The sequence below is a fragment of the Clostridioides sp. ES-S-0048-02 genome, assembly GCF_020658495.1.
In the GTDB taxonomy this organism is placed as follows: Bacteria; Bacillota; Clostridia; order Peptostreptococcales; family Peptostreptococcaceae; genus Clostridioides.
This window is the reverse complement of sequence record NZ_JACVWH010000003.1, coordinates 57,672-115,342: the sequence shown is the minus strand read 5'-3', so window position 1 is coordinate 115,342 and position 57,671 is coordinate 57,672. Positions and strand designations below refer to the sequence as shown.

Genomic DNA, 57,671 nt, shown 5'->3' with positions numbered 1-57,671 from the left:
AGGAGCCTCTGATAGTCCAAAGAAATTTGCTTTACTTCCTGTTGCTGCAAGAAGCAAGTACATAAACACATTTCCTACTAATGTACTTCCTTTAAGTTTTGATATCTTAGTCATACCTAACAATATTGATACTGTAGAGGCAACAAGCACTACCCACATAGTCTCATTAAGTATGCCTGAAGTTGGAAGTATCTTAGATACAATCTGTGCAAATGCTGCAACTCCAAATCCAACAGATAATAAAGTCATAAGTTCCACAAACGTAGGTGCTGTATTATCTTTATTTTCTTTCTCAAGCTTTTCTGTAACCTCATCTATAAAACTTGTATCACATTTTGTCCATTTGTTAAATTTAGGTCCAAATTTTACAGACATTAGACAAACAGACATCCATACTGTATATCCTATAGAACCCATAAGTATTGCATAACTAAGCCCTTCTTCTGCAACACCTAGAGCATTAGCTGCTGCAATCATATTTGATGAACCACCTATCCATGACCCAGATGCTGCACCAAGAACTTTCCATGAATCTGCACCCATTGAACCTTTAAAAATTATAAAGGCTATAACAAATCCAAGCATAAATGTCAATGTAGCACAGAAAAATGATAATAACATTTTAGGGCCCATTTTTAATATTTTTCTTAAATCACATTGAATTAATAAGAATACTAACATTAATGGTAGAAAATTTACGGTTATTATATTCTGATAGATACCAACTTCTTCATTTTGTGCAAATAAACCAAATGATGCAAGTATAGCAGCTCCTAAATAGATTAAAAGCATTGGATTAATAACATCGAATATCTTCCATTTTAGTTTATCAACCATGTAAAAAATGCCACCTACAAATACAACTAAAAAACTACAAAATACGAATCCGTTTTCAATCACATTATACACACCCTCTCTTTTTCTAAGTAATCCAGATTTTTTATAATTCCTAATAAATTTTTTCCCAATAATGAAAATAATTAAAATAAACTTTTTTATTTATATTTAGCTAATTAAATACATATATAACCAACTATTTACACATATTAATAAAGGTTTACAGATTAATTACTTTAAAAACGAATAGTCTGAATTTAAAATCTTTTTCAAAAATTATTTTATTACTAAAATCTTTATTTGTAAAGAGAATTAAACTAAATATTTTATTTATTTGTTTTTATTTGTTTATTTGTTTTTTATTTATTTTTATTATTTATACAATAAAACTATTTTCAACTTAAACCCATATAATATAAATTAATTTTACCTTATATATTATTTTTTTTAATAGATTTAGAAATTTTTCTTTCAAATACAGTTTTCAGAACATTCGTATTTATGTTATAATTTGTATGAATATACATTTTTTAGGAGGAAATAATATGAATTTAAATTTAACTAATACTATAAATTTGATGAAGAAGTATCTTGATATACCAAGTCCAGCTGGATATACTGAAAATGCAGTTTTAGAAAGCAAAAAGGATTTTGAAACTTTAGGTCTTAATACTACTCTTACAAAAAAAGGTGCTCTTATAGCTACTCTTCCTGGTGAAGATGATTCAAATCAAATAACAATATCTGCACACATGGATACACTTGGTGCTATGGTAAAAGAAATATCACCAGATGGTACTCTTAAATACCATAAAGTCGGTGGTGGTTGTTGGGCCGCTATAGAAGGTGAAAATTGCACTGTTATAACTAGAAAAGGTAAAAAAGTTAGAGGAAGTGTTGTGTTTAAATACGCTTCTACTCATATATATGGACAGACAAAAGCTGCATCTGAAAGAAATGAAGAAACAATGATTATTAGACTTGATGAAAAAGTATTTAATAAACAGGATGTTTTGGATTTGGGAATAAATGTTGGAGATTTTGTATGTCTAGACCATCGTTTTGAAACTACAGAATCTGGTTTTATAAAATCTAGATATATAGATAACAAAGCAGCTGTAGCAATGGTTCTTGAAATAGCTAGATACTTTAAGGAAAACAACTTAATACCTAAGCATACTACTAACTTTTATATAAGTAATTATGAGGAAATTGGACATGGTGTCTCTAAAGCTTTACCTGAAAAAACTAGAGAATTTATAGCAATAGATATAGCACCTACTGGACCAAGTCAAACATCTAGTGAACATGGTGTAACTATAGTTGCAAAAGATAACTTATCTCTATATGATTTTAGTTTAAGAAATAAACTTGTAGATGTTGCAGAAGATAATAATTTAGATTATGCTGTCGATGTATTTACTTTTTATGGTTCAGATGCTTCAGAGGCTATTCGTTGGGGAGAAGATGTTCAAATAGCTTGTGTTGGCCCTGGAACAAATAATAGCCACCACTACGAAAGAACTCATATAGAAGCAATTGAAAATACTCTAAAACTTCTTATAAACTACATGCTAAAAAAATAATTAACTATATATTTTATTAAAGTCATTTCTTTGTAAATAACCAATTTTTATTTTTATTTTTATACAAAAATTGGTTTTTCTATAGACTTAATCTCGATTTACTACTATTATATAAGTAACTTCAATTTTCTTTAGTTAATTTTTATATGATTCACACAAATTGTATAAAAATTTTCTTTAGCTAATTGTTGTTAAAATAAATTTTACAAGCTAACCCTACCAGAAAAGAGTTATCTAATCTGTAAGGAAATAGTTTAATATAGCACATTATAATTGTGTAATTAATAACTTTTCTTTTGTAGAAACTTTTCTTTAAAAAGAAAAGTTTTTTGATTTTGGATTTGTTTAAGAACATATTTTCTGAGTTAGGAGGATATTTATGAAAAAGGTTGCGGTTATAAGTGCTATTTTGGAAGAACCAAAAGAATGTCAGCTTAAATTTAATGAAGTTGTATCAACTTTTAAAGGTATTATTAAAGGTAGAATGGGAATTCCTTGTGAAGAAGAAGGTGTCTCAATTGTATGTATAGCAGTTGTTGGCGAAATGGATATTATCAATAGTTTGACTGGTAAATTGGGAAATATACCTCATGTATCTGTAAAAACTAGTATATCAAAAAAAGAAATTTAAGGTGGTGAGTACAAATGAGTCTAAATTCTACTCCACAATCAATAAGAGTACATATAGGTCTCTTTGGTAAAAGAAATGCAGGTAAATCTAGCGTAATAAACGCTATAACAAATCAAAGTGCTGCAATAGTATCAGATATTGCTGGAACTACTACAGACCCAGTATTTAGACCAATGGAAATCCTTCCTATAGGACCTTGTGTTCTTATAGATACTGCTGGTCTTGACGATGTTGGTGAACTTGGTGAGCTTAGAATAAGCAAATCATTAGATATTTTAGAAAAGACAGACATAGCTTTACTAGTAGTGGATTGCCAAATTGGTGTGTCAAAAGAAGATTTATCACTAATTGAAAAGTTTAATGATAAAAATATACCTCATATTTTAGTACTTAACAAGATTGATACAATTAAAAATCAATCTGAAATTTTAAACTTAACTAAAAATAAAGTTAAATGTCCAGTTGTTTCTGTCTCATCAACAGATAAAATTGGAATTGAAGATTTAAAAAATGAAATAATAAAGGTTTTGCCTAAAGACAGTAATGAGTTTAAATTGGTATCAGATTTAATCGAGCCAAATGATTTAGTTGTCTTAGTTGTTCCAATAGATAAGGCAGCTCCAAAAGGTAGGCTTATACTTCCTCAACAGCAAGTTATAAGAGATATTTTGGATATTGGAGCAATTTCTATAGTTACAAAAGAAGATAGCTTAAAAGAAACTCTATCTAATTTAGGTAAAAAACCTAAGCTTGTTATTACTGACTCTCAAGTATTTCCACAAGTGGATAAAGATACTCCAAAAGATATTCCTCTTACATCTTTTTCTATATTGTTCGCTAGACAAAAAGGAGACCTTAAAGAATTAATTGATGGTGCCTATGCTTTAGAAAATTTAAAAGATGGTGACAAGGTCTTGATGGCTGAAGGTTGCACTCATCACAGACAAACTGATGATATTGGAACAGTTAAAATCCCTAATATGATTAGAAAGAAAACTGGTAAAAATATTACTTTTGAATTTAGTTCTGGAGTATCTTTCACTGAAGATATAACTAAATATGCACTTGTAGTTCACTGTGGAGCTTGTATGATGAATAGAGCTGGAATGTTATCTAGAATAGAAAAGGCAAAATCTTTCAATGTACCTATCGTAAACTATGGTATTTTAATAGCATATACAAAAGGTATTTTGGAAAGATCCCTTGAACTTTTCAATTACTAAAAATTTAAATATATTTAATAAATACATACTAAGATATGACTAAAAATAAGATTAAATACTTTATAGATAAACTTTACAGCATTAATTCACTAAGCTTTGATGAACTACTATACTTAATAGAGAATATCGACAATGAAGAATATAACTTTGAACAAAATTTGAGAAACTATCTTTACAAGCAAGCTAGCGATATGAGAAATAAACACTATGGAAATAGAGTCTACTTAAGAGGGCTTATAGAACTTACAAACTACTGCAAAAACAATTGTTACTACTGTGGTATACAATCTTCTAACAAAAATATTACAAGATATCGACTTTCAACGGATGAAATACTTGAATGTTGTGATATAGGTTATAAGATAGGATACAGAACTTTTGTTTTACAAGGTGGTGAAGACACATATTTTACTGATGATAAGATATGTGAGATTGTTTCAAGTATCAAAAATAAATATGAGGATTGTGCTATAACATTATCATTAGGAGAAAAAAGCTATGACTCCTATAAAAAATACTTTTTAAGTGGTGCAGATAGATATCTTTTAAGACATGAAACTGCTACAGACAGCCATTACAAAAAATTACATCCGCCAAACATTGAACTTAGAACTAGAAAAGAATGCCTTAAAAACCTCAAGGAAATTGGTTATCAAGTAGGTGCTGGATTTATGGTTGAGTCACCATTCCAAAGCAATGAGGACCTTGTTCGTGACTTATTATACCTAAAAGAGTTAAATCCTCATATGGTTGGTATAGGACCTTTTATCCCACATCATGATACAATCTTTAAAGATTATAAACATGGTGATTTAGAAAAAACACTACTTATGCTTTCAATTACAAGACTTCTACTTCCAAAAGTCTTATTACCTGCTACAACAGCTCTTGCATCTATAAACCCTAGTGGTAGAAATGCAGGTCTTTTAGCTGGTTGTAATGTAATTATGCCAAACCTTTCTCCTCAAGAATTTAGAAAACAATATTCTCTTTATGATAACAAAGCCTTTACTGGTCAAGAAGCTTGTGAATATCACCAGAGTTTAGAGGAAAATATCAAGTCACTAGGACTTAAAGTTGACTACTCTCGTGGTGATAATATTGAATGGAGGCGTTTGTAAATGTTCATAAAACATGAACTTATTAATTCTTTGTTAGAGGATGCAAAAAATTCAACTTCGGATGATATTGAGAAAGTACTTGATAAGGCTGATAGAAGAGAAAAACTTAGTTATAAAGATATAGCTACACTTCTTGAAGTAGAAGATAAAAAACAACTTGATAGATTATTTAGTATAGCTGGGCAAATAAAAAATGAAATATATGGTAATAGAGTGGTTTTATTTGCCCCTCTTTATGTATCAAACTACTGTGTAAATGAATGTGTTTACTGTGGTTTCAATACATGTAATAAATTTAAAAGAAAAAAACTTACTATGGACGAAATAAGAGAAGAAGTTAAAATACTTGAAAAAATGGGTCATAAAAGACTTGCTTTAGAAGCTGGTGAAGACCCTAAAAATTGTGATATAAATTATATATTAGACTGCTTAGATGCAATTTATTCAACATATAATGAAAATGGAAACATAAGAAGGGTAAACGTTAACATAGCAGCTACTAGTGTAGAAGAATATAAACTACTAAAAGAAAAAGGAATAGGAACTTATATACTATTTCAAGAAACTTACCATAAGCCAACATTTATAAAGATGCATGGTCAGTCTATAAAAAATGATTACTACTACCATTTAACAGCTTTTGATAGAGCCATGGAAGCTGGAGTTGATGATGTTGGTGCAGGAGTTTTATTTGGTCTAGCTGACCCTAAATTTGAAGTTTTAGGACTTATGATGCATAATGAACACCTAGAAGAAAAATTTGGTGTAGGATTCCATACTATATCTTTCCCTAGATTAAAAAAGGCTGAGGGTATGAGTTTAGAAAATTTCCCTCATTTAGTTTCTGATGATATGTTCAAAAAAATTGTAGCTATAACTAGATTGGCAGTTCCTTTTACTGGAATTATAATGTCTACTAGGGAAACTGCTGAAATGAGAAATGAATTACTAAAATATGGTGTATCACAAGTTAGTGCAGGTTCTCTAACAGGTGTTGGTGGATATAAAGCATATGAAGATGGTGACAATACAGAACAATTTGAGGTTGGAGACCACAGAAGCCCTGTAGAAGTCCTTAAGGAATTAATCACTGATGGATATATCCCTAGTTACTGTACAGCCTGTTATCGAAAAGGTAGAACTGGAGATAGATTTATGAGTTTGGCTAAGAGTCATCAAATTCACAATGTCTGCACACCAAATGCACTTACTACATTGAATGAATTTTTAATTGATTATGGTGACGAAGAACTTAAAACTATGGGTAAAAAACTTATTACTGAAGAAATATCTAAGATAGAAAGAGAAGACATAAGAAACATCGTATCTAACAATATGACTGCCTTAGAACGTGGGGAAAGAGATTTATACTTATAAAATTTTATTCGTTGTATATTATTATTGTATATTCTATAGGTTAGTAGTAATATTATCTAAAGGGAAAGTTTAAGGGAGGGAGATTAACATTGAAAGATAACAACAATACCAATAAAACTATTCAATTTGGAGAAAAAAAAGCTAGCCTAGAAAACAATATTCAAAAAAATAAAAATGTCAAACTTGATGATACACACAAAGTCATTCCTTACCCTAAAAATAGAAAAAAGGATGATAAAAAGAAGAATAACAAAAAAAAGAATACAAATATAAATAAACATAAGGTCAATAAAGATAATTATGGACATTCTTTTTTTAATAACAAATACAAATATAAAAGAAAACCATATGTTATTGCTTTATACACAGTAATTTTTATTCTTTTAGCAATTTTGATTATAACAAAACTGACAGATAGTTCGAGTAAGAGTAACTACTCTCGCAATACTGTTTCTAATACTCACAAAAGTAATACCCAAAACATAATCTTTAATGAATCGACTAATCTTCTTACTTGTGGGTAACTTAAAAGAGTTATCTCATTTCAGAAATTATTTTCTAAAATTGAGATAACTCTTTCTTATTTAATATCTATTTTACCAACCTTGAGTTACTTCATAAACTTCGTCACCAATTCTACCATTTAAATAATCATCTATTGCAGAATCTATAATACTCATTGCTTTATCTACTTCTTCCTTAGTTATTACTAAAGGTGGTTGTACTCTTAAAGTGGATTGTCCTAAGAATATCATTATCAAACCAGTTTGTATACATCTGTAGCATATCTTAGCTGTAGCATCTGGATGTTTTTCAGTAGAACCTTTTCCTTTAACTATATCAACTCCTATAGATAAACCTAAGCCTCTTATTTCTCCAATTATATCGTATTTTTCTTTTAGTTTTTCAAATCCTGCTTTAATATAATCTCCCATTTCTATACTCTTTTGAAGTAAATTTTCTCTTTCAATTATTTCTATAGATTTTAAAGCAGCTACACATACTGTTGTATTTCCAGCTAAAGTAAATAGATGTGCTGGTGCATCAAGACTTTGCATTATTTCTGTTCTTCCAACAACTGCTCCTAAAGGTAATCCTCCACCAACAGATTTTCCAAGAACTATAAGGTCTGCTTCAACACCAAAATTTTCTATACCAAACCATTTACCTGTTCTTCCCATACCTTGCTGTATTTCATCACTTATAAGTAGTATTCCATTTTCTTTACATATTTTACTTAATCCTTTAATCCATTCTACTGGAGGCACTATTATTCCTGCATCTCCTGCAATTGGTTCTATAAATATTGCAGCTACTTCTTCTACTGGTAAGTAGTGTGCAAAAGCATATTCCATTTCATCTAAACATTCTTTGGCAGTTCTATTTTTATCTGGATAATGGAAGTGATAAACTTCTGGTAATAATGGACCCATTTTTCTTCTCATATTTGTACTTAATGCAGATATAGATATAGCTCCATAAGTACTTCCATGATATGATTCACACATAGATATTATTTTTGTTCTTCCAGTATATCCTCTTGCTAATTTTATAGCAGCATCTATACAAGCAGAGCCTGTTGCGCTGTATAATACTTTCTTATCATTATCTCCAGGGGCTATTTCCACAAGCTTTTCAGCTAACTTTACAGGAGGATCACTATGAAAATATGCAAGTGTATATTGTGTGATATCATCCATTTGTTCTTTAACTGCTTGTGAGATTTCCTTATTTCCATGACCTACATTTGCAGAGCCTGCACTTGCTAAAAAGTCTACATACTCATTACCTTCATAATCATATAACATCGCACCTTCACCTGATTTAAATGCTACTGGATAATAAGGTATTTTTTGAGTCTTAGCAACATATTTTTTTTCTTCTGTACTTATCATTTGACTAGTTATCTCGCTCATTGGCAAATCATTCCCCTCTTTAAGTAAATTTATATTTTTAGAATTATTGCAATTTATAAAGATATTTTTATATAAAATTCTTTATATACTAATGTTAGTATTTTTGACACAAATTGTCAATATATGTTTTTATAATTTTCAAAATATTTGTTATTCAGAGATAATATATTTTATTTTCAGCAAATCAACTCTATTTCTCCAAAAAATAAAGAACTCTATTCTATTATAATAGAGTTCTTTGCAAATTATCTTATAAATACTATTTTTCCATTTATTTCTAATTAAATCATCTTATCATCTTTTATTATCATTAATGATTTCTTTAAAATATTGTAATTGTTCTTGTTGTTTTTTATGTTTTATATCTGGGAAAGCCTTGATAATTCTTTTTTGTAAGATAATATTAGATTCTATACGGTCTAATTTACTGTTTATTTTGTTTAATTTTTCTCTGGCTTCTAACTCTTCACTATTTATTGTTTTAAATAAAGCTTGTATCTCTCTTCTATCAAACTTATCCAATTTCATGTTTATACCATTTAGGTCTGTAATTATTTCATCTAATAAATTGAGCTTCATGTCTAATTTTTTAAGTGATATGATAGTAACAATTAAATCCACAATTGTCCATAAAGTCGTAATTACCACTATTGAAATTAATATATTATATGGAATAGTACTCACAATATATTCTATATAGGGATGTATAAATTTTATTATTACAACAGACATTATTCCAAAATATATTGCATTTTTTAAACAGACTCTTCCCTTTACATTAAATTTTTGGTCAGAATAATCCCACCATTTAGCATGGAATAATGTTTCTAAAATAAATCCTGTAAAATATTCTAGTATTGTAGTCAAAATCATTCCTATCAAAAATAAAATAATTATATTGTCAAACCTGCCTAATATTGATATCACAAGTACTGCTCCAAAACCATAAACAGGACATATTGGGCCATTTAAAAAACCTCTATTTATTATCCTTTTGCTTGCTATAGAACATCCTGCACTTTCTACTACCCATCCTAGAAATGAATATATAAAAAAATACAAAATATATTTTATTATCTCCATAATTTATCTCTACTCCTTCAATAGTTGATATATTTTTGTGCATAATGTAAAAATAATTGTAGAAATAGTTTTTTCGTTTTTTACTTTTGTTATTCTTTTTTGTTGGATATTCTATTCATCTAATCCGATTAATAATCTAGCAGCTGTAATTCCATGTTCATCTTTTGGTCGATTATACTTATCAATCCAAATCTCAAATGTATCAGATTTCTTTAACAGAGGCAAATTTTTAGCATCAAATTCTTCATATCTAATTATATCTTTATTCTCTCCTTCAGTGATTACAAAGGATATTAGTTTTGTATTTTTACTTAGATAAACTTTTATATTACCATTCTTATCCATTAAATTATCTGGACTCTTTATATTATTATTACAAGCTGCCTTAATAGTTAATAAACCATTTTTAAAGCTTTCAAATGAGCCAATTATATCTCCCTCATTTTTATCTATATCTTTAATTATTTCCTTATTTTCTTCAACTAATATTCTTGAAACTTGTTTATCTGGCTTGAGTTTAAAAGTTAACAAGCTTTGGTAGTTTGTAACAATGACACCTAATCCTATTACTCCCAAAACTATGCTTGTACTTATTATGGCTTGGAATTTTTTAATGTTATTAGGAAATAATTTGGTCACCTTTGTATAAATAATATTACCAAGTATCCCACCTAATGAATTTAGAAGCACATCATCTATGTCACTGCTTCCAATAGCCAAAATATATTGTATTAATTCAAATCCTAAACTAATAAGAGAAATTATTATAATTATAGTTTTTTTATCTAATTTTTTTAATACTACAGGAAGAAAAATTCCCATTGGAATAAATATACCAATATTACCTATGATATTTGCAATAGCTCTTATAAGACTAATGTTACTATCTGTCATAAATTCCCATACTGTATAGAATGGAATTAAGTTGACAGACCTAAATCCACCCTTGAAAATGGCATAAATTGGTACATCTTTAAATAAAATTATCCTTATAGTTATTAGAACATATACAAAAAATATTATGTATATAATTGATAATAATAATTTTTCTGAAGTTCTACACATGTCTTTTTTCAATAATAACACCTTCTCTCTTCTAATATTTTAATAATGCCAACAAGTGTTTAAGATGCCTTTAAAATTTTCTTAAATTTTCCTTAAGTGTTAAATTAAAACATATTAAAAAGGTCTATACTTTAAAATATAGACCTTCATAAATTTCATTATAGATACATTTTATTAAATGACAAACAATTTAAGTGTAGAACAAACAATAACTAAAGTTAAAAGTAATCTAGCATATAAAAAATTTTTTTCTTTAAGCATAACTCCTGCAACTCCAAGTATAAAAAAGAGAGATGCAATAAATTTACCAAGAATATTATTACTTGGATAAGAACTAAAATACATGAAACAAAGTACAAATGTATATACACCTATTGCATTAAATACAATTGTGTTAGATGCTATCTTGCCTTTATTAAAAAAGAAACAGAATATTGATACTAAATCTAAAAACAAAAATACATAAAACATGACTTTTAAAACGCCCATACTTATACCCCCTAAAAAATTTGATTATAATATCTGCTTTATTTCATACAATTCTCAATATACCCAAGATAAACTTATAATCTTAATATAATAATAGTATAAGTTTATATTATTGGTTTATTACATCTTATATTTACATTACTGGTTTATTACTTCATATTCATACATATTATAATCACATTCATACATATTTAAAGACTCATATGTTGCTTTTGCATTTATGTTTTCTTTTTCTACATATAATCTCATGCCAACAATATTTTCATCTCTATCACACATATTTTTTATATGATTAAATAAATAATTAAAGATGTTCTTTCTTCTATACTCTTTCTCTACATATACACTCTGAATCCAAAGAAAGTTTCCATTTCTCCAATCACTCCACTCATATGTATACATAATCTGTGCAACAACCTTATCAAATACTGTATATACATAGTATTTTCCTTTTCTTTCATCTAATAACAACGCCCTTACACCTTTAGTTAAAACATCCATGTCAAGTTCTTTTCCTTCTGTTTCTTTAGCTAAATTATAATTAAATCTCGCTATTATATCCAAATCATCTAAACGGGCTTCTCTTATCTCTATCAGTTCTTCATTTTCATATAATTCTATATAGTCCTTTTGTTCCATACTTATTCCCCCATATCTATTTTACGTATTACATTAATCTCTTTGTAATAATACATTATAAAATTTTTTCTAGTTTCATAAATGCATAATCGAAGGTAGATTCTAAGTTACCATTATTTTTTCCCCCACCTTGAGCTAAAACCTGACTTCCTCCACCTTTACCATCTATAAGACTTATTGCATCCTTCAATAAACTTCCCATATTAACAGCCTTCAAATTTTTAGAACATGCAAAAATTAAGTTTATTTTTTCTTCAAATCTAACAGCTAATAATGCAATTTTATTTTCATCTTCTGTAATTTTATTTGCAATTTTATTTACATATTTTAAATCTTCTTCATCATAAATTTTTTTAACAACTGAAATATTTCCAATCTTATTTGCATTTTCAACCATTTCTTTAACTTGATACTTAGCTACTATTTCTTCAAGTTTTCTCTTTTTACTTAGAGAATCTTCCACTTTCTCATTTAAATTTACAATTCCATTTATAGCATCTTCTTCACTACAACTTAAATATCTACAGATTTTAGTTAAACATATATCCCTTTTTAATACTTCATCTACAGCTCTTTTACCAGCCAAAAACTCTATTCTTGTACTAGACTTATGCTTCTCCCATTTCTTTATTTTTATCATTCTAAGCTCACCTGTTGATGTTGGATGTACTCCACAACACGCATTTGTATCTAAGTCACCTATTTTTACTACCCTTATTTCTTCATTTGTGTTTGGTAAAGCACGTCTTAACCAAATTTTTTTTAATTCTCTTTTAGTTGGAAGTAATGTTTCTACTTGTATATTCTGATGAATAATTTCATTGGCAAGCAACTCTATCTCTCTAATTTTTTCTTCATCTAAATTACCCTCTATATCCACTGTGCTGTACTCATTACCTAAATGAAAACCCGTTGTATTTGCATTAAAAGTCTTAAAAAAACACCCTGAGAGTACATGTTGCCCAAAATGTTGATGCATACCATCTTCTCTTCTATCCCAATCAATACTACACTTTACCTTATGTATCTTTATTGGTTTTTTATCTAATATATGATATACTTTTTTATCTTCTTCATATACACTTATTACTTCATAATTATCTATTTTTCCTAAATCTCCAAATTGTCCTCCTCCACCAGGGAAAAACGCTGTTTTATCCAACAAAACATGAAACTTATTTTCTATTTCTCTTATCTCAATTATTTCTGCTGTAAAATCTCTTATATACTGATTTGTATAGTATAACTTTTCCATTATGATTTTATCTCCATTTCCTTTATTCTAAACTGCCTTATTGTTTAAATATACACATATTTTAGGTTAAGTTTAAAGTAATTACACCAGATAGAGCTTAACCTATTTTTTAATAGTAATCTTCTACTATATTTTAACATATAGATATTAATGTTAACAAATTTATAATTATATATTATTTTAAATATTCAATAATATAAAGTATATTAACATTGCTTTTTTAAAAACTTTAGTATAAAATCATATTAAATAAATTTTCTGAAATGATAGAATATTGCAATCTATAAAAAACATACTTAATAACATATAGCATTGTATTATAAATATATCGTTTTATTTTGTAGGGGGAGTGATTTAAAATGCCAATAAAACCAAGAAAAATATCTATTGTAGGTTCAGGTCATGTTGGTTCACACTGTGGATTTAGTTTGATAACTCAAGGAGTTTGTGATGAACTCTTTATGATTGATATTGATGAAGCTAAAGCAAAGGCTCAAGCTTTAGATTTAGCTGATGCGGTTTCCTATCTTCCACATAAAGTACATATAGAAAAAGGAACTTTTAATGATTGTAAGGATTCTGATATCGTAGTGATAAGTGTTGCAGATTCTTCAGAAGGTCCTTTACGCAGACAAAACACAACTAGGTTAGACTTACTAAAACCAACTATTGGGATGATAAAATCTATAGTAAAACCTATAATTGATTCTGGATTTGATGGTATATTTATCGTTATTTCTAATCCAGTTGATGTAGTTACAAATTATATCTGGGAAAAGTCTGGTTTCCCTAAAAACAGAGTTATTGGAACTGGAACAGCTTTAGACTCAACAAGACTTAGAAGACTCTTATCTGAAGAAACTGGAATCGCTCAACAATCAATACAGGCTTACTCAATGGGTGAACATGGAGATTCTCAAATAGTTCCTTGGTCTCATGTTTCAATTGGTGGCAAACCAATTTTAGATATGATGAAGGATAATCCAGATACTTATGGCAAATTAGACTTACCATCAATAGTTGAAAAAAACAAGAAAACAGGTATAGGCATAATAAATGGCAAAGATTGCACAGAGTTTGGAATAGGAACTGCTTTAGTAGAAATTGTAAAGGCTATACTACATAATGAGAAAAAGATTTTACCAGTCTCTACATTATTAGAAGGTCAATACAATGAAGAAAATGTATTTGCAGGTGTTCCTTGTATTATAGGAAAAAGTGGGATTGAGGGAATTGTTGAAATCAATTTAACTAATGATGAGCAAGAAGGATTTAGTAAATCTTGTTCTGTTTTAAGAGACCATATTGCACTTTCAAAGACTATTTAGTTTTAAATATATACGATTTATTCTTTAATTAACTTATTTAGATACTCTATAATTATTATAGAGTATTCTCATATGTATACATAAAACAAATTGTAAGGAGATGTTAAATTTGTCAATAAAACCAAGAAAAGTATCAATAATAGGAACTGGTCATGTCGGTTCACATTGTGGATTTAGTTTAATAACTCAAGGTGTTTGTGATGAACTACTGATGATTGATATAGATGAAAATAAAGCAAAGGCTCAAGCTTTAGATTTATCAGATGCAGTTTCTTATCTTAAACATGCTACAAAAATAAAAAGTGGAACACTTGATGATTGTAAAGATTCTGATATTGTAGTAATAAGTGCAGGTCCATTACCTGAAAAAAATCAGACTAGATTGGATACTCTTGAGTCTACAGTCAACATTGTAAAAACAATTGTAAAACCTATTGTTGATTCTGGATTTGATGGTATATTTATTGTAATTTCAAATCCAGTTGATATAATTTCTGATTATATTTGGAAAGTTTCTGGATTTTCTAAAAATAAAGTTTTGGGTACAGGCACTGCACTCGATTCTTCGAGACTTAGAAGGCTTTTATCTGAGGAAACAAATCTTCCTCAACAATCAATACAAGCTTATTCTATGGGTGAACATGGAGATTCTCAGATGGTTCCTTGGTCTCATGTTTCAATTGGTGGAAAACCATTATTTGATATTATGAAAGAAAATCCTAACACTTATGGAAAATTAAACTTAGATGAATTAACTGAAAAAACAGCTAGAGCTGGTTGGGATGTACTTTATGGCAAAGGTTCTACTGAATTTGGTATTGGTACTGCTTTAACAGAAATAGTAAAGACAATTTTTCATAATGAAAGAAAAATCCTTCCTGTTTCTACTTTATTAGATGGTCAGTATGGGCAAAAAGATGTGTTTGCTGGTGTTCCTGCCATAATTGGCATAAATGGAGTTGAGTCTATAGTAGAAATTAATTTAACTGATGATGAACAAAAAAAATTCAATAAATCATGTACTATTTTAAAAGAATACATTAAAATTGCTAAGGATATTTAGATTAATACCATATTAGAATACATATTTAAGTTAATAGCATATTTTAAGTGTATCTCAAATTTAATATTGAAAGCAGGTAAATTTCTTATGATAAAAAATTATCTTAATAAACCTTAAATTTAAATCATAAATACCTGCTTTTATCTTTCAATATTAAAATATTAATTTATCTTTTCCCATCAAATTTTATAACTTTACTTTTTTTCTTTGTATTTTGAGATAGGAGTCCATTTTTCAATCCCATCAATAATTCTAGGTCTTCTGGATAAAGACTTATTCCTATATCTCCTAAATTTGATACTATATTGTCTGTGTTCATTATTTTGTTTTCTATCAGTAATTCAACTGCTTTTTTTAAATATACTGGACTTACACCCTTCATTTTATCTAATGGTTCTTCTATTAACCATCCTCGTTTATCCATTTCGCTCATAAGATAATTATACTTTTTATAGCTTATCTCACCTAAATTGTATGCTCTAAAAATCATAACAGATATAGGTACAATCCATTTTTGCTTTAGTTCTACATAATAATCTAGGTCTTCTGGATAAACCAAGTCTTCTAAAAAAGTCTCTCTTGGAAGCAAAAATGCACAGGCATATTCATCTGCTAAGAATTGCTTATTTGGTATTCCCAATTGACTTGATATTATATATCCAAGCTCATAGGCTAAATCATAGTTTCTAATTGATGCTGATTTTTTATCATTCCCAAGAGATATTAGATATTTAGTTTCTTTACCTATTCTCTGTTTTTGAGTAAATACGGTTGCTCCTTTTCTATCTACATTCATTCCTGATATTATAATCCCATTAGCCTCTAATAAACTTACCATATTTACTATTGGATTGTTGTTTAAATTCCAAAGTTCTCTAGTCTTATTAGCAAGACTTTCTATATCATTTATATTAACATCCTTAATTAGTTTTCTATTTGGTAAGTTTTCTTTTGGAAATTTTATATAACTTTCCATAAACGAGTATATTTTATGAATGATTATTATTTTTTCTCTATAAGAAATTTCCTCCACTCTAGGAAGTTTAGATTGAGGATTAAAATGACTATCTTCCACAATAACATTTATACTTTCGTTTTTATAAAAATACTCTTTTGGGAAGTTTAACATATTTGATAATTTTAATGCATTTTCAATATTTGGAACATACTTATTTTCTTCAAAAGCTTGTAAATCTTTTTTATTTATTTTAGTTTCTTTAGATAACTGCTCTAGAGTTTTAGCTCTAAAAACTCTAGCTGATTTTAATCTTTTTCCATTAAAGTCTTTTAAATTCATTTATTTTCTCTCTTTCAAAAATTAAATTCTTTAGTCATACAAATATAAATTATAACATTACAATTAATAATTTATCATATTATTGGCAAAAAAACAAAAGATGAAAACATAAATTTATATTTCCATCTCTAATCTGAATATATGATATAACTAGTTTTAATTATTTAAAAAGCTCTAAATATTCTCCATATCCTAATTCTTCCATGTCTTTTTTAGGTATAAACTTAAGAGAAGCAGAATTTATACAATACCTTAAACCTCCAAGTTCCTTTGGCCCATCATCAAAAACATGACCTAGATGAGAATTTCCTTTAGCACTTCTTACTTCAACCCTATACATGCCTTGTGAAAAATCACTTCTTTCAATTATAGACTTATCTATAACTGGCTTTGCAAAGCTAGGCCATCCACATCCTGCATCAAATTTATCCTTTGAAGAAAATAAAACCTCTCCACTTACTATATCCACATAGATACCTTCTTCATTATTATCATAATATTCATTTTCAAAAGGTACTTCTGTCATGTCATTTTGAGTAACTTCAAATTGAATAGGAGTTAAAGTCTTTTTTAACGCTTCCCTATCTACATTATTTCCATCCCAATAACTTTTTACAAAATTATATCTTCCTGAACCTTTATAATACATATTATAATTTAATGGTCTTTTTTTATAATAATCTTGATGATTTTCTTCTGCTTCGTAAAATTTAGTTGCTGGAATTATTTCAGTAACTATTTTACTATCAAATATTTTACTATTTTCTAAGCTTTCTTTTGACTTCAAAGCTGTATTTTTTTGCTCTTCATCATGATAAAATATAGCAGTTTTATATTGAGTTCCTCTATCACCAAATTGTCCACCATCATCCGTAGGATTAATTTGTTTCCAAAATATATTTAAAAGTTCATCATAACTTATTATATTATCATCATAAGTTATTTGAATAGCTTCAACATGGCCAGTTGTTCCTGAACATACTTCTTGATATGTAGGATTTTCAACATGACCAGATGTATATCCAGAAACTACTTTTATAACCCCATCATATTTATCAAAAGGTTTTACCATACACCAAAAACACCCACCTGCAAAAGTAGCAAGTTTTATCATTTTCATCACTCCTTAAAAAAATTATATTTTATTTATTCCCTAAGAAGTAACTTAATAATCTTGTATTTTATTATTTTTTACTTTATTTAGAAAATACTATATGATATTAAAGTATTTAAAATTGCAAAATCTTTTATCAAAATTATAAACTATAAAAATTTTTTACTTATAAATATAATGAAAAACTATACCTAATTTTTATAAAAACCTTTTTTATTTATCCATTCAAATGCATCTTTTATATCACAGTTTTCACCTAGAGATATTAAATATTCTAGTGAATCACAATCATCCATAGCTACCTCTCTCTCCATTTTAGGATTTAACCTATAGTAATTATCTCCAAGAAGTTTTTGAGAAAATAGTTGACTCATTTGAGAGTTCCCTTCTAGTGTAACAGATATAATTGGTAAGTCTGGCTCCTTATTGATTATCCAGTCAATAGCTCCCCATTCAGTTGTATCTGTCTTTATACTATTATATACATATCCAGTCCCTATAGAAAAAAGTCTGGTATTTTTATAATTTAGCTTAAGTCCACTGTCAATTGAATAAACTATACATGCTAAACTTGGGTCAGTTGCTATTATACCACCATCAACATGACAATTATAGGTTGGAAAGAATACTGGTGCAGCACTACTTGCCATTGCTACATCCACAACTTTACTAGTTTTATTAAGAGAATTTGGCATATTATTATAAAATACAGGCTTCCATGAATGTTCTTCATTACCTATATAAAAGCTTGGTACCATGACTAATTTACTTAAATCTTTCAATTCTAAGTCTTCTGGAAATATACTTAGTAAAATTTCCTTTAAATTTTTATTTTCATACTTTGGTCTGAGCATTTCTGCATAACTTTTGTTGAAAATATACTTTGAATTTTCAATTGAATAGAGAGTCTTTATCTCTTTAGGGCTTACACCATATGCAAGCCCTAATGCAATCAAACTGCCTGTAGATGTTCCTCCAAACATATTTATGTTATTTAACAAACTTGGATACTCCTCTACTATTCTCTCAAGTATGGATATACTTAATGCTCCCTTTAATCCACCACCATCGAATGTTAATATATTAAAATTCGAATTTTTCATATATACATACCCCCATATAAAATGCCTTATATATTTTAAATTTTAGTTAAAATAATTACACTATAATATATATATATTATGCAAATTCTATATTACAAAGTTCCTCTTTCTATAATTAAATTCAGTATCCTGCACTATTAAAACTATACTTTTTATTTGTTTGTACTATACACATATTTTAAGTATTATAAGTTTAAAAGTATGATTTATTATAAATAATTGATTAAAATAATATATACTTTAGTAATAGACCATAAAAAACATAAATAAGGGTTGACCTTATACAAAGCCACCCCTTATTTATGTTAATTATAATTAATCTTAATAATACTTTGATTATAAAATTTATACCTTATCAGCTAAGCGTATTTTCTTTATCCTAATATTTTTTTCATATCTTCTTCTGGAGTAGATATAGGAGTTAAAGCAAATTTCTCAACCAATATATTCAATACATTTTCAGACAAGAACGCTGGTAAAGAAGGTCCTATATATATATTTTTTATACCTAAGTAAAGCAATGTAAGAAGTACACAAACAGCTTTTTGTTCATACCATGATAGAACTATGCTAAGAGGTAATTCATTTACATCACATTCAAAAGCATTTGCCAATGAAGTAGCCACTTGAATTGCACTGTAAGTATCATTACATTGTCCCATATCCATTAAACGTGGTAAACCACCTATTTCTCCAAGATTTAAATCATTAAATCTATATTTTCCACATGCAAGAGTCAATATAACAGTGTCTTCAGGAGCTTGTTTTACAAATTCAGTATAATAATTTCTTCCAGGTTTTGCACCATCACAACCACCAACTAATAAAAAGTGTCTTATGGAACCATTTTTTACAGCTTCTACTACTGTATCTTGTACAGATGAAACTGTTCCTCTTGCAAAACCAGTAGTTAGCATATCACCTCCATTTATTCCAGTCATATGCATATCTTCTTTGTATCCTCCAAGTTCAAGTGCTTTTTCTATTACACTAGAAAAATCTTTATCTTCTCCAATATGAACCATACCAGGATAAGCAACCACTTCTGTAGTAAATACTCTATCTCTATAACTATCCTTAACAGGCATTAAACAGTTTGTCGTAAATAGTATTGGAGCAGGTATATTGTCAAATTCTTTTTGTTGATTTTGCCATGCTGTACCAAAATTTCCTTTTAAGTGCTTATATTCTTTTAATTTTGGATATGCATGTGCTGGTAATAATTCTCCATGAGTGTACATGTTTATTCCCTTATCTTTTGTTTGCTCTAGCAATTTGTGTAAATCATAAAGGTCATGCCCTGTAACTACAATAAATGGACCTTTTTCAATTTTCATAGGTACTTGAGTTGGCTCTGGTGTTCCATAAGTTTCGGTATTTGCTCTATCAAGTAATTCCATACATTTTAAGTTTATTTCCCCAGTTTTCATTACAAATCCTAAAAGTTCATCACTAGATAAGTCTTCTCCAACTGCTATTAACCCTTCGTAGAAAAAGTCATTCACTTCTTTATCTGTATATCCAAGTACCATTGCATGATAAGCATAAGCAGCCATCCCTCTTAATCCAAATAAAATTAATGATTTTAATGAACGTATATCTTCATTATCATTCCATAAATTCTTCATATCATAGTTGTCATTTCTACTACAAGTTGTTGAGCAATCTGAACATCTAGGTACAAGTTCACTTTTTGCTAGTTCAGTTTTTTCAATTTGCCTTTTTATAGCTTCATCATCAAAACTTACATTTGTTACAGTAGTAAACAATCCTTCTATCATAACTTTATCTGTTTCTCTTGTTGGTCTATTTTTATTTCCAACAGTTGCTCTTGAAAGTCCAATTAATACTCCTGTAAGTTCATCTTGTAAATTAGCTGTTCCCCCTTTTTTACCACAAGCTCCATTTATAGTACATCCTTTACCACCAACTGTCTGTTCACATTGAAAACAAAACATATTCTCCATCTTTTATTCCTCCCATTTAATTTTATTTATTAAAATTTATTAAATTGTTTACGATTTACTTAATTAGATTTCTCCATCTACTATTTTCCCATCTACAGATATAGTAATTACTTGCCATGGTATCATCTTTCCACTATTTTGTAGGGCTGTTTTAACTGCATTTACGATACCACCACAACAAGGTACCTCCATACGTGTTACCACTATATTTTTAATATCATTTAATCTTAAAATTTCTGTAAGTTTTTCAGCATAATCAACTTCATCAAGTTTAGGGCAACCAATTAATGTAACCTTATTTTTCATAAATTTATTATGGAAATTTCCATATGCATATGCTGTACAGTCTGCTGCTATTAAAAGACTTGCATTCTTTAAATATGATGCATTAGCAGGTACTAGTTTTATTTGCACTGGCCACTGATTAAGCTGAGACTCTTGTGCCTCCATTACTATATTGTTATTTGTAGATATAGTATCTAAATCTTGTCTTTTTATAGACTTAGACTGAGAACCTGGACATCCACATGCTAAATTTTCTTTTTGTGCTCTCTTTGCTTCCATATTTGCTTTTACTGCTTCTTCATCATATTCTGCCGCCTCTCTATTTTCAAATGAAATTGCATTCGTTGGACAAGTTGGTAAACAATCTCCTAAACCATCGCAATAATCGTCTCTTAAAAGTTTTGCTTTTCCATTTACCATACCTATAGCTTCTTCATGGCAAGCTTCAACACATAATCCACAACCATTACATTTTTCTTCATTAATTTTAATTATTTTTCTAATCATTTATATCACCTCATAAAATTTTTTTGTTTAAAATACTACTTTACTAGATATTTATTTTTAAGACATAGGTCTTTTTTATTTTAGATTTTTGTATCAGGATTTTTATATCTCCTTGCTTTTATAAATTTAGTATAGTACAATGAAAAGAAATTATCGGTTGCATATGCAACAAGGAAGTGATTATTTGAAAAAATTTTTAGAAAAACATATAAATCTATTAAGAAGGATTTCTCTGTTTGAAGGGATTAAAGATGATGAACTTGAAGCAATGTTAGAATGTTTGGGTGTTATTGATAAGACTTATCCAAAAGATGACATAATATTTTCTGTAGGAAATGAAGTGACTTCTATTGGAATTATGCTTAAGGGAAGTGCACACATAATAAAAGAAGATATTGAAGGTAATAGAAATATTGTGGCTGAACTTTTACCTGGTGATTTATTTGGAGAGGTGTTTGCTTGCACTAGACTACATAAAAGTACTGTAACAGTAGTGACAACATCTTCATGTGAAGTTCTATTTATAAAGTTTAAAAGTGTGACTGGTATTTGCTCGTCTACATGTGAATTTCACAATAGACTTGTTGAAAATATGTTACAATTAATAGCTGAAAAAAATATTTTACTTCATAACAAAATAGAGTTGCTTTCTTGTAAAACAACTCGTGAAAAATTGCTCATGTACTTTTCAAATCAAATAGAGAGAGCGGGTAACTATAAGTTTACAATCCCTTTTTCAAGAAATGAAATGGCTGACTTTTTATGTGTTGATAGAAGTTCTATGTCAAGAGAACTTGGAAAAATGAGAGATGAAGGTCTATTATCTTTTAACAAAAATAAGTTTGAAATCTTTTGTTTCCAAAATAAGTTTGATATTTAAACTTATATGATTCAATACACATAATTTTAATTAATTCAAATTATAGGCATTACGTCTAAATCTAGAATTTATATTTTTACTCAAAAAGTTAATAGATATCTTAATTATATAAATTAAGATATCTATTAATTTTGTATGTTAATTAGCTTACTTTTATGAAAGTATCTCATATGTCTTAAGACATACTTCAATTATATGTTTTTAATTAAATACTTCTTCTTTCCTAATAATATTTAAAAATTTTGCCGTTCTTTCATTTTTTGGATTATTAAATATTTCATCAGGAGTTCCTTCTTCAGCTATCACACCATTATCCATAAATATAATTTTATCAGCAACTTCTTTTGCAAAATTTATTTCGTGAGTCACAATAAGCATTGTTATTCCATATTTTGCAAGCGATTTTATAACACTTAAAACTTCTCCAACAAGTTCTGGGTCAAGTGCAGATGTTGGTTCATCAAATAATATTACATTTGGATTTACTGCCATCGCTCTAGCTATACCTATTCTTTGTTGCTGACCTCCAGATAACTTTGATGGATAAAAATCTTTTCTATCTAACATCCCAACTTTTTCTATTAATTTTATCGAAATTTCTCTAGCTTCTTGTTTACTCTTTTTATGTACTACTATCAATGCTTCCATTACATTTTCTAATGCTGTTTTATTTTTAAATAGGTTATAATTTTGGAATACCATAGATGTATGTTTTCTTAAATTTGCTATATCCTTTTTTGTTGCTTTTTCTACATCTACTTTTACATCTCCAATCATTATTTTTCCTTTTGTAGGCTCAACTAAATAATTTAAACATCTAAGTAACGTAGATTTACCTGTTCCAGATGGACCAAGTATAGCTACTACTTCACTTTGATTTATTTCTAAATTTATACCTTTAAGAACTTCTGTACCTTTAAAACTTTTATGTAAATTCTCTACTTTTATCATCAGTATCCACCTTTTTTAATAAATATAATAGACTAATCATATATTTGATACTAAAATTAATATGTTAATTTGAAATCTAAAAATAACTTAGTCATTTTATTTTTAAATAGAATATATTCTTATAATTATAATCTAACATTGACAAAGATAATCTACTGCAAGTTGTGCAAATAATGAAGATGCTGTGCTTAAACATTTTTCATCTATATTAAACTTGTTATTATGAAGTCTGTAATTTATATTTTTTTCTTTATTTCCTACCCCTATATACATAAATAAACCAGGTCTTTCATTCATATAAATAGCAAAATCTTCACCTGTCATTGCTGGAAAATCAATCATTTCAATATTTTCATCTCCAAGTATTTTTAAAGCACTTTTTCTTCTAAGATGATAACACTAATATCGTTCCTATAGTTAATGAAAATATCAGTGAGCTTATTGCTAAAATCACAGTTACATTGAATGATTTCATTATTATTGGAAATAATTCCAAAAAATATTTCATGCTAAAAATCATAAAATAAGTCCCCCTCACTTAATGTTGTTTTTTGCAAACTTTTGTCACATATTAAATTATAATAGAATTTTATTTATTTTTCCAATAGAAAAAAACTATTTCCTTACCCACTTATATAGCCCTTTTTAATATCAAATTTATTTAATATAATTGGGCTGTCTAACTCGTTTTTATAAAATTAAAACATATGAAAAAGTTGTAATATAGATATTTACATATCATTACTGCTATTGCAAATCAACCTCCGTGGAAGACTGTATATTAATCAATAAAAAATTAGATACGAAAAAATTTAGTAAAGAATTAAATATATCTCGTGTATCATTTACTTCAGAAGAATTATTATGGATGTAGTGATGGAACGAATACTGGATATATTAAAATAAAGACTGAGTATATATTAAATATTTTATTACCATATACTAAACATAAATATAGAGTTATCGAAACATCATGTCTAAATTTACTATAATTGACATAGTGTGCCTCCTAAATAATTAAATCATTATCTTCTTTTATCTTTATTGCCTTCTTAAATCCGTCTGAAATCACAAAACTCATAAGAGCAACCACAAAATATACAAGAGTTGGGACTGTGAAGTAAAATCCGAATCCTAAATCTAGGAACCTCATTCCTGTTCCAGTAGTACCGAAAGTTGAACTAAATTCTATAACAGAATTTAAAAGTAAAAGATAGCCAATAAGTCTAAATCTTTTTACATTTTCATTTATGAATAAGCTATATTCAGAACTATTTAATATTTATAACAATGACTTTACTATAATAAAATATGATACAACCAAAGAAAACCTTAATATACCAGATATAAAACTTTGTATAGTTGCTTCACCACTAAAACAAATATAACTAAAGCCTTTAATTCCTCCTACAGAAAGTACTAATGCTAAAAGAAAAAATAAAATTTGTAATATACCATTTAATAGATTTTTTATAAATTTATCAGACACTATATCAACTCCTTTAAAATATTTTATATACTACATCATATAATATCGTTTTTCAATAATTTTTTATAATAAAAGACATATTTTATTGTTAAAAATATAAAATATTTTAATTTCCTAAGTAAATATTTTAAGAGTAATTAAAATTATCTGTTGTTAGTGTAAGGTTTCTGATAATTAACACTATGAATATCTATATCTAGATTCCAATTTAAAAATTATTAATATCTATATTAAAATTTATTAGATAAAAACCTAAATATAGTCACTAATTTTAAGTTATAATAAGTATATTAAAATCAATAAAAGGGAGTTTTAAATTTGAATGCTGAAAAAATAAATCAATATATTAGGTCAGTTAAACTAAACAGAAAAGGTATACATAGTATAAATGAATATCCATTTAATCTACCAATAGTAAAAAACTTATATCAACTTGAGTTTCATAAAAACGTAACTTTTATAATTGGTGAAAATGGAAGTGGAAAATCAACATTATTAGAAGCAATAGCTATTGAATATGGATTCAACCCTGAAGGTGGGACAAAAAACTTTGGCTTTAGTACTTATAATAGCCACTCTGAACTTCATAAATATATAACAATCACAAAAGGACCTAAAAAACCTAAGCAAAATTTTTTCTTGAGAGCTGAATCTTTTTATAATGTAGCTACTGCAATAGATAAAGCTTCTAGGTTTTCGTCAGGAGTAAAAACTATAAACTATTATGGAGGAGTATCATTGCATGAACAATCTCATGGTGAATCCTTCTTCTCATTATTTATTCATAAATTTTCTAAAGAAGGAATATATATATTAGATGAACCAGAGGCAGCACTTTCACCTGCTAGACAGATGGCTTTTATAACAAGATTACACGAATTAGTAACCCAAAATTGCCAATTCATCATAGCAACACACTCACCCATATTAATTTGTTATCCTAATTCAATCATCTATGAAATAAATGAGAATGGCATTAATAAAGTTAAATGCGAAGATAGTGAAAATTATCAACTTACTCAAGATTTTTTAAATCATAAAGAAAAATTCTTAAACATGTTAATTGATTAGTAATCCATAAGACAAACTTTTTAAAATAAAAATTTAAACTTCTAACTATCTCAATTTTTTATTTTATAAGTATATACATAAAAAGACTACATTAAATTAGTTATAATACAAATTTAATGTAGTCTTTTACAAAGTTCATTTTACATCTTAGTATAAATTATAATTTATAATTAATCTACTTCCATATTAAACTTTAATGCTCCTGTAGGACATACCATTACACAAGGTGCATCCATACCCCACTCATTTCGTTCAACACAACCATTACACTTGTTTGCTTTACCATCATTTACATAAATCAAAGCTCCATATTCACAAGCTTTTTCACAAAGTTTACATCCTATACAATCTTGATTATCTAATATGACAAATTTATTTTCTTTTTTAAAACAATCTTTAGGACATACATCTACACATTTTGCTTCATCACAATGAACACATGATAGTGAAAAATACTCTACCTTTTCTTTTTCTTCCACTGTAAATACATGTCTAAAAAATTCACCCTTATCTATGTCATTATCATTTTGGTCTATACAAGCAAGCAAACAAGCCCCACATGCTGTACATAACTCTTTATTGAATTCAAATAAACTTTTCATTATATCCCCCCAATTATTTATTCACTTTTTCAATCTTACACTTACAACTTCTATATGCAGGGAATCCACTATAAGGGTCAAAATTATCACAGATGATACTATTTACATCAGCTTCTCTATATCCATGATACATATGTATGTTTTTATATAAAACTCTATCAGTAACATTGACCTTAACATTCAAACTTCCTATTTTAGTAGTTATTTTTATATAATCTCCATTATTAATACCTAAGTCTTTTGCATCTAAACTAGAAATATCACAACTAGCCTCATTTTTTAATATTCTCGAAAGCTTAACATCATGAAGTCTTGAGTGTAATGCATTTGGAATTCTTGCACCTGATGTTAATAGGTAATTATACTCATCTATATCATCATTAAATTCTTTGTATGTTGGTAATGTATCTAATCCAAAATCTTTATATTTTTCAATAATTGTAGATTTTAATTCAAACTTAGATGTACTAGTATCATAACCTTCCATTGTATACGAACCTACCTCATATGATTTAAAATCTTTACATTTCAATGGTGAATCACTTTCTTTAAGTTCATCTACATCTACACAAGTTCCTTTAAACATATGTCTTATACTTGCTTCATAACCTGCTTTTAAGAAATCATCATCTATGTCCATAACATTTGCTAAGTCAGAAAGTATTTCTACATCTGATTTTGAATCATATAATGTATCAATTACTTTTTTCGTATATGTAATATATCCACCTGGATAACTCTTACATTCTTCTCTTTCAAAAGATGTGCATGCAGGTAAAAGTATATCTGCATATTTTGATGCATCTGTCATAAATAAATCTATATTGACAAAGAAATCTACAGTGTTTAGAGCGTTAAAAAGCCTACCTGAATTAGGAAACATTCTAGCATTTATACCATGACAAAACAATGCTTTTATTTCATAAGGTGTCTTTTCTTCTATTTGTCGAGTTAAATCCATAGCTTGAAATTGATTTACCATTTCATTCCAAAGAGGAAATCTTTCCCCACCAATTCTTTCATTTATATTTTTAGGTAGCACTTCTTTTACAAACTCTTTTTCTAATGTTTGAAATCCTCCTACCTTACCAGCAAAATAATCTTGTTTTGGTATATTACCTCCAATTTTATCATAATTACCTGTTATAGCAGATAGAGACATCATTGCCCTATAATTTTGAAATCCATTTTGGTGATGAACTACTGGAGCAGCACTTTCATTTATACAAAATGGACCTTTCGATAACATCTCTACAGCTTTTACTATATCATCTTTAGAAACCCCTGTAATTTTGTTGACAGTATCTAAATCAAATAATTTTACATATTCCTTGTATTCATCAAACCCATGTACATGTTTTTCTATGTATTCTTTATCTATCAAATCTTTTTCTATAAATAAATTAGCCATTCCTAGAGCTAAAGCTCCATCAGTACCAGGCTTAACTCTCAAGTGCAAATCTGCTATTTTTTGAGTTGTTGGTGTTATCCTAGGGTCTACAATTATAAATTTTAAACCTTTTTCCTTTAGTTTACTTAAATTTACACTATTTAAAAATTTAGAGTAGTATGGATTAAACCCCCAACCTAAATAAGTATTTGCATTTTCCATATCCTGCATTGTAAAATTTCTCCCAGTTGCAACATTTCCAGCCATCTGTGCTGATGTTGAACAGGAGCTTGATTCTGTACCATAATTAGGAGAACCAAATGAAGATGCAAACCTTTGTAAAAACGGTCTATACCACTTTCCATACCCTGTAAAAAATGCTACATGTTTTGCTCCATATTCGTCTTTTATTTTATTTAATTTTCCCCCTATTTCACTATAAGCTTCTTCCCATGATATTGGCTTAAACTTTCCTTCACCTCTTTTTCCAATCCTCTTCAGTGGTGTTTTTATTCTATCTTCTCGATACATATATTCTCTATTACAAAGCCCCTTTGTACACAACAACCCTCTGTTCATTGGATGCTCTTTTGTTCCTTCTATTTTTATTACTTTGCCATCTTTGACATATGCATCAATTCCACAATGAATTCCTGGAGAACAAATATCACATAAAGTCTTCTTTATTTCTATTCCTGTTTCCTTACATGGTATCTTAGCCTTAATCAATTTATAACTATCCATATCAATATCTTCCTTTCCCAATGATAAATATAAAACACTATAATTATTATACATTCTTTTAATTTAAATATCATAAACTTAAAATATGTTTTTAATAATTAAATTTTATATACATTTATAAACTACTTAAATCATTATTTTTCACTCCTAGTTTACAGGAGATTACAATAAAAATCTAATAGCAAATTGTTATTTATATATATTTTGCAATAGATAAAAGCTATTTATATATGCTTTAATTTAAACACTGTATTTAGAGTGTAAATTGAATAGATTTAGATTATAATATATACAGTGAGGTAAGGTGAATAAAATGAAAATAGATATGATATATAAATTAATCAAAAGAAATACAGAACCATCAAGATGGTCAAGAGGTATAAAATACTATAGTAATCAATTAGTTGATTATATAGACATTGATATTGATGACTTACAAAATAACTTGCTAACATTTCGTGGTGGAGTCAATTCTGAGGATAATTATAGCTTTTATTTTAATTCAATAACAATAGATATAAAACACTTTAAAATAATTGAGAGTGACTGTAGTTGTGTTGATTGTCAATCAAATATTACAAATCGAGGCATCTTTATATGTAAACATCTAGTTGCTATTGTGATAAAAAGCCTAAAGCAAATAAAAAGTAAAAATGACATTCCTCCTGTTCTAATAGATATATTAGATGATGATAAAGATAAACTTTCTAAGACTGATTCTAAAGTCGGCTTGGACTTAAGTAAACAACTACTTTCTTTTTTAAATGATACTAAAAAAGAAAGAGTCAATTTAGATGTATTATTAAACATTGATTCAAACAAAGCAATTGCTGAGTTTAAAATTGGAATCGATAAAATGTATGTTTTAAAAAATATCACTGAATTTGCATATTCAAAACTTAATGGATATGAATTGGAGTTTGGAAAAAAATTTATTTATAATCCTAACATCCATTATTTTGCTGATGAAGATGAGAAGTTAATAGATATGATAGAAGAATATGGAACAAATCTTTCATATAATTTTTCTTCGTCATACTCAAAAAAGTTCATGGAAATAAATATGAGTTCTCTGAAACAATTTTTGAATGCTCTTAAGGACAAGGATTTTACTCTAATTTTTTCTAAGGAAGAATATCATCCAAAAGTATCAAGTGATATTTTACCAATAAAATTTAATTTTAAAAATATAGAAGATAAAATTGTCTTATCCTCCAAAGACTTACTACCTGTTCCACTTAGTAGAAAAGGTGATGTACTTTTATATGAGAATAATATCTACTTATTGTCTCATAAAAAGGCTCGAGATTATTCAAAAATCTATCAAGTATTATCAAAATCTAAGGAATTAAAATTTGATAAAGAAGACTCTAAAGATGTTTTAGGGCTATTAGTGCCTAAATTAAAGTCAATATCCAAAGAAGTTTATTTGGATGAAAACATAAAAAATAATATAGCAAATAATTTTGAAACAGAGTTTTACTTTGATATAATTGATGGCAATGTATGTTGCGACATAAAGTATATCTATGATGATGAAGGTGGTAAAAAATTTATACTTCCCAATATACAAAAGGAGGCTAAAATTGAAAATAAAATGATTTCTTCACAATTTGTAAAAGAAAATAACAGATATACATTTAAAGGAACTGACTATGACCTATTTACATTTTTAGATTTACAGCTAGAATCTTTAAAGGAATTTGGAGATATCTATTATTCTGAAAAGTTTAAATTGAAGAAAATATATAATTCTTCATCAATTCAAGCTTCAATTAATCAAACTAATCAAAATTATCTAGAATTTAATTTTAATATATCTGATATAAATCCAAAAGAGTACAAAGATATTCTAAAAGCTCTCCAAGAAAAACGTACTTTTTATAAGCTAAAAGATGGAAGTTTTATAGACTTATCAGAAAAAGAAACTAAAGATTTTTTTGAACTGGTTGAAAATTTGGATGTAATTGATAAATCAAAAGATAATAAAATTCATAATAATAAAGCTCTATATATAAATGAAATGATAAAAGGTAAAGATTTAAAATTTATAACTGGTAAAAATGAATTAGAAAATACATGTGCTAAATTTAGAAATTTTAATGTTATAAATTCAGAAATTCCAAGTAATTTAAAAGCAAATCTACGTGACTACCAAATAAATGGTTTTAATTGGTTTAAAGTTTTAGATTTTTATAAATTTGGTGGTATATTAGCTGATGAAATGGGTCTTGGAAAAACAATACAAACTATTACATTTTTACTATCTGTATTCAATAAAAAAAGTATTATTGTTACGCCAACATCACTTATTTATAATTGGAAAAATGAATTTGAAAAATTTGCTCCAGATATAAAAGTTCTATTGATACATGGAAATAAAAAAGATAGAGAAAAGTGCTTTAGAGAAATAAACGATTTTAATGTAGTCCTTACAACATATGGTACTCTTAGAAATGACTTAGAAAAATATAATGAAATAATTTTTGATTATTGTGTAATAGATGAGGCTCAAAACATTAAAAATCCAGTGGCTTTAGTAACAGAAGCTGTAAAAAATATAAATGCCAAAAATAAATTTGCACTTACTGGTACACCTATGGAAAACAATTTAGTAGAGTTATGGTCTATATTTGATTTTATAATGCCTGGATATTTATATAGTAGAGGAAAATTTCAAGAGTTATTTATAAATAAAGAAGATAATGTTGAAAATTTAAAAAGACTTATAAAGCCTTTTATTCTTAGAAGAAGTAAAAAAGAAGTAATGAAAGAACTCCCAGACAAGATTGAGAAAAACTTTTTTGTTGAATTAAATAAGGAACAGAAAAAAATATATAGTGTGTATGCAAAAGATATACAAGATAAAATGAAAGATAAAAATCTTAAGAAAGATAAAATAGTTATTTTCTCTTATTTAACTAAACTAAGACAGCTTTGTTTAGACCCAAGTATAGTGGTAAAAGATTATAATAAAAAAAGTTCAAAAATAGAAACATGTCTAGAAATACTTAGAGATAGTATAAATGAAAATCACAAGATATTATTATTTTCACAATTTACATCTGTCCTTAAAAATATAGGCAAGGAACTTGATAAGTGTAAAATTGCATATCACTATATAGATGGTAAAACTAATGCTAAAGAAAGGCTTGAACTTGTAGATAAATTTAATAATAGTACTGACAAAAAAGTTTTTTTAATATCTTTAAAGGCAGGTGGTACAGGATTAAATCTTACAACTGCTGATATTGTAATTCACTTTGACCCATGGTGGAATCCATCAGTAGAAAATCAAGCTAGTGACAGAGCTCATAGATTCGGTCAAAAAAATGTAGTACAAGTTATAAAGTTAATTGCTAAAGGCACTATAGAAGAAAAGATAATAAAATTACAAGAAAATAAAAAAGAGCTTATAAATCAATTTATAAATGGAGAGCTTTCTAACGAAGGTGTATTAAGAAGTTTATCTGATAGTGAGATAATGGACTTGTTTAATTGAAGGTAAGATATATAGTAAGTAAAAATAAAATACTACTATGTTATTTGTAATTGATAAACAGGAGTTTCCTAAAATATAGGAGACTCCATAATATCTTAAGCTTTGCAAATTATATGTAAATCTTTCTTTGCTTATATATTAACCTTCTTTATAAATATACAATTAATCCAAACAATCCAGATAACACCATCATAAGTATAGGTCCAATCTTATATTTTCGTAAACAGTACAATGAACAACAAAATAAAATAACAGCTATAATATCTATATTTTTGAAAATATTGGTAGTATAATAATTTGAAGAACCAAAAAATGTCAACAATATAATTGTAAATCCTGCTGAGATGATTAATCCTAAAGAGGATGCTTTCAGTCCATTTAAAATTTCAAAAACAAATTTCGAACTCTTATATTTTTTAAAAAATCCATATAAAAACATAGAAATAATTATTCCTGATATTATACAACCAACTGTTGCTGATATAGCACCCTCAATTCCTGCCACTTGCATACCAACAAAAGTAGAAGTATTAACAGCTAATGGACCTGGAGTCATTTGAGAAATTGTAATAATATCAGTAAAAACCTTTTGTGTTATCCATCCTTGCTTAAAAACTACCTGTTCCTGTATAATTGGAATAATAGCATAACCACCACCTATACTAAACATTCCTATTTTCAAAAACGTAAAGAATAAATTTATAATCATATACTCTCCCCCTTTTTTCGAAGTTGAATATATATAGCAAATAAACAAATCAAACAACTTAAAAGTAATACGAGTATTACATTAATTTTAAGGAAAGTACAAGCAATAAATGAAAATGGTACTAATAGATTTAATAACATTGATTTTTCATTAAGAATCATTTTATACATATCTATAGTCAAATCTACAATCAATGCAGCAACGCATGCCTGCATACCTTTTAAGATTGCAATTATATAAATATTTGAAGAAAACGCAACATACCACCTTGAAACAAGTCCTAAAATTACTATAGGAGGTATAATTGAACAAATACAACTGATAATTACTCCTATAAATCCAGCTGTTCTTTTACCTGCTAAAATGCTTAAGTTGATTGCAATTGCTCCAGGTGAAGATTGAGCAATTGTAGCCATTTCCATAAGCTCTGATTCACTAAATATTTTTTTATCCATAACATAGTACTTTTTTATCATAGGAACAACAACGTATCCACCACCAAAAGTAAAGGCACTTATAAATAAATTTATATAGCAAAGCCATAAATACAATTTAATATTTTTTCTCATAATATTCCTTTCTATGTGCACATGGACATATTATAAATGTTGTACTGCTATTTGTAAAATGATAAAATATTGTTGCAGACATGAATTTAATTCATGAGTAAAGGAGTCTAATTATGAATTTTAAACATTGCATTATTTTTAGAGAAGTTGCAAGAGTAGAAAATTTCACTAAAGCTGCAAATAATCTATTTATTACACAATCAGCAGTTTCCCATGCAATAAGAGAGCTTGAGAATGAGGCTGAAACCAAATTATTTGAGCGATTACATAAAAGTGTTAAATTAACAAAAACAGGAGAACTTCTTTTACAAGAAATTTTGCCAATACTTGAAAATTTAGAAAATGTTGAATCAAGGATTAAAAACTTAGAGTGTGAAACGCCCATACATATTGCGTCTTGTATTACATTTGCTCAAATATGGCTGCCTCAATTAATAAGGAGATTTCAAGAAATATATCCAAATACTAAGATTAACGTTGAAGTTCATAGTGCATTAAAAGCATTAAAATTATTGAAACAAGGAAAGGTTGATATAGCTTTTATTGAAGGGAAAATCATACAAGGCGCATTAGAAATCAGAAAATTTTCTTCTTATGAATTATGCATTGTATCTTCACCAAGCTATTGCAGTACTGCCGAGTTAAGTTTATCTCAACTATTGGGTATGGATTTACTATTACGAGAAAGAGGAAGTGCTGTACGTGAAACTTTTGAATCAGCTGTAACCTTGCAAGGTTACAAAGTACATGCAAGCTGGGAAAGTGTAGATTCACAATCCCTAATAGAAGCTACTAAAAATAGTTTAGGTGTTTCAATTCTTCCTAAAATTCTAGTTGAGCAAGAAATAGAAAAAGGAAACCTTATACAGATATTTATTCCTGATTTTAAACTTTTTAATGATATTACTGCAGTAATAAATAAAAATAAGTATAAATCTGCCTCATTAGAAAAACTATGTCAATTAATTTAGCATTTAAAAGGATACCTGATAAATTCTCTATGAAATAATCAAGTATCCTTTTTATAAGCAATATCTATTACTTTTTATAAGTCTCTCTTCCATTGTTTGTTATTCATTATTATATACAAAAACTTTTTAAATTACTTCTTAAGAAAACCTTTAGCTATTTTTAAGAAAGCAAGACCATTTGATAAAATTGCAGGATGACCAATTTATTAAAAAAGTGTTATCAATACATAATAGATATGTCTAATTACATATTTTAATAACACCCTTTTTAAATTTTTTGTAATATAAATAAAAATTTGTTTGTGTTATTATTTAATCCCAGCTCTGTAATTCAATAATATTTCCTTCTATATCTGTTGCATATACAAATGTAGCAACTTGTCCATTAGGATATTTTGTTTTAACGATTTCTCCAACTTGACCTCCACCTGCACTTTTTATTTTATTTAGGGTTTCTTCAACATTTTCAATTTCAAATGCGATGTGTGAAAAACCATAATTATTTATATTTTTTTGAAGCACTTCACCATATAAATTATATGAAAATATTTCTAATGTTGGTAAACAATCATCATATCCAGGTAAAGCTAAGTGCACACCTTCAATATGAGCATCTTTTATCCCTGTCAATCTATCCAACCATTCACCTTTTAGGTTTCTTTGTGGTGGTACTTTTCTGCATTCAAATACATCTTTATAAAATTCAGACAGCTTTTCCCAGTCTCTTGCTATTATATTTGTATGTACGTATCTCATATATTCCAACGCCTTTATAAAATATAAAGTATTCTTTATTTCCATAACACACTCTATTCCATGCTCAAATTATATCATTAAATTATTCTTTTAAAAATTTCTTTGCTACATTTGAGAAAATTAATCCATTTGATAAAATAGCTGGATGCCCACCTTTATTAAACAGATGCATTTTTCCATTTTTAATTTTTTCAAGAAGTGATGAAAAAGTATTTTCAAAGAAATCATGAGCTACTAAAGATACAAATTCATCTTCTTTACTTCCTGTTAAAAGTACATCTGGTTGCATAGTTTCTAGAGGCTTATGAAAAAATTTACCTATAGTTTTATAATGTTCAAAAATAGCTTCTGTATCATTATCTACTACTTGCTCCCAATTTTCGCCTTGATTGTAAATGTAAAAAGCTTTTGCATCATCATCTTGCTTTGATGCTTCACGCTCTAATTTCACATTTTGCACAAAGGACTCTAGAGGAGCTTCTCCTTCAAAACTATCTGCAATTACCTTATTCACTAAATCGGGTCTTTCAAGTGCAACATTTAATGCAACAAGAGCTCCTCCACTACTGCCAATTATATTTACTTTTTTATAGTTCATCTTTTCTAAAAAACATATAACTTGCATAGCCTCATCAAACCATAAATCGACAGAAAACTTATCAACCATTTGAGATTTGCCATGACCAACAAAATCAATTAATATTATTTTATATTCATCTTTATAAAAATCGATTATATCATCAAACATCTTAGATGAGGCTGTATTTCCATGTAAAAAAAGTAATGGTGTACCATCTCCAATTTCATTATAGTAGCACTGTTTGTTATTATATTTAAAGTATGCCATATGTTTCCCCCTTTAATATTTCTATAAATATATGTTTATGATTTACATTTAAAATGACTATTGTCATAGACACTTAAAAATAGTATAACTTAGAGTATAACCAAAATCAATAATACCTTAGTTGATTTGTTGTTTACTTAAGTTATTATAATCTAACTTCTGTAAAGTTTCTTTTTTGTACGAAAATGTTCTTTCCATTTGCAACTTCATCTCGATAGCAAAGCAATTCATTAGTATTGATACTTTTACTTAAATTCATAATTTCATCATCAGAGAGAGCATTTCCTGTATCTGTAATAAAAATATTCAATCTTTCTTTCCATTGTTCATTAAAAATTTGTTCTTTTTGGGCAACTAGTACATTTACTGTTAAATCTTCAATCCTTGAGATATGTCACAAAACCCATGCAATAGTTTCGTCTTTACTTGTTGGCACAATAGCATATTCATTTCTGTTTAAGTCATTAATAAGTTTGTCCACTTCATTTTTTTCTGTATTTGATATTTCTGAGAGATGTAATTTTGAATGAATTTCTAAAAATAGTGTTTTTACCTGTTCTATTTTTTCTTCTTTACGTATGATTTTATTTAATTCTTTGTGTACTTCACTTAACCCATTTCCAAAATATTTCATATAGTACCTCTTAATCAAATTCTTTTTTCTTCTAATTTTATTTTATCTAGCCTTTATAATCTCATTATACTTAGAAAATACAAAACCAATGCAATTTATTATAATAATTAACTAATAATGATAATTGAATTATTGTATATCTCTTTTTACCTTAACCATTTTTTTCTTTATAGGAATCTCTTTATATCTTTTCAATATCAAGTCTCCCTTGTAATTTAATATATCTATATATGAACATAAATCTTGAACTTCGATTACACCTATATCATCATTAGTAATACCTTTTATATTACTAAATGCTCCAACTATATCTAATACCCTTATCTTCTTCTTTTTGCCAGCATTTAAATACAATTTAACTACTTCATTTTCTAGATTTGATTTTATATCTTTACTTTTGTTTGAATTTTTAGCAATTTTTTTTCTTTTCGATACTTCTTTCAAAATTTCTTTTGAATATTCTTCAAACAAAACTTTACCCTTAATAATACTACTTTGTTCTATATTAGTTAACTCATTTATTTTATATCCTACATATGTTTCTATATTATCTATATATTTCTCATCTTTTTCATCTACTATAGTGATAGCTTTTCCACTATTTCCTTTTCTACCAGTCCTACCTATTCTATGTATATAGTTTTCCTTATCTTGTGGCACATCATAGTTTATGACTAAAGAAATATCATCAACATGTATTCCTCTAGATGCTACATCACTACTAACTAATACATTAAACTTTATATTTTTAAAATCCTTAATCACAAATATTCTTTTTTCTTGTGATAAATCTGCATGTAACTCTCTTACCAAAAAACCTTCCTTACTCATTTTATTATATAGTTTAGATACTTTTTCTTTAGTATTACAAAATATTATTACACTCCTTGGATTTTCGCTGTATATTAATTCTTTTAAAACTACATACTTATTTCTTTCCTTTGACTTGATTATTTTATCATCTATTTGTCTTAATCCTTCATTAGTGTTACTTTCATTTCCTTCTACATTTATAATGCCGTAATCTGGCATATATTTTTCACATATATATTTTATCTCTTCACCTATTGTAGCTGAAAAAAGACCTAAGGTTCTCTCTTTAGGTATATTTGTTAATATTGTTTCCATCTGTTCAAGAAAACCTTTATTAAACATTTTATCAGCTTCATCTATTATTAAATACTTTATTTTTTCTAAATTAATAGTGCCTCTATTTATATGGTCAATTATTCTACCCGGAGTAGCTACAACGACATGAACCCTTTGCTTTAACTCAGCTACTTGTTCTTTTATAGATTGTCTACCAAATATAGCACTACATCTTACCTTCTTTAACCTTCCTATACTTGATATCTCATCTTTTACCTGTAGCGCTAATTCTCTCGTTGGTACTACTATAAGTGCTTGAATATTATTGTATTCTATATCAATATTTTCACATATAGGTATTGCAAAACTTGCTGTTTTCCCACTTCCTGTTTTTGATTTTACTGCTATATTTTTACTATTTAACAATTCTGGAATAACTTCTATTTGTACCTTAGAAGGTACATTATATTCTAAATTTTTTAATGACTTAAGTATCTTTTTATCCAATTTAAAACTTTCGAATGTATATTTCATATATTACCACCTTATTATGTTTATTTTTATCTTATCAATTATATTTTTCTCCATTATATTATTATAATGTAAGACACCGATATTTTTATACTTTTTATCATTATATATATATAGATTTTAGCAGAAAAAATTATGAACTAGTCCTTAAATCAAAATAAAATCTAAAAAAATACCCCTTATTAACATTGATAAGTCAATATTTTCAAGGGGTATTTTTTTTAGATAATTAAATTGATTTAAATAAACTGAATTAGTATACTTCTTAGGTTTAATTTATATTCCTAGACAATTTTTCAATTTATATCTAAGATTAAAAGGTATTAATCAATACCTAAATTACCATAATCTCACATACCTATATCTTTATTCAAAATACCTTCTGTAATTAATCGTGCTATATAGTCATAACCTGCTTCATTGGCTTTATTGCAATCATCCACATTATCACAGAAAAAACTTTCAATTTGTATTGCAACTGGATTCGTGTTTCTCAAGATATATAAATTTTCTCTTTTTTTAGCTCCTCTATTTTCAAATAATTCTCCAAGTTTATTAGATACTCTTTTAGCATATTCTAATCCTTCATTACCATAATAAAGTACTTCTGCACCAAAGCTTTTTCCATCACTTTTATTTAAATGTAGCTCTACTAGTAAATCATATTTGCCACTATTTACTTTTGGAACTCTATAAAAAAACTCTTCTTTTTCTGCTACAAAATGTCTTTCTGGACAAATTATTACATCTACTGTATTACCTTGACTTATGAGCATCTCTGCTAACATAGGAGCTAATTTTTTATTATAACTATACTCATCAACTATTGCATTTACACCTGTACTTTTTCCACCTTTTAGTATACTATGACCTACTGTTATGCATATTTTCATTTACTTTTTGTCACCTTCTTTTAAAGCTAAAATTTGTATAATAGTAATATGATTTTAAAGCTATTACTAGTAATAATATATTAATTGAAGATGGCAAAAGTTCTCATAACTTATCATTTTTTTAACATATTTGTCTTATTTTAGCATAAATCTAGATGCTTAATTTTATTTATTACAATTATTATTTAACTCTACTTCATAATAACTACTGTAAATCCAGTATAAGTATTATAGTTCAACACATTATCTAACAGTATATGTTACAAACATTGAATTATTTGGTGTATTCCTAAGAATACTGTGGTTATTAAATTTATATTTCTATATTTATTACAGATATATTGCAAGCTAAAATTTCCTCAAGAATCATAAATTTCTTATCTCTAACTTTGCTAACACTTTTATTCTTAAACTATATACTTGTCATTATAATATTAGAATAGATTATTTGATAATAGCTTATTGTTAAGGCTTTATAATCAATTTATAAGTCATAAATACTTGATTAACTGATTTTTTATAATTGATGCTATTTTAACAATAATTATCACCTTATATCTAATCTATAATAATATTTGTATACATTAAATCATATAATTGTTTTAGTAATTTTAAATTTTATGTACAACCAATTAATAGTATAATAAAAGCGATGTATTTATGAATAATTCACCATTATTCAGTTCATTTATTGATATATGTTCAGTTTTTATATTTATACTTTTTACATCTTCATAAACTATTCCAACAGGTGAACAAATAAAGCAAGAGAAACCAAAGGTTTTAGTAACTTTTTTAACTTTGCTAGGAGTAATATTAATTTGATTTTTGTAATTTTCTATATTTTCATTAGCCATTTTTATATTACTTCTATAGTCCTTATCTTCTTGAATGTTATAACTATTATCTAATTTATTTACTGATTTAAATCTACTATAATTTCTACAACTATAGTTAATTTCAAACTCTATACTTCCAACAATTATTAAATTGCATAGTTTTAGATTTTTGTCTTTATTTATAGGATTTTTTATAAGTTTTATACTAAGTATTTTGCTATTTGTATTCACTTTTAATATATCTTTTAGATTTTTAGGTGCTTTTAAAGTATTGCTTATATTTAATTGTTTAAATACAGCTTTTTTAATACTTGTATAAACACGATTACTTTCTATTGATATTTTCATTGGAAATTTTTCCATATCATACTTATAATAATAATATATATTAGCGTGGTTTTCTATAACCCTACATGCTGAATTTGCTAATACTATGCTTTTAAAAGATATTATTTTTTTACAATTTCCATTTATTTTACCTATGTAAAAACCTTGTTGTGGATTTAATCCACCCTTTCTGATACCATTAACTTCTACAGTATTATTTATAAATTTTATGTACTTAGAAATATAATCTTTAAAAAATATATTCCCAGTTTTGCGATTACTCATATTTGTAACAACAATAGTATATGTTAAAATATCAAATACAGATGCACATTCTTTATCAACATATTTTTCTACCTCTAAAATATTTCCACTCATATCATTTGAAACAATATTACTAAAAGTAGTTTTTGTTATTATAGGGCTTCTAGATAATAACTTATAACTAAAATCTCCCCCATATTCATTGATACCTCTCATTGCACCCACCTTTCTATAATTTAAATATTATCTTATTTTAAAATTATTGTCATAACTTATAATTGTAGTTATACTTATAAATAAATTATTGTCATCTAAAATGGATGATGTTATATCTTGTATAATATACTTTAAATTAATTTTATCGTTATTTTTTATTCCTCTAGGCATTTGTATAAATGTACTAAAAGGTATTTTTAATTCAAGTATATTTTTCTTTGTAAAATTCCTATTTCTTTTAGCATTATTTATATTTTCTAACCTTATGTTAGTATTTATATCGCCAACTAAAATTAACTTTTTACCAGTCATCTGCTCATCCTCTAACGACATACATTCTATTGTATCAATCAATTTTATATCGTGGATATTCATGCCACAAACAGATGTATCTAATAAATTTACTCCAGATTTTTTAGAAACTAGCTTAAAATTTTTATATGTATTAAATTGAGAAATGTAAAGTGTATTTTCTAGACTCTCACATTCTTCCAGATTATATATAACCTTATCTTTTTCATGCATGATTTCATCAATCTCCCTATATCTATATATTAATACTATTCATTATAACTATTTCAAATTACCATTTTTAATTTTGTATCAAAGAAATATCGCTATTTATAAGATATGATATATTTTTGATAGATATCATACCTTTTATTTAAAATAAAAATATAATTTTAAAATTATAAATTAAATATTTCTATTGACTTTTTATTTGTGATTGATTATAATTTTTATAGACCGACGGTCAGTCTTAAAAAGTGAGGTGTTCTAGAAATGCAAGATTTAAATAAAATGAATAGTTGTTTTAATAAGAATTTTAATTTAATAGTACTTGGTCAAATTGTCTCTATACTTGGTTCATCGTTGTTAAGATTTGGACTTTCCACTTATATTTTAGATATGACAGGACGTGCAGACATATTTGCAACTTTATACGCAATATCAAGCATACCTCTTTTATTTTCTCCAATTGGTGGTGCAATAGCTGATAGATTTAATCGTAAAAATTTAATGGTTATATTTGATTTTATTAGTTCAGTTATTATTTTTACTTTTATTTGTCTTCTTTCTACTTTAAACAATTCTATTATATTAATTGGGGTTATTATGGTACTATTATCAATTATTAGTTCTATGTATCAACCTACTGTGCAAGCAAGCATACCTTTAATAACAAATGAAAAAGATTTAGAACAAGCAAATGGAATTGTAAACGGAATAAGCTCTCTTTCAAGTATGTTTGCTCCTGTACTTGGAGGTTTGTTATATGGCCTTATTGGAATTAAGATGCTTCTTATTGTAAGTTGTATTGCATTTTTTCTATCCGCAGTAATGGAAATGTTTATTCATATACCTTTTAATAAAAGAAAAGTTAATGGAAGCATAGTATCAACAATAGTCAGTGATATGAAAGAAGGATTTTCTTATGTTATAAAACAATCTTATATTAGTAAAGCCATGATTCTAGCTGCTTCTTTAAATTTATTTTTGACTCCATTCTTACTTGTAGGAATACAATATATTTTACGTATAACAATGCATAGTAGTAATAATATGTATGGCATAGGGATAGGAATTATTGAATTTAGTAGTGTTTTAGGTGCACTTTCAATAGGTCTGTTTGCTAAAAAAATGAAAATGAATACACTGTATCGCTGGTTAATGTTAATTAGTATTCTGATGATACCAATGGCTATTTCTATTTCACCTTTAATGCTTAGACTAGGATATTATCCATCTTTTATATTGTTATTTATTTGTGTTATACCTATAGCCATGTCTATAACAATTATTACTATATTCGTTTTAACTATTGTTCAAAAACAAACTCCTAATGAATTATTGGGTAAAGTAATGGCTACTATTACCGCTGTATCACAGTGTGTTGCTCCAGTTGGTCAAATTATGCATGGAAAATTATTTGAAATTTTCAGTTCCACAGTCTATATACCTATAGTATGTATGTTCATAATTATGCTATTAATTTCAATTCTTGCTAAGTATCTATATAAGAATGAATCAAAAACATAAAGTATAAAATAATTAAAAATTATTTTTAAATGTACAAACCGATTGGAAAACATACTTTAATCATCCACAAAATGTTAAAAAGCAACAGATAAATAAAGTATGATGCATTATTATCTGTTGCTTTATTCATTAGAACTACCTTTATTAAGTATACAATTATACTTCTATGTCTTCAACTTTTGAGATAAGCCATAAATATGAAAGTCCAGCTAATACTGCTGCTACTATCCAGACAATAATAAAAGGAATATATGTGTGAATCATAGTTGTTATAATGTTAGCGGTGCAGGAGGCAAGAATAACAGAGACTATAATCGTTGTTTGAATGGAATATTTTCGAAATCCAATGCTAACAGAAATTACACCTATAAATAAAGAGAATACAGCACACAAAATTGTTTCAATAATAATCTTAAAAAACAATCCAAGAGTAAAATTATCAGAAATCATAGGAAAAAAAGCTTCTGTAACCATAAATATAAGGAGGGAAATAATCGTCCCAAGCAACATAAAACTCAAACATAATGTAGCTATCAATACAATCTTTGAGTTCAATAAAGTCTTTCTGTTTATTGGATAAGTAAAAATCAAAATTGCATTTTTTCCAGAATATTCTTTTATAACAAATGTGGAAAACAATACAGCTGATAAAATGGCATAAGCTGACATTTGTAGAACGTTAGTGATTACCCAAATATTATGGTAATTAGAAAACTCAGCAGAATCTGTATCCCCCCCTGTATAAGCAATCATAGCAAATGTATACAAAAATCCTAATACACATAAGGTAATGATACCCATGGCATGAAGATAAGGGCGAATATTATTTTTTTTTAGTTCTAATTTTATAAGTTTATACACAGTTGTTTCCTCCATTCATTATTTCAAAAAAATACTCTTCCAAGCCATTAGGAAATTCTTGTTTTACTGTAGACATAGGAATTTCTTTTAAAATACTTCCATTCGAAATAATGCCTATTGTATCAGCTATATACTCTATTTCACTTAATATATGACTTGAAATAATAAGTGTCATATCATATTCTTTTGCAAGTGTTCTGAATAAATCACGCATTTGTTTTATTCCCATAGGGTCAAGACCATTGATAGGTTCATCAAGTAAAAGAATATCTGGATTATGTATCATTGCACGAGCAATCCCCAACCTTTGCTTCATACCCAAAGAAAACTTACATACCTGTATCTTTCCAGTATTTTCGAGTCCTACTTTTTGCAAAACAGCATTTATATCTGCATCATAAAAATTCATGTAAGCATTATGTATCTTTAAATTTTCCTCAGCTGATAAATGTTCATAAAAAATTGGTGTTTCTATAATACATCCAATTTTTCTTAAAATATTATTACGATTTTCTGATATATTCATATCAGAAATCATTATATTCCCAGTGGTTGGTTTTAATAAACCTGCTATCAATTTTAGTACTGTAGTTTTTCCAGCTCCATTTGCACCTAAAAATCCATAAATACTTCCTTTCTCTACATTTATATTGCAATGTTTTATGACCTCTTGATTATCAAATACTTTTTCCAAATCTTGAACTTTAATGATTGTATTCATTTTCTTTAATATTTTCCTTTCTCTATGAACCAGTATTTATTTTTAGTGTTTATTAAATCTTTCAAATTTGATTCATTCATAATTCATAAAATAATATTACTTCAATTAGACAATATAGTGTCTTATCTAAGAATACTATTTCAAATACAAAAAGTCAATATATTGTCTAAAATAAAAATAAAACTTATATTTATTAAGAGGCACAATGAGTATGACATATATTAGAATAATTAGGATATTTAATATTACTGAAGTAAAGCTTTCAATATTAAAAATGATATAAAAATAGTGACTATCTTAATTATTAAAATTAATTATAGTCACCATTTTGTATAGTTTAATTAAATATTATTTTATATGTGAGTTTGATAGAATTTATTTTCATTAAATCTATTATTCTGGTTTATACATAATTTTCTTATTATTATCATATATTACCAAAGAATTTGATTTTACAATTTCATTTTCATATTTAACATCTTTTTCAGAGAAATTAGCTACTACTTTTAAATCATCTCCATATTTAGTCATTTGAACTAATCTATCATCAGAAATAAACTTAAAGTCTGTCATTTCTCTTTTAATAGCCTTTTTATTGAACTCTGACCATACTTTATCATGAGAAATTATTTCACCTTTATGTTTTTCCCATTCAGTTCTATCTATATAATACATAGGTGGTGTATTATATAATACTTCTTTCATCATTCTACTTCCAACTTCATCCTTAATTTTGAAAGTTCCCCATAGCCATTGATGAGAAGATACAACAGAATCATTATAAACTAATCTAAATAAAGGTAAAGAATAAGTTGGGTCTATAAATATTTTTTTATATTTTTCTTTTACAGGTATCTGCTTTGAAAAGACTTCTGGCACTCCTCCTGTTGGAGAATAGTATCTACCAACATAATATTCACTTTCTTTGTTCTTACTCATATCTTTATCTACCCAAGCAAACGCTGGTGTTTCAAGCCCATGTGCAAATGCTATAGTGCTACTTGCAAAGTCATTTCCTCCTTCTGAACCTATAACCATATTTGCATTATCTCTTATATATGACATTCTTTCAAGTCTAGCTTTTAAATCTTGTGACTGTGTTGTTATATGATTTGGAGAATAATCATCAAAAATTTCTCCTGTAGCATCACAGTCTATAAACCAAGAATTAAATTCATACCCCTCATTCAATATACTTTTTACTCTCTCTTTTACACTTGGTAAAGATAATGTAGGATTTAGTTGTCTTCCTTCTCCTTGAAATCCAGATTCTTTTTCACCTTTTTTATTTTCTATAGTAGCATTTTCATATAGTGACTTATCTTTAAATGATGCTGTACTCCATTTTTCTTCCCCTGGCTTGTGTATAGAATGATATGAATCATATGGTCCTACAAGATAACCTAAATCATTAGCTCTTTTGACTATTTCTGGTGATACATAACCTTCTTCCATATCATCAAACCCTATCCAAGCATTATCAATACCAGATTTATTCATATCATTAATTACATCAATTGTATTATATCTTGCCCATGTATCAATTTTATTCACACTATTCCCCAATTTTGACTTTAATAACTTTTTGTTAAACTCTATAAGTTCTACTCTATTTAATTTAGATATTCCTTTATCTAGTACTTTTTTTATTTCTTTATCATTACTATCAAAAACCTTACTATTATAAAAAGTATTTAGTTGCATAACTTGATTAAAGGCTTGAACTATTTGATTTTTTTGATATTTATCTATATAATCTTGGGTTTTTATTTGATTAAGTACAGTTATAAATTCACTATTATCAGGTTTTTTACTTAGGAGTTCTTTCATCCAATTAATTAAATCATCTGATAAATTTTCCTTTAATTTGTCCCATTTAATATCACCTACTGTTATTATAGATTTGTCTGCAAAATAAATCTGAGGAGCTCCATAAAGCTTTTCAATGTTTTTATTATCCTTAGATTTTTCTTCTAATGTTTTAAACTCACCTTTATCAACTATATAATTTTTATAGGTTTTTGCCACATCTGTAATATTTTTATCAGTCAAATATATTTTAAATCCATACTCTTTATTTTTATTTATACTTGGATATTCATGTGTAAATGTAAAATTAATTTTATCTTTAGAATTAAATTTAATCTCATTATTAAATTCATTTTCAATAATATAAAGCACAGAATACTTTGTCTTATTTACTGCAAAAAACTGCATCGAAAAGGATTCTATGACATTGTAAGCTGATTCATTTAAATGCTCTTTCCAGTATTTATCATCACTTGGTATAAATTTACCTTCATAAAGTGGTAACACATAACTTTCGCCTTCAATTCTTGGCCAATTAAAACTAGATTCTTTTTCTGAATTAGATTTAATATCTACATCTAAATAGCTTTCCTCTTTTTTTATATTTATGTCTATGTTTTCATCAGGATATGTCCATGATGTCTCTGTTTTTGTCTGTTTAAAATTTGATACTTTCCTTTCTTTTAATGGTTCAGATATCTTTTCCTTTAAACCATTAGATTCTACTGATACCTCAAAAGTTTCTGGTTTTACTTCAAAATTAAAGTCCAGATTTTTGACATTATACATAGATGATGTGTCATTAATGACCTCACTACTACTACATCCAGTGATAGTAGTTGCAATAATTATACAACTTGTAAATACCGAGAATATTTTTTTCATAAAATCCACCTCCTCGATAAATATATCACCCTTATGTTACACCAAAGTTACAATTTACTTTGAATTTCACTATCTATTAATTGAAGATTATATTGTTGAATTAATTCTATTAGACGTTCTGCATATATGTTACTTCCACTTTCATCTTTTGCAGTGCTATAACCTGCTTTTTCTAATGCTTTAGCTTGATAGATATATGTTTTTGCATCAAATACACCATTGGCTTTATATCTTTTATTTGTAGCTAAAAATTCTGCATGGTCTTTTATAGATTCACTTTTATCATCATATATTCTAAATTTATCATCTATAATTGTATCTAAATGTTCTTTTGTTTCTAAAGTAACTGATTTTCCTTTCCAATAGGCATCAGCCTTTATACCAAATAAGTTATTATACTCTTTTGCTAAACTTGATTTACCCCAACTAGACTCAATTATTGCTTGTGCAATGGTTATAGATGGCAATATTTTATAATTTTTATAGTTTTGTATAGCAGATGTTTCAATCTCATTAATAAATTTCATATATTGTGTATCAGATTTTAATCTTTCTGGCTTTATTCCATAATCTTTAAGGTCCTCTATATAATCATTAACCAATCTTTTTTGTTTATTATTAAATTTCAACTCATCTAAAACACTACTTAAATTTTCTACTTTATTATTTTTAGAAAAATCTTTAACAAATAAATCTGATACTTCTTTTATTTGTGAATCATTAACTTTTTCTAACTTATTTTTATTTAATACAGCAATGATAGAAGCCACATACTTCCAATTAACTTGTGCATTATTTTCACTTGCTAAATCAGCATATTCTATATACTTACTAACATCTATATCAGCCTTATTTATCTCTTTAATTGAATATTCTTTTACTAACACACCTATTCCAACTATTATTATCAGTATTGCTATAATGAACTTCTTATTCTTCATAAATTATTTCCTCCCTTATATTCTCTACAGAATACAATATACCCTACTTTTGTTACATATTCTTTACGAAATTATGAAGATTTTATGAAGATTTATGTAATATATTTAATTTAAAGCATGATTATTGTTATAATATATAGGTTTGCATTAAATAAAAAATAGTTAAAATAAATTTAAAATTAGATAAATTTATTTTAACTATTTATACACTAAGACATTATTTCAATTTACTTCTATTAATTTCTATAGATTTTTCTAATACATACTCTTCTCCATATACAATAATTTTTATTGGTTTTGCCTTTAAATTTTCTATCTTAATTAAATTACTATATACATCAACATGGATATTATTATCTCTATAATTTATATTGAAAGAATAATTATTCCATTCTTGAGGTAACTTAGGCTCAAAAGATAGTGTTTCATTCCATGTTCTCATCCCTGCAAATCCATGTATAATAGAAAGCCATGAGCCAGACATTGAAGTTATATGAAGACCATCATTAGTATCATTATTATAATTATCTAAATCAAGCCTAGCTGTTCTTGAGTATAATTCATAAGCTTTTTTTAAGTCATCTACTTCAGAAGCAATAATAGAATAAACACTAGAAGATAAAGAAGACTCATGTACAGTATATTTTTCATAAAAATCAAAGTTTCTCTTTTTCTCTTCTTTAGTAAACCTGTTTCCAAAATAATAAATTCCTTGCAACACATCTGCTTGTTTTATAAAACATGACCTAAGAATCTTATCCCAAGACCATTTTTGATTAAGAGGAAGATTCTCTTTTGGCAAATCCTTTACCTCTATAAATTCCTTATCTAAAAAATTATCATTTTGAACTATTATTTGTAAGTCTTCATCATATGGCAAATACATTTTATTTGATATTATTCTCCAAATTTCAATTTCCTCTAAACTTAAATTATTTCTTTCAACACATTCGCTGTACTCTTTTTTTAACTTTAAGACATTTTCTACAGCATATTCTAAGCACCACTTAGCTATATAATTAGTATACCAATTATTATTGATATTGTTCTCATATTCATTTGGACCTGTAACTCCATGTATCATATATAAATCTTTTCTTGTAGATAAATGTACTCTACTAGCCCAAAATCTAGCTACTTCTACTATTACATCTATGCCCTTTTCTTTTATATATCCAAAATCACCTGTATAATTTGTATAATTATATATTGCATATACTATACTTCCATTGCGATGAATCTCTTCAAATGTTATCTCCCATTCATTATGACATTCCACTCCATCGAAAGTAACCATTGGATATAGTGCTCCCTTAAGTCCAAGTTTTTTGGCATTATCTTTTGCTTGCTTTAGCTGATTGTATCTATATACTAAAAGATTTCTTGCTACACTCTTATCTGCTACACCTAAATAGACTGGAAGACAATATGCTTCTGTATCCCAATAAGTAGCACCTCCATATTTTTCACCAGTAAAACCTTTTGGCCCTATATTTAATCTTGAATCTTCTCCATAATAAGTCGAGAATAATTGAAATAGATTATATCTTATACCTTGTTGACTACTCTTATCTCCTTCTATCTTTATATCTGCACTTTCCCATCTTTTATTCCACAATTTTGTATGTTCATTTAAAATTTCTTCATACTCTTTAGATATTTCTATATTTAAGATATCATCACATTTCTTTAATAACTCATTTTCACTATAATCTCTAGTGGAAGTTATTGTTACATATTTTTCTATTCCAATAGTTTCGTTTTCTAAAACATCCATTGTTATTGAATTTTCACAGTAATTATCAGTACTTAAATAAGATATATCATCTACTTTACCTCTTGTTTTAATATGCATCGTTGCACCTACTGTAAATATGGGTGTCTTAAATGTATTTTCTTTTGTACGTGAAAGTATATTTCCTCTATATTCTGAGGAGCTTGAAGAAACTGCATTCCAAAATTCTTCTTCGTAATTTGAATCTTCGTTTTTTATATTTGAATCTAAGTATGGAATAAATTTTATTTTAGCACTAGAATTCAAAGCTTTTATATCATACTTTATTACAGCTAATTCCTTAACTGATACGCTTAAAAATCTTGTTATATTAGCTTCAAATTTTTTACCATTAATATTCACAGTAAATTTACGCTTTAAAATACCATTTTTCATATCTAATTCTCTATAAAAATTTTCAACATTACATTTTTCAAGGTCTAACTCTACCCCATCTATGAAAATTCTTATCCCTATATAGTTAACTGAGTTAGGAATTTTACCAAAGTATTCTGGGTATCCATTTTTCCACCATCCAACACGAGTTTTATCAGGAAACCATACTCCAGCTATATAAGAACCTCTATGGCTATCTCCACTATATCTTTCCTCATAGTTTCCTCTCATACCCATATAACCATTGCCTATACTCATTATAGACTCTGCTAATCTATTTTCTTTAATTTCAATCTTGTCTTGTATAACTTTCCACTCATTTATATTATCAAACAAACATTTCATATAATGCTCCTAACTATATACTTATTATACTCACTTAATATATACTTAAAATTTAACTGACTTGTTGAATTTACAAGTAAATTTGCTTTTTTTAGATTTTTATAATCTCCAACTCCAACAGAAAACATATTGGCTGAGTTTATAGCATCAATACCTGCACTTGCATCTTCTATTCCTATACAATTTTTAGGATTTACACCAAGTCCCTTTGCTGACATAAGAAATATATCTGGATATGGTTTGGTGTTCCTACATTTTGACGCATCTGCTATAAAATCAAACTTATCACTTATGCCTAGATGTTTTAATACATTTGTAGCATTCTTGCTTGCAGAAGACAACCCTATCTTTACATCATTAGATTTTATATCATCAAGTAAATTTTTTATACCTGGCAAAATATCATTTGAAGTTATTTTGTTTATTAAAGATACATAATAGTTATTTTTGTCTTCTGCCATTTTCATTTTTTCTTCTTCTGAAAATAAATCTTTTTTATATCCATATTCTAATATTTTATTTAATGACTCCATTCTACTTATACCCTTTAAAGACTCATTAAATTCTATATCTATATCTATGCCAATGTCATCAGCTAGTTTTTTCCAAGCTAAATAATGATAATATGCTGTGTCTGTAATCACTCCATCTAAATCAAATATAAATGCTTCTAGCATTCTTGTACCCCTTTCTCTATAAGGATTTTTTAGACTAATAATTAATTTATTTTGTGTCTATACCTTATATTTAAGATATTCTCTATAGAACTATTTAATCCAATTCACTCTTTAATTCAAAATCAACTTCTATTTCACTCTCTTGCACACCATATTTTTTTATCATTTTAGAAAAATTTGACCACATTTTTCCAGAAAAAGCATTTAAATAATTTATATTACAAATAAATTTGCCATCTTCAATCTCTTTCTTATATAGTTGTGGACCCACTATATATACAGGAAACATAGCCCATGCTTTTTTTCCTCTGTATTTTTTTATAACTTTTGTATAGTTGCCATTCTTCATAATACATACTAAAAATACACATACAAATATTTTTTCTTCAACATCTATACCAAAAGAAAAGGATATATCTTTTCCAAACTCCTTTTCTATTTTACACAAATCCTCTTTAACCTGTTTTTCAAGTTTTCTTGAAGCTTCATTGCAAAATTTTTTAATCTCACTAGATGGAATTGGAATCCAAAGTGGCATATCTGATATATAGTCTATACTTTTATCATCAAATGGCAACTCTCTTCGCTTCATTTCTGCTATAGCAGACATATAACTTTTATCCGATACAAAAAAAGTTGCAATTTTATTATTATCCACATATATATTAACTGGACATTCCTGTTTCTTATTATTTATCGAAATTCTAGTAATATCATTATATGAATACTCTTTTTCACTCCCTATACATTTACGAACTTTAATATTGTATAAATCAAAAATAATATACTTTCTTGTATATTTGAGAATTGAAATTAATCCATATATTGTAAGTACAAGAGTAATTAATAATATATAGTACTGTTTAATATATACACAAAATACAATTAATACAATCCCAATTGATAAAAATATTAAACCTAAAATTAGATTCACGATACTAGATTTTACTGTAACTATATACTCTTCATAGTCATTCATGTTTTCCCTTCCCTCTACTTATTCAGTAATTATACATCTTTACTTAACTACAAAATAATTAAAAATTTCAATATTAATTTTTATTCAAATAAAAACTTTACTTAACAAGTTTTACTGCAAATAATTTGTATATAAAATTATACTGAATTCACTTATTATAATTAATGATACTTTGTTTAAATAATATAAAAAGTTATAGTATAATCTAACAAACACATGGTTATATTATTTTAAAATAATAAACTTGTATTTTTTTAATGTTATTTCTTCCTTTAAATCAACTATTTTTTCTTCATATAAATCTTTTACTTTTCTATTTACCAAATAATCTGGTAATCTTAAGGTTAAATCTTTGGATGAATTATTTATTATTATTGTAATAGATTCTTTCCTTAATATAATTGTTCCATTTTCTTTATCTGCTAGTATCCATTCATTTGATACAGTTCTAAGTTCTCTATTTGATTTACGAAGTCTAATAATCTTCTTCATAAAATCAAGTATATCTTTATTCCACTTTCCTTCATTCCATTCCATACATTTTCTTTGTCCTTCAGATACTGGACTTAGTTCTCCTTGCATTCCTATTTCATCACCATAGTATATACACGGACCTCCTGATTGTATAAACATAAACAAATATGCAAGTTTAAATTTATCCACATTTCCATCAGCATAGCTCAATATTCTAGTAGTATCATGACTTCCAAGTAAATTAAAAATAACTTCATTAACTTGCATTGGATAGCTTACTATTACATCATTTATCATGTATTTAAATTCTTCAGCATTTATCTCATTTGTACAAAAAAATTGTTTCATAGCTTCTGACATTAAATAATTCATAACTGAGTCAAATTGGTCTCCCATCAACCATGGTAAACTTCCATGCCAAATTTCTCCTAATATATATATCTCAGGTTTTATTCTTTTAATCTCTTGTCTGAATTTTCGCCAGAAAACATGATCTACTTCATTTGATACATCCAATCTCCATGCATCTATATCAAATTCTTGTATCCAATACCTCCCTACACGCAATAAATATTCTATTACTTCTGAATTTTCTGTGTTAAGTTTTGGCATATATTTTTCACACCCAAAAGTTTCATAAGGTATGTTTTTTTCATCTATTTCTTCTATTGGAGTATCAACTTTACTCATATCTTTTATATAAAACCAATCTTTATATCTCGAATTATTCTTATTTTTAACTACATCTTGCCACTGCTTAGAATAATATCCTATATGATTAAATACAGCATCCAACATTATTTTTATATTTCTTTTATGGGCTTCTTCTATTAGTTTTTTCAAAGTAGATTTATCACCTAAGGTAGGGTCTATTTCCATGTAGTCCATCGTATCATATCTATGATTAGTTTTTCCAACTGTAATAGGACAAAAATAAATTCCATTTATCCCTAAATCGCTCAAATAATCTAGGTGGTCTATTACACCTTGTAAATCTCCACCTGTAAAATTATCTCTTGTTGGAATAGCGCCCCATATATCTACTCCTTCTGGATTTATAGATGGATTTCCATTTGCAAATCTATCAGGAAATATCTGATACCAAATAGTTTCCTTTACCCAATCTGGAACTTTAGGTATATCTATATAATTCAAATATGGATATCCAAAAAAATTACTTATTTCGCATAACTCTTTTTCATCATTTTCGTTTCCTAATTTTATTATCTTTTTCTCTGTAAATAAAATTTTTTCTTCTTGACCTTCTATTATAAATCCATATCTCGAACGTTTATTTAAAGGCTTACACTCAGCTATCCAATAATCAAATAATTCTGTTTCTACTTCTTTGTTCATTGTTATATTTGTTCCACCAGACCAACCAAGTCCAGATGCATTTAGATTCCCTCCTCCTGCACCTCCTTTGTCCCATACATATTGGTCTCCTATCCTTAAGGTCACTTTTTTTGCCTCATTTTTTTTGGTTCTAATTCTTATATGTAATGTTTCTCTATCATAGCCATAAGCATAGTTGCTCATTGGTATATGTAGTATAGCCTCTTTTGTTAAAGTTTGTTGAGTTGATTCTGTGATTTGATTACTTAAGGTTATATTTTCTTTATTTTTATTAGACAACTTTATCCCTTCTTTCTAATAATTTGCATGATTTAAAGATAGGTTAATGTATTTAACTATTATATCATAATAAAAAGATATAATAGTTAAATATAATAGTAATAGTTTTCTAATTTGAGACAATCATTTTTCTTAAACTTAAACTCTTCTCTATTATCATTTTTTACAAAATAAAAACCTCTAGTATTTTCCTAGAGGATACAATATTCTGCTATTAATTTTTATACTAACTTTCAAATTATTTAAAAAGACTCTATATGCCATATTAGTTCTTTATGCTATATTATTAGATTTAACTTTTTCTATGTTTAAAAAATAAGTTTCTCTTTCTTTAAATAATGATACATATTTAAAATCAAGATATTTAAGCATATCGTAAGCCACATCAAAATCTTTGCAGATATCTTCTACTCTATGAGAGTCAGAACCTACAGTAACTATAAAACCACCAAGTTCTCTATATCTTTTTAAGATATCTTCATTTGGATGTATGGCATTTAATCCATATCTATAACCAGATGTATTTAACTCTATTCCACTTCCATTATTAATTATTGACTTTAAAACTTCATCAATAATATCTTTAAAATCATTATATATTACTCTGTTATCTGAATATATCCCATATCTAGATATATAATCTAAATGTCCATATATATTATAATCTTTAAACTCATGATTAGTTTCAAGTATGCTATTAAAATATTTATAGTACGCATCTTCTTTGCTAAGTCCTTCAAAGTATTTTTTTGATGGAACAGGTACGTTATCAATTGTATGAGTTGAACACAATATAAAATCAAAAGGATGTGAACTTATTACATCTTTTATTTCATTTTTTAAATGTTTTCTATATCCTACTTCAACACCTAACAATAATTCTATATCCTTTTTATACTTTTCTTTTAGTGTATTAAACACTGGGACATAGTTGTTATAATCTATACAAAATCCCTTCCCTTCATCATGTTCTAAATGGTCTGTAAAAGTTAAATATCTAACACCTATACTTATAGCTTTTTTTATTGTATCTTCCATTGAATCCTTTCCATCACTTGAAAAATTAGTATGAATATGATTATCAATTAAATTCATATTATCCCTCCCTTTATTTTATCTATCTTAATTATACTACAGGTTTATTGTATACAATTGTTAAAAGAAAATGATAATAGTTAAATTTTATTTACAATACTTCCTCTTAAATAAATATTTTATTTTTACAATAAAAGAAGTGTCTATCTTTTGATTTAAAAAAATCAATGCAGACACTTCCTTAGTAATATATTTTGGTTAATTTATCTTTTAAAAATTTGCATTTTTTGACAAATTTTAGTGGTTATATATCCAATCATATAAAAAGCGGCATAAAGTAAAATATAGATATATGCTGAATCATTTAAAAACATATACATTAATATTATATAAGTTATTAAAGATACTACAAGTGATAAAATCCAGTTGGTTTTACTCAATACACAAACTATCCCTTGAATTAAAAAGGCAATTGGAAAAATTAAAATCATCCCTATTACAAAAATCCCTTTAGAATGAATATCTGGTATATTGAATATATCTGTAGCAAAAGTCAAAAACACCAATAACATTATGATTGTAGGAAATATAATACTAAAAACATTACTCTTTTTCATAATAAATTTTCCTTATTTGTAATTTTGAATTGGTTATTTAATGAAACTCATTAAATATAACCATTAAATTAATAATTTAATTACTTTATCGCCTCAATTTCTCCCATCATTCTAACTAAGTCTTGTCCATATTGACCACCAGCCCAATTATTAGAAAGACTTTCAACTGTTTTAGCTTTCCCAAACAAAGATTTTTCATGTCTAGGGTCTACTGGATTTGAAAGTGGATAACCCTGTTGTCCTGCATATAGACATAAATGTTGAATTTGAGCTAGTATTCCCTCTTCCCAAGTATCAAATTTTGAGTGTGCATTTTTGTCAGTATCAGAACCACCAACAGAAGTCTTAAGTCCACAAGGATTCTTAAAAGATGCATCTAATACTCCACCAAAATTACAGAAACCAGTTTCTTTTGCTGATTGAGCTACAGCTAAAACAGGATTTACACCTTCTTGAACAGCTGTATCATACAGTATTGGTATTAATTCTATAAATAAATCATTGGCTTTTTTAGATTTTGCCCATTTTAAACAAGCTTCTAAGCTAGCTGTTGGTTCACCTAATATACTTGTTTCATCTTTCATAGGTGAATCCCCTTTTGTAGACGAATCACCATTATTCTGTGCAGCAGAAACACACTTATTATATACACTATCGCTTATTGAGCCTAATCTAGTAATCTTATCTGCTCCTGCTAGTATGGATTTATCACTATCTTCTGATACTAATACAATTGGATTATCTTTAGCAATTGTAGAACCTGTAAGAGCATTTACTAAATCATATCCATCACTTAAATAAAATTCTGATGAATCTGGATAAAATTCTTTTATAACTTTTTTATTTGTATCATATCTATCTGAACCACCAAGTCTCTTAGAGTTAGTCTTGTTAACTAAACTCGTACTCATAGAAATACTTCCACCTACAGCATATGATTTTACATTACTTGTTGAAAAAGGAACACTTTTTCCATCTGTAAGTACTATAGGAGCTACATCTCTTACTGAGACAGGTGCAGCACTTATAGTATCAGCCTCTCCTTTATATGCATTAGTTAATATAACTTCATCAACTTTTTTAATGCTACTTACTTCTTTGGCAACACTATAACTAGTCTTTATTCTATCATCTCCACCTAATCTAGTTACTTGTGCTCCTGTATTTTTCAGTTCAGTTTCTACTGACTTACTTATTGATAACTCTTTACCTATTATGTATATCTTTTTTACATTTTTTAATCTTTGTTTTGTCTCATTTGGTATGTTACTTTTTTGAGCAAGTAAAATCGGAGCATCTACAGCACCAGCAAGACCACTTGC

Annotated in this window: 53 protein-coding genes (2 of these 53 cut by a window edge); 13 read left to right on the top strand and 40 right to left on the bottom strand. The window is 27.1% G+C overall.

The genetic code is table 11. The annotated features are described in order from the left end of the window. Nucleotides 1–900 carry the 5' portion of a DUF819 family protein gene (locus tag IC173_RS05725; RefSeq protein ID WP_227855282.1) on the bottom strand. It extends 261 nt beyond the left edge of the window, so 900 of the gene's 1,161 nt are visible here — the first part of the coding sequence; its start codon is at nucleotides 898–900; its stop codon lies beyond the left edge, outside the window. A gap of 482 nt (nucleotides 901–1,382) precedes the next feature. Between IC173_RS05725 and IC173_RS05720 the strand changes: the two genes are divergently transcribed. The 6 genes from IC173_RS05720 to IC173_RS05695 all read left to right on the top strand — a co-directional run bounded on the left by IC173_RS05720 (nucleotide 1,383) and on the right by IC173_RS05695 (nucleotide 7,299). Further along, a complete protein-coding gene (locus IC173_RS05720) occupies nucleotides 1,383–2,423 on the top strand; it encodes a M42 family metallopeptidase (RefSeq protein WP_227855281.1) in 1,041 nt (346 codons plus the stop codon). A 379-nt stretch (nucleotides 2,424–2,802) separates the two neighbouring features. Then, on the top strand, nucleotides 2,803–3,054 hold the full coding sequence (locus tag IC173_RS05715) for a TM1266 family iron-only hydrogenase system putative regulator (protein ID WP_227434807.1): 252 nt from the start codon (nucleotides 2,803–2,805) through the stop codon (nucleotides 3,052–3,054). Nucleotides 3,055–3,068: 14 nt separating this feature from the next. Then, complete coding sequence (hydF, locus tag IC173_RS05710; protein ID WP_227482538.1) at nucleotides 3,069–4,277, top strand: [FeFe] hydrogenase H-cluster maturation GTPase HydF; 1,209 nt, start codon at nucleotides 3,069–3,071, stop codon at nucleotides 4,275–4,277. 35 nt (nucleotides 4,278–4,312) lie between these two features. Next, nucleotides 4,313–5,398, top strand: coding sequence for a [FeFe] hydrogenase H-cluster radical SAM maturase HydE (gene hydE, locus IC173_RS05705; RefSeq protein ID WP_227434809.1), 1,086 nt, complete (start codon nucleotides 4,313–4,315; stop codon nucleotides 5,396–5,398). Beyond that, entirely contained in the window at nucleotides 5,399–6,775 is a 1,377-nt protein-coding gene (hydG, locus tag IC173_RS05700) for a [FeFe] hydrogenase H-cluster radical SAM maturase HydG (RefSeq protein ID WP_227855280.1), read from the top strand. An 89-nt stretch (nucleotides 6,776–6,864) separates the two neighbouring features. Next, on the top strand, nucleotides 6,865–7,299 hold the full coding sequence (locus tag IC173_RS05695; protein ID WP_227855279.1) for a hypothetical protein: 435 nt from the start codon (nucleotides 6,865–6,867) through the stop codon (nucleotides 7,297–7,299). 72 nt (nucleotides 7,300–7,371) lie between these two features. Here IC173_RS05695 and IC173_RS05690 read toward each other — a convergent pair whose 3' ends face one another. From IC173_RS05690 to IC173_RS05665, 6 genes are all read right to left on the bottom strand, one after another. Further along, nucleotides 7,372–8,691, bottom strand: coding sequence for an aminotransferase class III-fold pyridoxal phosphate-dependent enzyme (locus tag IC173_RS05690; RefSeq protein ID WP_227850981.1), 1,320 nt, complete (start codon nucleotides 8,689–8,691; stop codon nucleotides 7,372–7,374). Nucleotides 8,692–8,985: 294 nt separating this feature from the next. Further along, the gene (locus IC173_RS05685; protein WP_227850980.1) at nucleotides 8,986–9,774 is read right to left on the bottom strand and encodes a putative ABC transporter permease; all 789 of its coding nucleotides are present in this window, start codon (nucleotides 9,772–9,774) and stop codon (nucleotides 8,986–8,988) included. Between the two features lie 111 nt (nucleotides 9,775–9,885). Next, nucleotides 9,886–10,851 carry a VanZ family protein gene (locus IC173_RS05680; RefSeq protein ID WP_227855278.1) on the bottom strand — a complete coding sequence of 322 codons (966 nt, stop codon included), beginning with the start codon at nucleotides 10,849–10,851 and terminating at the stop codon, nucleotides 9,886–9,888. 162 nt (nucleotides 10,852–11,013) lie between these two features. Next, nucleotides 11,014–11,328, bottom strand: a complete 315-nt coding sequence (locus IC173_RS05675; protein WP_227482533.1) for a hypothetical protein — start codon at nucleotides 11,326–11,328, stop codon at nucleotides 11,014–11,016. Between the two features lie 138 nt (nucleotides 11,329–11,466). Further along, nucleotides 11,467–11,967 carry a GNAT family N-acetyltransferase gene (locus IC173_RS05670; RefSeq protein ID WP_227482532.1) on the bottom strand — a complete coding sequence of 167 codons (501 nt, stop codon included), beginning with the start codon at nucleotides 11,965–11,967 and terminating at the stop codon, nucleotides 11,467–11,469. Nucleotides 11,968–12,022: 55 nt separating this feature from the next. After that, entirely contained in the window at nucleotides 12,023–13,222 is a 1,200-nt protein-coding gene (locus tag IC173_RS05665; protein WP_227434817.1) for a DHHA1 domain-containing protein, read from the bottom strand. Nucleotides 13,223–13,581: 359 nt separating this feature from the next. On the opposite strand from IC173_RS05665, the gene IC173_RS05660 reads away from it, so the two are divergent. Continuing rightward, on the top strand, nucleotides 13,582–14,550 hold the full coding sequence (locus IC173_RS05660; RefSeq protein WP_227434818.1) for an L-lactate dehydrogenase: 969 nt from the start codon (nucleotides 13,582–13,584) through the stop codon (nucleotides 14,548–14,550). A gap of 109 nt (nucleotides 14,551–14,659) precedes the next feature. Continuing rightward, nucleotides 14,660–15,613 (top strand): L-lactate dehydrogenase, encoded by a 954-nt coding sequence (locus IC173_RS05655; protein WP_227434819.1) that lies wholly within the window; start codon nucleotides 14,660–14,662, stop codon nucleotides 15,611–15,613. Between the two features lie 166 nt (nucleotides 15,614–15,779). Here the strand turns inward: IC173_RS05655 and IC173_RS05650 are convergent, their stop codons facing one another. The 5 genes from IC173_RS05650 to IC173_RS05630 form a co-directional block, all read right to left on the bottom strand. After that, entirely contained in the window at nucleotides 15,780–16,910 is a 1,131-nt protein-coding gene (locus IC173_RS05650; protein WP_227855277.1) for an XRE family transcriptional regulator, read from the bottom strand. Nucleotides 16,911–17,070: 160 nt separating this feature from the next. Then, nucleotides 17,071–18,024, bottom strand: coding sequence for a peptide-methionine (S)-S-oxide reductase MsrA (msrA, locus tag IC173_RS05645; RefSeq protein WP_227482529.1), 954 nt, complete (start codon nucleotides 18,022–18,024; stop codon nucleotides 17,071–17,073). Nucleotides 18,025–18,215: 191 nt separating this feature from the next. Next, nucleotides 18,216–19,127 carry a patatin-like phospholipase family protein gene (locus IC173_RS05640; RefSeq protein WP_227434822.1) on the bottom strand — a complete coding sequence of 304 codons (912 nt, stop codon included), beginning with the start codon at nucleotides 19,125–19,127 and terminating at the stop codon, nucleotides 18,216–18,218. A 374-nt stretch (nucleotides 19,128–19,501) separates the two neighbouring features. Next, entirely contained in the window at nucleotides 19,502–21,094 is a 1,593-nt protein-coding gene (gene hcp, locus IC173_RS05635; protein ID WP_227855276.1) for a hydroxylamine reductase, read from the bottom strand. Nucleotides 21,095–21,157: 63 nt separating this feature from the next. Then, the gene (locus IC173_RS05630) at nucleotides 21,158–21,886 is read right to left on the bottom strand and encodes a 4Fe-4S binding protein (RefSeq protein WP_227434824.1); all 729 of its coding nucleotides are present in this window, start codon (nucleotides 21,884–21,886) and stop codon (nucleotides 21,158–21,160) included. Nucleotides 21,887–22,049: 163 nt separating this feature from the next. Between IC173_RS05630 and IC173_RS05625 the strand changes: the two genes are divergently transcribed. After that, nucleotides 22,050–22,766, top strand: a complete 717-nt coding sequence (locus IC173_RS05625; protein ID WP_227855350.1) for a Crp/Fnr family transcriptional regulator — start codon at nucleotides 22,050–22,052, stop codon at nucleotides 22,764–22,766. A 201-nt stretch (nucleotides 22,767–22,967) separates the two neighbouring features. Here the strand turns inward: IC173_RS05625 and IC173_RS05620 are convergent, their stop codons facing one another. The 5 genes from IC173_RS05620 to IC173_RS05605 all read right to left on the bottom strand — a co-directional run bounded on the left by IC173_RS05620 (nucleotide 22,968) and on the right by IC173_RS05605 (nucleotide 25,206). Further along, nucleotides 22,968–23,717 (bottom strand): amino acid ABC transporter ATP-binding protein, encoded by a 750-nt coding sequence (locus tag IC173_RS05620; protein WP_227855275.1) that lies wholly within the window; start codon nucleotides 23,715–23,717, stop codon nucleotides 22,968–22,970. Between the two features lie 132 nt (nucleotides 23,718–23,849). Further along, nucleotides 23,850–24,059 carry a hypothetical protein gene (locus IC173_RS05615; protein WP_227482526.1) on the bottom strand — a complete coding sequence of 70 codons (210 nt, stop codon included), beginning with the start codon at nucleotides 24,057–24,059 and terminating at the stop codon, nucleotides 23,850–23,852. Between the two features lie 43 nt (nucleotides 24,060–24,102). Then, on the bottom strand, nucleotides 24,103–24,237 hold the full coding sequence (locus tag IC173_RS20680; protein WP_255613317.1) for a hypothetical protein: 135 nt from the start codon (nucleotides 24,235–24,237) through the stop codon (nucleotides 24,103–24,105). A 489-nt stretch (nucleotides 24,238–24,726) separates the two neighbouring features. After that, entirely contained in the window at nucleotides 24,727–24,969 is a 243-nt protein-coding gene (locus IC173_RS05610) for a DUF2975 domain-containing protein (RefSeq protein WP_227855349.1), read from the bottom strand. Between the two features lie 30 nt (nucleotides 24,970–24,999). After that, nucleotides 25,000–25,206, bottom strand: coding sequence for a hypothetical protein (locus IC173_RS05605; RefSeq protein ID WP_227855274.1), 207 nt, complete (start codon nucleotides 25,204–25,206; stop codon nucleotides 25,000–25,002). A 318-nt stretch (nucleotides 25,207–25,524) separates the two neighbouring features. On the opposite strand from IC173_RS05605, the gene IC173_RS05600 reads away from it, so the two are divergent. After that, a complete protein-coding gene (locus tag IC173_RS05600; protein WP_227434828.1) occupies nucleotides 25,525–26,277 on the top strand; it encodes an AAA family ATPase in 753 nt (250 codons plus the stop codon). A gap of 170 nt (nucleotides 26,278–26,447) precedes the next feature. Here IC173_RS05600 and IC173_RS05595 read toward each other — a convergent pair whose 3' ends face one another. Together IC173_RS05595 and IC173_RS05590 are read right to left on the bottom strand one after the other, a co-directional pair. Continuing rightward, nucleotides 26,448–26,879: a 4Fe-4S dicluster domain-containing protein gene (locus IC173_RS05595; RefSeq protein ID WP_227855273.1), complete on the bottom strand. Its 432-nt coding sequence runs from the start codon at nucleotides 26,877–26,879 to the stop codon at nucleotides 26,448–26,450. A gap of 13 nt (nucleotides 26,880–26,892) precedes the next feature. Then, nucleotides 26,893–29,067 carry a molybdopterin-dependent oxidoreductase gene (locus IC173_RS05590; RefSeq protein WP_227855272.1) on the bottom strand — a complete coding sequence of 725 codons (2,175 nt, stop codon included), beginning with the start codon at nucleotides 29,065–29,067 and terminating at the stop codon, nucleotides 26,893–26,895. Between the two features lie 259 nt (nucleotides 29,068–29,326). Between IC173_RS05590 and IC173_RS05585 the strand changes: the two genes are divergently transcribed. Further along, a complete protein-coding gene (locus IC173_RS05585; RefSeq protein ID WP_227855271.1) occupies nucleotides 29,327–32,515 on the top strand; it encodes a DEAD/DEAH box helicase in 3,189 nt (1,062 codons plus the stop codon). A gap of 148 nt (nucleotides 32,516–32,663) precedes the next feature. On the opposite strand, the gene IC173_RS05580 is transcribed toward IC173_RS05585, so the two are convergent. Continuing rightward, entirely contained in the window at nucleotides 32,664–33,224 is a 561-nt protein-coding gene (locus IC173_RS05580) for a chromate transporter (RefSeq protein ID WP_227434832.1), read from the bottom strand. Then, a complete protein-coding gene (locus IC173_RS05575; protein ID WP_227824030.1) occupies nucleotides 33,221–33,793 on the bottom strand; it encodes a chromate transporter in 573 nt (190 codons plus the stop codon). The genes IC173_RS05580 and IC173_RS05575 overlap by 4 nt, the downstream gene beginning before the upstream one ends. A 113-nt stretch (nucleotides 33,794–33,906) precedes the next feature. On the opposite strand from IC173_RS05575, the gene IC173_RS05570 reads away from it, so the two are divergent. Further along, entirely contained in the window at nucleotides 33,907–34,764 is an 858-nt protein-coding gene (locus IC173_RS05570; RefSeq protein WP_227855270.1) for a LysR family transcriptional regulator, read from the top strand. 312 nt (nucleotides 34,765–35,076) lie between these two features. Here IC173_RS05570 and IC173_RS05565 read toward each other — a convergent pair whose 3' ends face one another. The 8 genes from IC173_RS05565 to IC173_RS05530 all read right to left on the bottom strand — a co-directional run bounded on the left by IC173_RS05565 (nucleotide 35,077) and on the right by IC173_RS05530 (nucleotide 41,685). Continuing rightward, on the bottom strand, nucleotides 35,077–35,520 hold the full coding sequence (locus IC173_RS05565; RefSeq protein ID WP_227824032.1) for a VOC family protein: 444 nt from the start codon (nucleotides 35,518–35,520) through the stop codon (nucleotides 35,077–35,079). Nucleotides 35,521–35,602: 82 nt separating this feature from the next. Next, entirely contained in the window at nucleotides 35,603–36,367 is a 765-nt protein-coding gene (locus IC173_RS05560; RefSeq protein WP_227434835.1) for an alpha/beta fold hydrolase, read from the bottom strand. Between the two features lie 145 nt (nucleotides 36,368–36,512). Beyond that, nucleotides 36,513–36,677 carry a hypothetical protein gene (locus IC173_RS05555; protein WP_227835961.1) on the bottom strand — a complete coding sequence of 55 codons (165 nt, stop codon included), beginning with the start codon at nucleotides 36,675–36,677 and terminating at the stop codon, nucleotides 36,513–36,515. Nucleotides 36,678–36,761: 84 nt separating this feature from the next. Then, nucleotides 36,762–37,001: a hypothetical protein gene (locus IC173_RS05550; RefSeq protein ID WP_227482516.1), complete on the bottom strand. Its 240-nt coding sequence runs from the start codon at nucleotides 36,999–37,001 to the stop codon at nucleotides 36,762–36,764. Nucleotides 37,002–37,130: 129 nt separating this feature from the next. Further along, nucleotides 37,131–38,624, bottom strand: coding sequence for a DEAD/DEAH box helicase (locus IC173_RS05545; protein ID WP_227855269.1), 1,494 nt, complete (start codon nucleotides 38,622–38,624; stop codon nucleotides 37,131–37,133). 347 nt (nucleotides 38,625–38,971) lie between these two features. Beyond that, nucleotides 38,972–39,514 (bottom strand): N-acetylmuramoyl-L-alanine amidase, encoded by a 543-nt coding sequence (locus tag IC173_RS05540; protein WP_227434839.1) that lies wholly within the window; start codon nucleotides 39,512–39,514, stop codon nucleotides 38,972–38,974. Between the two features lie 632 nt (nucleotides 39,515–40,146). Then, a complete protein-coding gene (locus IC173_RS05535) occupies nucleotides 40,147–41,160 on the bottom strand; it encodes a DUF11 domain-containing protein (protein ID WP_227482514.1) in 1,014 nt (337 codons plus the stop codon). Nucleotides 41,161–41,187: 27 nt separating this feature from the next. Continuing rightward, nucleotides 41,188–41,685, bottom strand: coding sequence for an SPOCS domain-containing protein (locus tag IC173_RS05530; RefSeq protein WP_227845936.1), 498 nt, complete (start codon nucleotides 41,683–41,685; stop codon nucleotides 41,188–41,190). A gap of 258 nt (nucleotides 41,686–41,943) precedes the next feature. Here IC173_RS05530 and IC173_RS05525 point away from each other — a divergent pair, with 258 nt between their 5' ends. Further along, nucleotides 41,944–43,200 (top strand): MFS transporter, encoded by a 1,257-nt coding sequence (locus IC173_RS05525; protein WP_227845937.1) that lies wholly within the window; start codon nucleotides 41,944–41,946, stop codon nucleotides 43,198–43,200. A gap of 156 nt (nucleotides 43,201–43,356) precedes the next feature. Here IC173_RS05525 and IC173_RS05520 read toward each other — a convergent pair whose 3' ends face one another. The 11 genes from IC173_RS05520 to IC173_RS05470 form a co-directional block, all read right to left on the bottom strand. Further along, nucleotides 43,357–44,061 carry an ABC transporter permease gene (locus IC173_RS05520; RefSeq protein WP_227845938.1) on the bottom strand — a complete coding sequence of 235 codons (705 nt, stop codon included), beginning with the start codon at nucleotides 44,059–44,061 and terminating at the stop codon, nucleotides 43,357–43,359. Beyond that, nucleotides 44,054–44,782 carry an ATP-binding cassette domain-containing protein gene (locus IC173_RS05515; RefSeq protein ID WP_227855268.1) on the bottom strand — a complete coding sequence of 243 codons (729 nt, stop codon included), beginning with the start codon at nucleotides 44,780–44,782 and terminating at the stop codon, nucleotides 44,054–44,056. The genes IC173_RS05520 and IC173_RS05515 overlap by 8 nt, the downstream gene beginning before the upstream one ends. Before the next feature lie 393 nt (nucleotides 44,783–45,175). Next, nucleotides 45,176–47,476 (bottom strand): glycoside hydrolase, encoded by a 2,301-nt coding sequence (locus tag IC173_RS05510; protein WP_227855267.1) that lies wholly within the window; start codon nucleotides 47,474–47,476, stop codon nucleotides 45,176–45,178. 47 nt (nucleotides 47,477–47,523) lie between these two features. After that, entirely contained in the window at nucleotides 47,524–48,417 is an 894-nt protein-coding gene (locus IC173_RS05505) for a glycoside hydrolase family 73 protein (protein WP_227434846.1), read from the bottom strand. Between the two features lie 217 nt (nucleotides 48,418–48,634). Next, the gene (locus tag IC173_RS05500) at nucleotides 48,635–50,932 is read right to left on the bottom strand and encodes a glycoside hydrolase family 65 protein (RefSeq protein ID WP_227855266.1); all 2,298 of its coding nucleotides are present in this window, start codon (nucleotides 50,930–50,932) and stop codon (nucleotides 48,635–48,637) included. Beyond that, nucleotides 50,929–51,609 (bottom strand): beta-phosphoglucomutase, encoded by a 681-nt coding sequence (pgmB, locus tag IC173_RS05495; protein WP_227434848.1) that lies wholly within the window; start codon nucleotides 51,607–51,609, stop codon nucleotides 50,929–50,931. The genes IC173_RS05500 and pgmB overlap by 4 nt, the downstream gene beginning before the upstream one ends. 94 nt (nucleotides 51,610–51,703) lie before the next feature. Beyond that, entirely contained in the window at nucleotides 51,704–52,588 is an 885-nt protein-coding gene (locus tag IC173_RS05490; RefSeq protein WP_227835432.1) for a hypothetical protein, read from the bottom strand. 225 nt (nucleotides 52,589–52,813) lie between these two features. Beyond that, nucleotides 52,814–54,697 carry a glycoside hydrolase family 13 protein gene (locus IC173_RS05485; RefSeq protein ID WP_227434850.1) on the bottom strand — a complete coding sequence of 628 codons (1,884 nt, stop codon included), beginning with the start codon at nucleotides 54,695–54,697 and terminating at the stop codon, nucleotides 52,814–52,816. Between the two features lie 273 nt (nucleotides 54,698–54,970). After that, nucleotides 54,971–55,792 (bottom strand): histidinol-phosphatase HisJ family protein, encoded by an 822-nt coding sequence (locus IC173_RS05480; protein ID WP_227434851.1) that lies wholly within the window; start codon nucleotides 55,790–55,792, stop codon nucleotides 54,971–54,973. Nucleotides 55,793–55,995: 203 nt separating this feature from the next. After that, a complete protein-coding gene (locus IC173_RS05475) occupies nucleotides 55,996–56,349 on the bottom strand; it encodes a hypothetical protein (protein ID WP_227434853.1) in 354 nt (117 codons plus the stop codon). An 80-nt stretch (nucleotides 56,350–56,429) separates the two neighbouring features. Further along, a protein-coding gene (locus IC173_RS05470) for a cell wall-binding repeat-containing protein (protein WP_227434856.1) crosses the window boundary here: on the bottom strand, nucleotides 56,430–57,671 show its 3' portion. 201 nt of this gene lie beyond the right edge of the window; 1,242 of the gene's 1,443 nt are visible here — the last part of the coding sequence; its start codon lies beyond the right edge, outside the window — the gene reads right to left on this strand; the stop codon is at nucleotides 56,430–56,432.

Excerpts from the sequence above, each read along its gene's own strand:
- IC173_RS05720 (WP_227855281.1), top strand. The coding sequence starts at position 1,383 with ATGAATTTAAATTTAACTAATACTATAAATTTGATGAAGAAGTATCTT.
- IC173_RS05715 (WP_227434807.1), top strand. The coding sequence starts at position 2,803 with ATGAAAAAGGTTGCGGTTATAAGTGCTATTTTGGAAGAACCAAAAGAA.
- hydF (WP_227482538.1), top strand. The coding sequence starts at position 3,069 with ATGAGTCTAAATTCTACTCCACAATCAATAAGAGTACATATAGGTCTC.
- hydE (WP_227434809.1), top strand. The coding sequence starts at position 4,313 with ATGACTAAAAATAAGATTAAATACTTTATAGATAAACTTTACAGCATT.
- hydG (WP_227855280.1), top strand. The coding sequence starts at position 5,399 with ATGTTCATAAAACATGAACTTATTAATTCTTTGTTAGAGGATGCAAAA.
- IC173_RS05690 (WP_227850981.1), bottom strand. The coding sequence starts at position 8,691 with ATGAGCGAGATAACTAGTCAAATGATAAGTACAGAAGAAAAAAAATAT.
- IC173_RS05685 (WP_227850980.1), bottom strand. The coding sequence starts at position 9,774 with ATGGAGATAATAAAATATATTTTGTATTTTTTTATATATTCATTTCTA.
- IC173_RS05675 (WP_227482533.1), bottom strand. The coding sequence starts at position 11,328 with ATGGGCGTTTTAAAAGTCATGTTTTATGTATTTTTGTTTTTAGATTTA.
- IC173_RS05670 (WP_227482532.1), bottom strand. The coding sequence starts at position 11,967 with ATGGAACAAAAGGACTATATAGAATTATATGAAAATGAAGAACTGATA.
- IC173_RS05665 (WP_227434817.1), bottom strand. The coding sequence starts at position 13,222 with ATGGAAAAGTTATACTATACAAATCAGTATATAAGAGATTTTACAGCA.
- IC173_RS05660 (WP_227434818.1), top strand. The coding sequence starts at position 13,582 with ATGCCAATAAAACCAAGAAAAATATCTATTGTAGGTTCAGGTCATGTT.
- IC173_RS05650 (WP_227855277.1), bottom strand. The coding sequence starts at position 16,910 with ATGAATTTAAAAGACTTTAATGGAAAAAGATTAAAATCAGCTAGAGTT.
- msrA (WP_227482529.1), bottom strand. The coding sequence starts at position 18,024 with ATGATAAAACTTGCTACTTTTGCAGGTGGGTGTTTTTGGTGTATGGTA.
- IC173_RS05640 (WP_227434822.1), bottom strand. The coding sequence starts at position 19,127 with ATGAAAAATTCGAATTTTAATATATTAACATTCGATGGTGGTGGATTA.
- hcp (WP_227855276.1), bottom strand. The coding sequence starts at position 21,094 with ATGGAGAATATGTTTTGTTTTCAATGTGAACAGACAGTTGGTGGTAAA.
- IC173_RS05630 (WP_227434824.1), bottom strand. The coding sequence starts at position 21,886 with ATGATTAGAAAAATAATTAAAATTAATGAAGAAAAATGTAATGGTTGT.
- IC173_RS05625 (WP_227855350.1), top strand. The coding sequence starts at position 22,050 with ATGCAACAAGGAAGTGATTATTTGAAAAAATTTTTAGAAAAACATATA.
- IC173_RS05620 (WP_227855275.1), bottom strand. The coding sequence starts at position 23,717 with ATGATAAAAGTAGAGAATTTACATAAAAGTTTTAAAGGTACAGAAGTT.
- IC173_RS05615 (WP_227482526.1), bottom strand. The coding sequence starts at position 24,059 with ATGATTGATTTTCCAGCAATGACAGGTGAAGATTTTGCTATTTATATG.
- IC173_RS20680 (WP_255613317.1), bottom strand. The coding sequence starts at position 24,237 with ATGATTTTTAGCATGAAATATTTTTTGGAATTATTTCCAATAATAATG.
- IC173_RS05595 (WP_227855273.1), bottom strand. The coding sequence starts at position 26,879 with ATGAAAAGTTTATTTGAATTCAATAAAGAGTTATGTACAGCATGTGGG.
- IC173_RS05590 (WP_227855272.1), bottom strand. The coding sequence starts at position 29,067 with ATGTATAATAATTATAGTGTTTTATATTTATCATTGGGAAAGGAAGAT.
- IC173_RS05585 (WP_227855271.1), top strand. The coding sequence starts at position 29,327 with ATGAAAATAGATATGATATATAAATTAATCAAAAGAAATACAGAACCA.
- IC173_RS05580 (WP_227434832.1), bottom strand. The coding sequence starts at position 33,224 with ATGATTATAAATTTATTCTTTACGTTTTTGAAAATAGGAATGTTTAGT.
- IC173_RS05575 (WP_227824030.1), bottom strand. The coding sequence starts at position 33,793 with ATGAGAAAAAATATTAAATTGTATTTATGGCTTTGCTATATAAATTTA.
- IC173_RS05570 (WP_227855270.1), top strand. The coding sequence starts at position 33,907 with ATGAATTTTAAACATTGCATTATTTTTAGAGAAGTTGCAAGAGTAGAA.
- IC173_RS05565 (WP_227824032.1), bottom strand. The coding sequence starts at position 35,520 with ATGAGATACGTACATACAAATATAATAGCAAGAGACTGGGAAAAGCTG.
- IC173_RS05560 (WP_227434835.1), bottom strand. The coding sequence starts at position 36,367 with ATGGCATACTTTAAATATAATAACAAACAGTGCTACTATAATGAAATT.
- IC173_RS05550 (WP_227482516.1), bottom strand. The coding sequence starts at position 37,001 with ATGAAATATTTTGGAAATGGGTTAAGTGAAGTACACAAAGAATTAAAT.
- IC173_RS05545 (WP_227855269.1), bottom strand. The coding sequence starts at position 38,624 with ATGAAATATACATTCGAAAGTTTTAAATTGGATAAAAAGATACTTAAG.
- IC173_RS05540 (WP_227434839.1), bottom strand. The coding sequence starts at position 39,514 with ATGAAAATATGCATAACAGTAGGTCATAGTATACTAAAAGGTGGAAAA.
- IC173_RS05535 (WP_227482514.1), bottom strand. The coding sequence starts at position 41,160 with ATGAGAGGTATCAATGAATATGGGGGAGATTTTAGTTATAAGTTATTA.
- IC173_RS05530 (WP_227845936.1), bottom strand. The coding sequence starts at position 41,685 with ATGCATGAAAAAGATAAGGTTATATATAATCTGGAAGAATGTGAGAGT.
- IC173_RS05525 (WP_227845937.1), top strand. The coding sequence starts at position 41,944 with ATGCAAGATTTAAATAAAATGAATAGTTGTTTTAATAAGAATTTTAAT.
- IC173_RS05515 (WP_227855268.1), bottom strand. The coding sequence starts at position 44,782 with ATGAATACAATCATTAAAGTTCAAGATTTGGAAAAAGTATTTGATAAT.
- IC173_RS05510 (WP_227855267.1), bottom strand. The coding sequence starts at position 47,476 with ATGAAAAAAATATTCTCGGTATTTACAAGTTGTATAATTATTGCAACT.
- IC173_RS05505 (WP_227434846.1), bottom strand. The coding sequence starts at position 48,417 with ATGAAGAATAAGAAGTTCATTATAGCAATACTGATAATAATAGTTGGA.
- IC173_RS05500 (WP_227855266.1), bottom strand. The coding sequence starts at position 50,932 with ATGAAATGTTTGTTTGATAATATAAATGAGTGGAAAGTTATACAAGAC.
- pgmB (WP_227434848.1), bottom strand. The coding sequence starts at position 51,609 with ATGCTAGAAGCATTTATATTTGATTTAGATGGAGTGATTACAGACACA.
- IC173_RS05490 (WP_227835432.1), bottom strand. The coding sequence starts at position 52,588 with ATGAATGACTATGAAGAGTATATAGTTACAGTAAAATCTAGTATCGTG.
- IC173_RS05480 (WP_227434851.1), bottom strand. The coding sequence starts at position 55,792 with ATGAATTTAATTGATAATCATATTCATACTAATTTTTCAAGTGATGGA.
- IC173_RS05475 (WP_227434853.1), bottom strand. The coding sequence starts at position 56,349 with ATGAAAAAGAGTAATGTTTTTAGTATTATATTTCCTACAATCATAATG.